Raw genomic sequence first — 54,751 nt, 5'->3', positions numbered from 1 at the left:
CGCTTCGCCGCGCGCGGCACGCAGGCCGGCACCGACATGACGGCGGTGCAGAGCGCGCGCGACCTGGGCGAGATCCTGACCTCGTCGCTGATCACGGCGCTGGCGGCGCGGTTGGGCTATGCCGCCGGTTTCGGCGGCGGGCTGCTGGCGGCCGTTGCCACCCTGGCATTCGTGGCGTTGGCGCTGCGCCGCCGAGGGTGACATGGCGTTTCGGGCGGTTGCGGCTACACTTGTGCGCCGTTTTGCTTTCAAGCCCCCGAATTTCCATGATTTCCACCGCATGCGGCGTCGACTTCGGCACCTCCAACTCCACCGTCGGCTGGAGCCGCCCCGACCAGCGCGCGCTCCTGGCCCTCGAAGACGGCAAGACCACCTTGCCCTCGGCCATCTTCTTCCACGATGAAGACGCCGAGGTCAGTTACGGCCGCGCGGCCATCTCCGACTACCTGGCGGGCTACGACGGGCGCCTGATGCGCTCGATGAAAAGCCTGCTGGGCAGTTCGCTGATCGACGGCTCCACCGAGGTGCAGGGCCGCTCGATCCCGTTCCGCGTGCTGCTGACGCGCTTCATCGCCGAACTCAAGCGCCGCGCCGAGACCGCCGCCGGCCGCGACTTCACCCGCGCCGTGCTGGGCCGGCCGGTGTTCTTCGTCGACGACAACCCCGCCGCCGACCAGACCGCCCAGGACACGCTGGGCGAGATCGCGCGCAGCGTCGGCTTCACCGACATCGAATTCCAGTTCGAGCCGCTGGCGGCGGCCTTCGACTACGAGTCGCAGATCGACCGCGAGGAACTGGTGCTGGTCATCGACATCGGCGGGGGCACATCCGACTTCTCGCTGATCCGCCTGGGGCCGGGCCGCGCCGCCAAGCCGGATCGCCGCGACGACATCCTGGCCTACGGCGGCGTGCACATCGGCGGGGTGGACTTCGACAAGCAGCTCAGCCTGGCGCACGTCATGCCGCTGCTGGGGCTGGGCAGCCAGTTGCGCAGCGGCAAGGATGTGCCGTCCACGCAATACGGCAACCTGGCCTGCTGGCACACCATCAACCAGGCCTACACCCGCAAGGCGGCCGAACACTTCGCCTACATCCGCGCCGAAGCCGGCGACCGCGACAAGATCGACCTGTTGCTGAACCTGGTCAAGCAGCGCGCCGGCCACTGGGTGGCGGTGCAGGTGGAAGAGGCCAAGATCGCGCTGTCGGAAGGCCCGGCCGCGCGCATCGACCTTTCGCGCATCGCGCCCGAGCTGGGCGTGGACGTGACGCGGCCGTCGTTTGACGCCAGCGTGGCGCGGCTGATCGAGAAGATCGAACAGACCGTCGGCGTCCTGCTGCGCGACGCGGGCGTCGCCCCCGCCGACGTGGACACGGTGTTCTTCACCGGCGGTTCCAGCCGCGTGCCGCGCCTGCGCGATTGCGTCTCGGCGCTGGTGCCGCAGGCGCGCAGCGTCGAAGGCGACCTGTTCGGCAGCATCGGCGCCGGCCTGGCGCTGGACGCCCGCCGCAAGTTCGACTGATACACGGGGCGGCGAGCCTGCCGCCCCGAGATCCTCGGCGCTTGGTCCTGCGCGGGGGGCATGATGCCCGTCATTCCCATCACGCCCGTCAGCTCCATGAGGCGGCCATGGCGGGCGCGATGGTAAGCTGCAAGCTCTTCGCGCCGGCTGCCTTGCGTGCCGGCGCTTGCACCTTCCCACGCCGCGCCATGACCGACAAGTCCGATTCCCATCTGTTCGAAGAACGCGTCTCCACCGAGGCCGCCTACGATGGCCGCTTCCTCAAGATCCGCAACGACACCGTGCGGCTGCCCAACGGCAACACCTCCACGCGCGAATACGTCGTGCACCCGGGCGCGGTGGTGGTGATCCCGTTGCTCGACGACGGCCGCGTGCTGCTCGAGCGCCAGTACCGCTATCCGATCAGCCGCGTCATGACCGAATTCCCCGCCGGCAAGCTCGATCCGGGTGAAGACCCGCTGGCCTGCGGCAAGCGCGAACTGCTCGAGGAAACCGGCTACACCGCCAGCCAGTGGGCCCGCGCCGGCGCGCTGCACCTGGCCATCGCCTATTCCACCGAGATCATCCACATCTACTTCGCGCGCGGCCTGCGCGCCGGCCCCCGGCAACTGGACCAGGACGAATTCCTCGACGTCTTCAGCGCCCTGCCCGAAGACCTGTACGCGGCCTGCGCCAAGGGCGAAGTCACCGACGCCAAGACCCTGACCTGCACGCTGTGGCTGCAGAACGTGCTGTCCGGCGCCTGGCAACTGGACTGGCAGGACCAGCCCGCCTGAGCGGGCAGCGGCCTTCCCCGCCCTGAAGGCCGGCCCGCGCCGCCGCCCTCACTAGACGAACGATCCCGCCGACCATGCCCGCCTTTCCTGTCCTGGTGCACCCGTCCGGACTGCGTTTCGAGGCCGACGCCGATTCGACCCTGCTGGCGGCCGCGCAGGCCGCCGGCATCAAGCTGCCCAGTTCCTGCCGCAACGGCACCTGCCGCGCCTGCATGTGCCTGATGCTGGAAGGCGAGATCGCCTACCGCATCGAATGGCCGGGCCTGTCGCGCGACGAGAAGGAAGAAGGCTGGATCCTGCCCTGCGTGGCCCAGGCCCGGTCACCGCTGGAAATCCAGTCGTTGCAGGCCGCGCCTCTCGAACCGGCGCCGCCAGCGCCACCGCGGCCGCTGACGGGCGCGCGGCGCTAGGCCGCGGTCCAACAACCTCCGCCCGCTTCCCGTTTCCCGCGGCTCGCTGCCCGCCGCCAGCCGCCCGGCACGGCAACCCTCGGATGCACGGTTGATACGAATAAGCATATAAACGCGATTTTCCGGCTAAATAATCGCTGCCCGGTCGCGCATACTGCCTCCATGGCGTCAGGCATTCAGCCACGCCGCTTTTTTCAAGGAGCACGACATGCTGGATTGGGTGAACTACCAAAAGGAACTGATGGGCCGCATCGGCGAACTGGGCGCGCTCACGCCCGACACGCTCAAGGGCTACCAGGCGCTGTCGGCCGCCGGCGCCAGGACCGCGCACCTGGATGCCAAGACGCGCGAATTGATCGCGCTGGCGGTGGCGGTCACGACCCGCTGCGACGGCTGCATCACGGTGCATTCGGCGCAGGCACTCAAGCACGGCGCCACCCGCGAGGAAATCGGCGAGGCGCTGGGCGTGGCGGTGGCCTTGAACGCTGGCGCCGCGATGGTGTATTCGGCCCGTGTGCTGGACGCCGTCAGCGCGCATCAGCCGGGCTGACGGCCCGTGCGACTTTGCACGGTCGCACATCGCCGGCGCGCGCGGCCGGTCGTCGCACGGGCGGCCGCGCGCGCCGGCCATTCCCCGCGTGCGGCGTCAGTCGTGCCGGTGCATGGCCGACTGATGCTTGGTGTCGCGCATGGTCGCGTACACCAGCAGCGAGATGAAGATCACGCCCGCCAGGTAGTAGTAGAACCACTGCTCGTGGCCCTGCTGCTTGAACCACAGCGCGATGGCGGGCGCCGTGCCGCCAAAGATCGACACGGTGATGGCGTACGGCACCGCCACGCCGGTGGCGCGGATATTGGTGGGAAACAGCTCGGCCTTCACCACGGCGTTGATCGAGGTGTAGCCGGCCGTGAAGATCCAGGCCGCGCAGATCAGCAGGAAGGCGATGAACGGCGAGCGGGTCTGCGACAGCGTCATCAGCAGCGGCACGGTAAGCAGCGCGCCGGCGATGCCGAAGAACACCAGCAGCGGCTTGCGCCCGATCCTGTCGGACAGCGCGCCATACAGCGGCTGCAGGATCAGCGCGAAGATCAGCGAGGCCGCGATCACGTAGGTGGTGACGATGTCGGAGAACCCGGCGGTCTGCCGCACGAAGGTCTGCATGTAGGTGGTGAAGGTGTAGAACGCCGCCGTGCCGCCGGCCGTCAGGCCCACCACGATGGCGACCTCGCGCGGATAGCGCAGCAGGCCGCGCAGGGAACTGGTCTTGGGCTTGGTCTGGCTGGCCTGCCGGTAGGAGTCGGTTTCCGGCATGTCGCGCCGCATGACGGCGGTGATGATGGCCAGCATGGCGCCGATCACGAAGGGAATGCGCCAGCCCCATTGCACCAGTTGCTCGTGCGTCAGGAATACGTTCTGCAGCAACAGCAGCACCAGGATCGCGCAGAGCTGGCCGCCGATCAGCGTGACGTACTGGAAGCTGGAATAGAAGCCGCGATGATCGGGATCGGCGATCTCGGTGAGGTAGGTGGCGCTGGCGCCGTATTCGCCGCCCAGGCTCAGGCCCTCGATGACCCGCGCCAGTGCCAGCAGCGCCGGCGCCGCCAGGCCGATGGAGGCATAGGTGGGCGTGACCGCGATGATCAGCGATCCCACGCACATCATGCCCACCGAGACCATCAGCGACAATCGGCGCCCGTGCCGGTCGGCCAGGTGGCCGAACAGCCAGCCCCCCAGCGGCCGCACGATGAAGCCGGCGGCGAACAGCGTGGCGGCGTTCAACTGCTGCACGACGGGATCGTGCGAGGGGAAGAAGGCGGGGGCGAAGTACAGGGCGAAGGCGGTATAGGCGTAGAAGTCATACCATTCGACCAGGTTGCCCATGGAGCCGACGAAGATCGCCTTGATGCGGCGTTTGGCGTCGGGCATGTCGAGATACGCTTGGCTCATATCTGTCTTCCACGGAGACGGTTCCCGCCTATGGTGCGCCTGCTGGCGCCAAAATGCACCCCTGCGCCCGTCCAGGTTATTCGTTCAGCTTGGTGTCAATAATCGCCGGCGGGATACTCCGCGCCGCGTTGCGGTCCGGGCGCGTCTACTTGCGCGGCGGTTCGATCACCGTGCAGGCCGCCGCGCCGGCGGGCGCCTGGGCATCGTCGCCGAGCAAGGCGCGCGCGCCGCAGACCGAGCCGAACATGCCCTTGTTGTCGTGGCCGATGCCCGTCACTTCGAAGCCGGCGCGATGCAGTGTCACCGGCCGGCTGCCGCGCGCGGCGACGATGCGCTCGTACTGCAGGTAGGCGGTGCCGCGCGCCAGCCGCGTCGCCCCCTGGGCCTCGGCGCCGCAGGTCTTGTCCAGCAGGCGGTGCTCGGGGTTGTTGTCGGCGCCGCCCAGCAGGTAGGTCACGTCGCGCGCCGCGTAGCGGATGAACAGGCGCGTGTCGTCGGTTTCCTGCGCGTACGCGGGCAGCTTGTCGGTGCCGTACTTGTATTGGTTGTAGGTCGGGCAGATGCCGCGCTCGTAGGGCGCGTAGCCCTTGCCGTCGGGGCGCGGGCGTTCGCGGGTCAGATACAGGTACGACGAGGGGTTGGCGATCACGTAGCGCAGCGCGACGCCGTCGCGGCGCAACGGGCCGTCGATCTGGTTCAGCACGGCGTAGCGCTGCACCAGTTGGCCACCGCCGGAATGCCCGGCCAGCACGATGCCGGCCAGGATCGGCAGGCGCTTGCGATCGTCCAGGCTGCGCAGCAGGTCGTCAATCACCTGGAACGAGCTGACCGGCGCGGGCCGGCCGTTGGCCTGCACACTGTCCTCGCCGTCCTCCCAGCCGGCCTTGCGCCACGCGGCCATGCCGGCGAAGCCCGAGTCGATCGAACCGACAAAGCGCGGCGCCAGGATCAGCGTGTCGTTGGCCCGCGCCGGATTGGCGGCCAGCACCGTGGCGACCGTTTCGTAATAGGCGTCCGCGTTGCGCTTGACCCCATGGAACACGATCACGATCTGCTTGATATCGCGCAGGTCGCTACGCGCCAGGTTCCGGTTAGCATAGACCGGTATCTTGTAGCGATGGCCGGGCTTGCCCAGTTCCAGCGTCTGCCAGCGCGGCACCACCACCCGCTTGGGAGCGGGCGCGGGTTCGTCGTAATCGTAGGGGTCGGGCAGCGGCGTCTGCGCGCGCGCCGCCAGGGGCAGCAGGGCCGCCAGGATCAGCGCCGCCACGCCCCGCGCCCGGCGCGAGCGCGGCACGCGCGTAGCCGGATGGGGCTGCGCGGCGCCGGGTGCGGCTGTGCGGCGCATGGCGCGGGCGGGCGTCAGCAGCCCTCGTGGCCCAGCAGTTGCTTGAGCGCGGGCTGGTCCAGGATGCGGACTTCGCGCTGGTTGATGCGGATCAGGCCGTCGCGCGCGAAGCGCGAGAACAGCCGGCTGACCGTCTCCAGGGTCAGGCCCAGGAAGTTGCCGATTTCCTCGCGGCTCATGCGCAGCACGAACTCGGTCGAGGAGTAGCCCAGCGACGCATAGCGCTGCGACAGGTTCAGCAGGAACGCGGCCAGGCGCTGTTCGGAACGCATCGATCCCAGCGACGCCAGCATCTGGTGCGAGCGCGTGATTTCGCGGCTCATCAGGCGGCGGAACTGCTGCTGCAGCGACGGCAGATGGGTGGCCACGCGGTCGACTTCGTTCAGGCGGATCACGCAGACTTCGGAGTCTTCCAGGGCCACGGCGGCCGAGACGTGCTTGCCATCGAGCATGCCGTCCATGCCGACGATCTCGCCGGGCAGGTGGAAACCGGTGATCTGGATCTGGCCGGTGGCGTCTTCGAGCTGCGTTTTCAGGCTGCCGAAGCGCACGCCGTAGACGGCGTCCAGGGGATGATCCAGCGAATACAGCGTCTTGCCCTTTTCGAGGCGCACGCGTTCTTTCACCAGTTCGTCCAGCTTTTCCACTTCGGCGGCTGCCATCCCGACCGGGACACACACGTGGCCCAACATACACGTGGAACAGTGGGCGGCATCAGGGGCAACGGGAACCCGTTTTTGCATACGATGACCTTTATAGTGCCTAGACCTGGCCGGTAGCCTGGACGGGCTTAAAAGCGTGAAGACAGGTACCCATTGTAGTCCGTTGTTACTACGGGTGTCTTACGCGGCATTTTGTAGCGCATTCCTACGGCTGCGATCGGGCCGGGCGGGCCCGCCGATAGGCGATCCAGTCGTCCCCCTCGATGTCCACCGCGGCCCCGCGCCAGGTCGGGTCGATGGGGTAGTAGTCGCAGGCCACCGGCGCGGCGCCAGGCGCCAGCGGCCGGGCCAGCACCGGCCGGCGCACGAAGCAGCCGGGGCGGCCGGGGACGTATTCCTCGATCTCATCCATCAGGGCGAGCAGGGCCGGGTCGACCTCGTAGATATCGCCCAGCACCCGCCGGCCATCGGTCACCGGGAGCAATCCGGGCCAGTCGCCGAAATCCACCAGCATGCCGGGCACCGTGGCCGGGCCGACGTGGCGCGCCGGCGGCAGGCCGCGGCGCGCGGCGGCTTGCGCCAGGTCATTGATCTCGCCCGCGCGTAGCGTGCCGTAGACAAAAACGTTTATGCTCATGGGACAGATTGTTGCTGTACGCGGATGCGTTAACCGACCAAATCCATGCGGCCGACGAGGTATTGAAATTCTCGCATCCGGCCGCATATTCAGGTCATCGAGCCCGCCGGCGCGTATCGGTCAGGCTCACCAACAAGCCACCAACGACCATTATGCGATTCGACAAACTGACCACCAAGTTCCAGCAAGCCCTGGCCGACGCTCAGAGTCTGGCCGCCCGCAACGATCACCCCTACATCGAGCCCGTCCACGTGCTGGCGGCGCTGCTGTCCGACCCGGACAGCGGGGCCGGCAGCCTGCTGGCGCGCGCCGGCGTGGCCGTCAACCGGCTGCAGCCGGCCCTGGACGCCGCGCTCAAGGCGCTGCCCCAGGTGCAGGGCGATGACAACGTCCAGGTCGGCCGCGACCTGCAGGGCGTGCTGACCCGCACCGACAAGGAAGCCGCGCGCCGCGGCGACACCTACATCGCCAGCGAACTGTTCCTGCTGGCCCTGGCCGACGACAAGGGCGAGGCCGGCCGCATCCTGCGCGACGCGGGCCTGCAGAAAAAGGCCCTGGAGGCCGCCATCGACGCCGTGCGCGGCGGCGAGAACGTCTCCGGCGCCGAAGGCGAATCCAACCGCGAGGCGCTGTCCAAGTACACCCTCGACCTGACCGAGCGCGCCCGCCAGGGCAAGCTCGACCCGGTCATCGGCCGCGACGACGAAATCCGCCGCACCATCCAGATCCTGCAGCGCCGCACCAAGAACAACCCGGTCCTGATCGGCGAGCCTGGCGTGGGCAAGACCGCCATCGTCGAAGGCCTGGCGCAGCGCATCGTCAACGACGAAGTGCCCGAGACCCTGCGCGGCAAGCGCGTGCTGTCGCTCGACCTGGCCGCGCTGCTGGCCGGCGCCAAGTTCCGCGGCGAATTCGAAGAGCGCCTGAAGGCCGTGCTCAAGGAACTGTCGCAGGACGACGGCAGCAACATCGTCTTCATCGACGAGCTGCACACCATGGTCGGCGCCGGCAAGGCCGAGGGCGCGATGGACGCCGGCAACATGCTCAAGCCGGCGCTGGCGCGCGGCGAGCTGCACTGCATCGGCGCCACCACGCTGGACGAATACCGCAAGTACATCGAAAAGGACGCCGCGCTCGAGCGCCGCTTCCAGAAGGTGCTGGTCGACGAACCCGATGTCGAGTCCACCATCGCCATCCTGCGCGGGTTGCAGGAGCGCTATGAGATCCACCACGGCGTCGAGATCACCGACCCGGCCATCGTGGCCGCGGCCGAGCTCTCGCACCGCTACATCACCGACCGCTTCCTGCCCGACAAGGCGATCGACCTGATCGACGAGGCCGGCGCCCGCATCCGCATGGAAATCGATTCCAAGCCGGAAGTGATGGACAAGCTCGACCGCCGCATCATCCAGCTCAAGATCGAGCGCGAGGCCGTCAAGAAGGAAACCGACGACGCCTCCAAGCGCCGCCTGGGCGTGATCGAGGACGAGCTCGAGAAGCTGCAACGCGAGTACAACGACTTCGAGGAAATCTGGAAGGCCGAGAAGGCCGCGGTGCAGGGCACCCAGGCCATCAAGGAAGAGATCGACAGCGTGCGCGCCGAAATGGCGGAGCTGCAACGCAAGGGCCAGTTCGACAAGCTGGCCGAGCTGCAGTACGGCAAGCTGCCCGACCTGGAAGCGCGCCTGAAGGCCGCCGAGGTGGGCGCCGCCGAGGCAGCCGAGGAGGCCGAGGGTGGCGAAGGCCGTCCACGCCTCTTGCGCACCCGTGTCGGCGCCGAGGAAATCGCCGAGGTCGTGTCGCGCGCCACCGGCATCCCGGTGTCCAAGATGATGCAGGGGGAACGCGAAAAGCTGCTGCACATGGAGGAATACCTGCACAAGCGCGTGGTTGGGCAGGACGAGGCCGTGCGCCTGGTGTCCGATGCCATCCGCCGTTCGCGCGCGGGCCTGGCGGATCCCTCGCGCCCGTACGGTTCGTTCCTGTTCCTGGGCCCCACAGGCGTGGGCAAGACCGAGCTGACGCGCGCGCTGGCCGAGTTCCTGTTCGACTCCGAAGAGCACATGATCCGCATCGACATGAGCGAATTCATGGAGAAGCACTCGGTGGCGCGGCTGATCGGCGCGCCGCCCGGATACGTGGGCTACGAAGAGGGCGGCTACCTGACCGAGGCCGTGCGCCGCAAGCCGTACAGCGTGGTGCTGCTCGATGAAGTCGAGAAGGCGCACCCGGACGTCTTCAACGTGCTGCTGCAGGTGCTGGACGACGGCCGCCTGACCGATGGCCAGGGCCGCACGGTGGACTTCCGCAACACCGTCATCGTGATGACGTCGAACCTCGGTTCGCAGCATATCCAGACGCTGGCCGGCCAGCCGTACGACGTGGTCAAGGAAGTGGTCTGGGGCGAGCTCAAGCAGACGCTGCGGCCCGAGTTCCTGAACCGCATCGACGAAGTGGTGGTGTTCCACGCACTGGAAGCGCAGCACATCGAGTCCATCGCCCGCATCCAGTTGCGCCGCCTGGCCGAGCGCCTGGAAAAGCAGGAGATGCGGCTGGAAGTGACCGAGCCCGCGCTGGCCGAACTGGCCCGCGACGGTTTCGATCCGGTGTTCGGGGCGCGTCCGCTCAAGCGCACCATCCAGCAGCAGATCGAGAACCCGGTCGCCCGGCTGATCCTGGAAGGCCAGTTCGGTCCGCGCGACGTGGTGCCGGTGGATTGGCGCGACGGCAAGTTCGTGTTCACGCGTACGTTGCAGTAAACCCGGTCGCCTCGCCCATCCCGGGCGCGCACCCCAAAAGCCCCGCAGGCAATCGCTTGCGGGGCTTTGTTTTGGACAACGGGGGCCGCGCGGGCGACCCCGCCAACGGCATCAGGAAGGGGCGTAGTCCCGCCGTTGATCGCCCACCTGACGGCCCAGGCCTTGCAGCGTCCGCAGCACCAGCGCCAGCCCGCGCCGCGTGTCCTCGTCGCGCGAGAGCTGGAACAGTCCGCCCAGGCCCGGCGGGCGCGCCTCTTGCAACCCTTGCGCATGGGCCGCGCGCCAGGCGTTGGACAGGGTCCAGGCCGCGCCCGTGGCCTGCTCCGACAGCGCGCCCAGCTTTTCCACCATGGGGGCATCGAGCAGGTCGACCAGGTCGGACGCCAGCGCCAGCAGGTCGACCAGATTGTCCAGCCGGCCGCTGTCGGCCAGCGGTTGCAGCTTGCCGGCGAGCTGCGCCAGCGCATCGTTGCCGGCCGCCGCGGGTGGCGCAGCGAGCAGGGTGTCGCATTGGCCGGCGTTGGACAGGCTGTTGTCGTGCGGTGCGTTCATAGCATTCCCCTGGCGACGGACCAGTACAGGCCCCGGTTGAAACCATGCCGCAGCAGTCCGCCCAGCTTGGTCGGCGGCGTCGGCCGCACGTCGTGGGTGTAGTCGTACCAGAGCGGCATGCCCGCGTTCAGGCCCATCTGCGCCACGGCCTGGACGCGGCCGTCGTAGGCGCTGCAGGGATGGCCCAGCCGGATCTCGCCGGCGATGTTGTTGGCGATGACGGGCGCCTGGTTGTGGCACGAGCCGCCTGCCTTGCTCACCGGCAGGTCCACGGTGTCGCCGATCACGTACACATTGCGCAGGCCATAGACCTGCATGGTTTCGTGATCGGTGGGCAGCCAGCCCTCGTTGTCGGGCGCCTGCGAAGCGCCCGATTCCAGCACCGCGTCGACCGCGCGGATCGGCGGCGTGGCCATGAGGATGTCGAACGGCTGCTCGACGCCTTCCTCCGAGTAGGCAATGCGGCGATCGGGGTCCACCTTCGCCAGCGTGAAGCCGCGCTGGAACCGGATGCCGCGTTGCTCGAAGATGGCCGGCAGCACCTCGCAGGTGGGCTTTTGCAGGAACAGGCAGTTGCGCAGCAGTTGCGAGGTGGTGGGGTAGGTGTAGATGATCTCCACACGGTCGCGCACGCCGCGTCGGCGCAGGTAGTCGTCCAGCATCAGCGTGGTCTCGATCGGCGCGATGCCGCACTGGTGCGGCACGTTCGGTGTCTTGGGAAAGGTGACGCTGACGAACACGCGGCCGCGTTCGATCGTGGAGAGGCGGCTGGCCAGTTGCCGCGCCGGCTCGTACTGGTAGAAATGGTCGCCCGCTTCGCGCAGCCCTTCGATGCGCTCCGGCGCGGGCACGCAGCCGGTGGCGATCACGAGATAGTCGTAGCCGTGGCGCTTGCCGCCGCGGGTGTGCAGTTGCTGGGCATCGAAATCGAAGCGCGTCACCTTGTCGACGCGGAAATCGATCTCGGGCCGCAGCAGGGAACGTTCGGGACGCTTGAGTTCTTCCTGGAAAAACAGGTTGAACGCCACGTACATGAAGGCCGGCTTGTAGTAATGATCCGGCGAATCGGACAGCAACATGATGCTGACCTTGCCGGCCGCCACTTCGGGGTACAGCTTGTGGACCAGTTGGTTGGCCAGCATGGTGCCGCCGACCCCGCCTCCCACGACAACAATTCGCTTGCTCATAAAAATCCTCCGATGAGAATAATCAGGAACCAAGTGCAGTTGCGCCCTCATATGTAGCAATTGAGGGGTGGTCGGTCAACAAAATAACTGTGACTTATAAAAGGGAATCCGTGCCGGTCGCGTCTCGGATCGGGCCGGCGCGGCTCGAAATGCCGCGCCGGCGCAGGCCGTCTTACTGTTTGACGGTGACGAACACCGGGTTCGAATAGAACCACAGGTCGTTGTAATTGCGCGCGTTGATGGCGTTGAAGCGGGCCGCGTTGTCGGCCAGATCGACCTTGGCGTCTGGCAACGGTTCGCCGTTGGCGGTCTCGCCCGCCACGTCCGGCGCCAGGTTGGTGCCGCGCAGGCGCAGATACTGGCTCTTGTCGGCGGTCAGCTTGACCTTGATGACGTTGTAGCCGTCCTTGTCCACGGTCCAGTCCTTGCTGGTATATCGGCCCAGCACGCGGGTGCTCGGATTGGTGGCGTTGTCGTATGCCGGCGTGCCGGCGGCGGCGCGGGCGCCGATATCGCCCACGATCAGGTCGACGTGGTGCACGGTCGGCTTGACGTAGGTGGGGTTGCCGCTTTCGATCGGATACTCGTAGTGGTTGCTGGCGGGGCTGCGAAAGCGGATGGTGACCTCCACCTGCTCGCCCTTGGCCGCCGTCAGTTCGCCGCCCATCTGTGCCGCGCCCGAGGCGCCCTGCGCCTGGAATTCGAGCGCGTCGATCAGGTCGCCGAAGACGCCGAACATGCGGCCGCTCTTCAGGCCCGCGACCACCGCCGCCATGTCCTTGCCATCCTTCCAGACGTAGGTCTTGGCGTATTCGCCCGGCGCGTAGCCGCTGCTGTACTGGCCGGTGGCGTTGATGCGGAAATGGAAGTCCGAATCGGCCACGGTCCAGATGTGGCGGCCCTCGCCCAGCAGCGCGTCCCAGGTGCCCCCGAGCTTGGCCACCAGGTAGTCGACGCCGCCGTAGGTGCGGTTGGGCAGCTTGTCGGCCGTGTAGGCCTCGGCATAGCCGCCGCGGTCCGGCTCCATCTGGTTGCCGACCATGCCTTCGATGGCGAAGAAGATCGACGGCGCCAGGTCGTGCATCTCGCGCAACTGGCCGATGGTGTACTTGCCGGCGTAGCGCGACGGGTGGTTCAACAGCATGTAGCTGTCGGGGTGCTTGTCGCGCAGCCACTTCAGGGCCGTCAGCGAGTCGGCGTGCGTGGTGTACGCGCGCGTCTGGCCGGCCAGGTCGGCGACCAGTTGCGCGTCGAACAGGTTGGCGGCCTTGTTGGTGTACAGGTATTCGAATTCGGCCACGGCGCGCAGCGACCTGTCGGACAGCGGGTCGTTGGTGCCGATGCCGATGTTGACGTGGTCGTGCGTGGGCATGTCCCACTCGAACGACGAGAAGATGATCTTGCCGGCGTAGCGGCCCGCCGCCTGCGCCTGCTTGATGAACGGCACTTCATAGCGCGCCATGCCCGCCGAGAACGGGATCGAGCCGCCGGGAATGTTGGCGCCGGTGTTGTCGCGCGCGGACATGCGCAGGTGGTTCGAAAGCGCGGCCCAGTCCAGTTGGTAGCGGTCGAAGGCCTGGTCCAGCACGCTTTCCAGCGTGGTCTGGGCGTCGTCGGACTGGATCGTGTGCACGTGCAGGTCGCCCGCGCTCCAGGCGCCGGTCTTCACGGGCGGCGTGGGTTCGGTCACGACCGGCGGCGCGCTCGCGTCGTCATCGTCATCGCTGCCGCCGCAGGCGCTCAGCAAGGTTACGCAAGCCAGCGACAACGGCATCAGGGCCCGCCGCAGGCGGGTTACTTCGAACTGCATTCCATACTCCAGCGTCATGCGGCCCGCACCGGCGCGGCGCCGCGAAGGCCCGCACTATGCGGGCCGCGAGTGACGTGGGAATGACAGCTTGCTGTTAGCGGGCGGCTTGCGTCGCGTCGGCCAGCGCCTGGCGGATGATGGCCTGCGCAGTCCAGCGGGCGACCTCGGTGACGGCCGGCAATTCCAGGCCCCATATGTCCTTGAGCACCAGGAACACCTCGGTGCCGTAGACCAGCGACAGCGCCTGCGCCACGCGTTCCTGTTGCGCCGGCGGCAGCAGGTCCGCCAGCGGCGCGATGGCGCGCTTGAGGATGTCGACCCGATGGCCGCGCACCAGCCGCGGTTCATTGCCGGCGCGGCCGGCGCTGGCTTCGGCGTGCTGCTGCAGCGACACCTGGATGGCCGCGCGCAGCGGCGCCTCGTGGGCGGCCAGGCGCGGGTAGGCGAAGCGCAGCAGTTCGTCGACGCGGGTGGCGGCGTCGGGCGCGGTCGAGTCCCAGGCGAGGATCGGCCCGAGGCTCTCGTCGACCACGGCGGCGATCAGCGCGCTCTGGCTCGGGAAGTAGCGGTAGGCGGTGGCGCGCGACACCTGCGCGTGCTCGGCCAGCTCGGCCACCGACGGGGTGATGCCTTGCGCCATCAGGCGCTGCGCGGCGTCCAGCAGGATCTTGCGCATGCGCGCGCGCGGTCCGTGCGGCGGTTCGCCGCTGGCGGCCGCCTGGCGGCTGGCGGGCGCGATCAGGCGCGCCGGGGCGGCGGCCGGCTTGCGCGCCGTGGTCGCGGTTTGACGTGAGACAGGTGTCTCAGTATGATTCTTTCGTCTCATTTCTTGATTCTACAGGGCCACTAGCCCCGGACATATATCGAGGCGCGCACCGAGTGTAGCCGCCCGCGGAGGAGTCATGACGCATTCGAATCGGCGGGTTTTCGTGGCCGCCACCTACGACACCAAGGGTCACGAGGCCGAGTACGTGGTCGAGCTGCTCAAGCGCGACGGCCTGGACGTGGTCTCGGTGGACGTGTCCACCACCGGCGCGGCCAGCGCGGCGCAAGTGCAGGCGCGGGAAGTGGCGCGCAGCCACCCGCAGGGCGAGCAGGCCGTGTTCACGGGCGACCGGGGCACCGCCATCGCGGCCATGGCGTTGGCATTCGAACACTATGCCGCCGCCAACCCCGACATCGGCGCCTTGTTGGGCCTGGGCGGCTCCGGCGGCACCGCATTGATCACCCCGGCCATGCGCGCGCTGCCCATCGGCGTGCCCAAGCTGATGGTCTCGACCATGGCGTCGGGCAACGTCGCGCCCTATGTCGGGCCGTCGGACATCGCCATGATGTATTCCGTGACCGACGTGGCCGGCCTGAACCGCATCTCGCGCCGCGTGCTGGCCAATGCCGCCGGCGCCATCGGCGGCGCCTTCCGCCAGGCCGCCAGCGCCGCGGGCGATGACAGCCGGCCCGCCGTCGGCATCACCATGTTCGGCGTCACCACCGCCTGCGTGCAGCAGGTCACGCCGCTGCTCGAATCGCGCTATGACTGCCTGGTGTTCCACGCCACCGGCACCGGCGGCCAGTCGATGGAAAAGCTGCTCGACAGCCATCTGCTGTCCGGCGTGCTGGACCTGACCACCACCGAGGTCTGCGACTTCCTGTTCGGCGGCGTGCTGGCCTGCACCGAGGACCGCTTTGGCGCTGTGGCCCGCACGCGCGCGCCCTACGTGGGCTCCTGCGGCGCCCTCGACATGGTCAATTTCGGCGCCATGGATTCGGTGCCCGAGCGCTACCGCGGCCGCACCTTCTACCCCCACAACCCGCAGGTGACGCTGATGCGCACCACGGCGGAAGAGAACCGCCGCCAGGGCGAATGGATCGCTGACCGGCTGAACCGCTGCGACGGCCCCGTGCGCTTCCTGATCCCGGAAGGCGGCGTCTCGGCGCTGGACGCGCCGGGCCAGGCGTTCTGGGATCCGCAGGCCGACGCCGCGCTGTTCGAGGCGCTGGAGTCGCGCCTGGTGCAGACCGCAGACCGGCGCCTGGTGCGCGTGCCGTGCCACATCAACGACCCCCTGTTCGCCCGCACCGCGGTCGAGCAGTTCCTAGCCATCGCCAAACATTGAGGATTGCCGCCATGCCGCGCTTTGACCGTAACCAACTGCTGGACAAGTTCCGCGCCATGGTGCGCGACCGCACCCCCATCGTGGGCGGCGGCGCCGGGACCGGACTGTCCGCCAAGTGCGAGGAAGCGGGCGGCATCGACCTGATCGTGATCTACAACTCGGGCCGCTATCGCATGGCCGGGCGCGGCTCGCTGGCCGGCCTGCTGGCCTACGGCAACGCCAACGAGATCGTGGTCGACATGGGCCGCGAAGTGCTGCCCGTGGTCAAGCGCACGCCGGTGCTGGCCGGCGTCAACGGCACCGATCCGTTCTGCGACTTCGACGTGTTCCTGGACGACCTCAAGCGCCAGGGCTTCGCTGGCGTGCAGAACTTCCCCACCGTGGGCCTGATCGACGGCACCTTCCGCGCCAACCTGGAAGAGACCGGCATGGGCTACGCGCTGGAGGTGGACATGATCCGCCTGGCGCACGAAAAGGGCATGCTGACCACGCCGTACGTCTTCAACGAGGACGACGCCGTGGCCATGACGCAGGCCGGCGCCGACATCATCGTGGCGCATATGGGCCTGACCACCGGCGGTTCGATCGGCGCCGAGACCGCGCTGACGCTGGATGACTGCGTCGCCGCCATCGACCGCATCGCGGCGGCCGCCCTGGCCGTGCGTCCCGACGTGATCGTGCTGTGCCACGGCGGCCCCATCGCCACGCCCGAGGACGCCGCCCACATCCTGCGCCATTGCCAGCATTGCCACGGTTTCTACGGCGCCAGCTCGATGGAGCGCCTGCCCACCGAGCAGGCGCTGACCGCCGCCACCCGCGAGTTCAAGCAACTGACGTTCTGAAATTTCCCCTTCCTCCGTTTCCGCCGGGGCGCCGCGCGCCCGTCAGGAGTCCGTATGCCGCATACCGTCTACACCAGCGCCATCGTCCAGGCGCCGCTGGCCAAGGTCTGGCCGCTGTTTCGTGATTTCAACGGCCTGGCGGAGTGGCATCCCGGCATTGCGCACAGCCGCCTGGAAGAGGGCGGCCGCCACGACGCCATCGGCTCGGTGCGCTACCTGTCGCTCAAGCCTTCGGGCTTCGTGCGCGAGCAGTTGCTGATGCTGGACGACCCGGGCACCGCGCTGCGCTATTCCATCATCGAGACCGATCTGCCGATGCGTGACTACGTCGCCGGCATCAACCTGCGCGCCATCACCGAGAGCGGCACGACGCTGGTGGAATGGTGGGCCGATTTCCGGGTCGAGGCGGACGCCGACCTGCAGGCGGTGGCGACCGCCGTGGGCCAGGGCGTGTTCGCCGCGGGACTGGCAGCCCTGGACGCGAAGCTGCGCGCCTGAGCGGCGCGTATCGTCGCGGCGGGGCGGGCGCATGCCCCGCTGGCGTTGCCGTGGCGATGCGATGCGTCAGGCGCGCCGGCGCGTCGCGCCCGCCGACAGCTTGCAGCCGGCCGGCAGCGCCGCGCTGCGCAGGTAGTCGCGGATGGCGCGGATCAGCGCCTCGGCCGCCGGGCTCAGCGCATGTTCCTTGTGGCGGATGATGCACAGCGTGCGCACCACCGTCGGCCGCGCCAGCAGCGCGAACGCCAATCCCGGTTCCAGCACCCGCTGCGCCGCCAGCGCGGGCAGCAGCGCCACGCCCATGCCGGCCTTCACCAACGCTGCCTGGGAAGTGGTGCTGGAGGCCTCGTAGAAGGGCGCGGCGGCTTCGATCGGCAGGTCCGCGCGGGCCCGCAGCAGCGCCATGATGCCGGTCTCGTCCACCACCCCCACCAGCTTGCGGCCCGCCAGGTCGGACCAGCGCATGGCGCCGTCGCGGCCCGGGCGCAGGCTGGCGTCGTCGCGCCGGTACAGCACGCCGAAGCGGTCTTCCAATAGCGCGTCGAATTGCAGGCCGGGCGCATCGGCCCAACGGCTGGTCAGGCCGAAATCGACTTCGCGCGCGGCCACCTTGCGCTGGATGCGGCCGGAGTTGTCGTCGCTCAGATAGAGGCGGATGGCGGGATATTGCGCCGCGAACAGCGCCGCCGCCGGCGCGATCAGCTCGGTGATGGCCGAGGGCGCGGCCGCCACGCCGACGCGGCCGCGTTCCAGCGCGCCGAAGCGCACCACGTCCTCGATCGCGCCATCGAAATCGGCCAGCAGGCGCATCACGCGCGGCAGGAACTCCTCGCCCGCCGCCGTCAGCAGCACGCGCCGGCTGGTGCGCGCGAACAGGCGCGTGGCCAGCGCCTCTTCCAACTGGCGCACCAGGCTGGTCACCGACGACTGGGTCTGGAACAGGCGCTTGCCGGCATGCGTGAAGCTGGATTCCTGCGCCACCGCGACGAACGCGGTCAGATGCTTGAGGGTGACGTGCTTGGGCAGGCGATTCATTTCAAATCACGATGGATGGATCAATAAAAACAATTTTTCCAGATTGATCGGGCGGACGATACTAGGGGCTTCATCAAGCATCGGAGCCGTCGGTGGACGGCCCGCAAGCGGCCGGCCTCGATGCCGGCCCTATCGAGACGGAAGTGGCATGCAGGAAGAACTGGATCTGGTTATCGAAGGCGGCTGGGTGATCGACGGGACGGGCGCCGCGCGCCGCCGCGCCGACGTCGGCATCCGTGGCGAGCGCATCGCCGCCATTGGCGATCTGTCGGCCACCCCGGCCGCGCGACGCCTCGATGTCGCCGGCAGGATCGTCGCGCCCGGATTCATCGACACCCACGGTCACGACGACCTGATGTTCGTGGAAAGGCCGGGCCTGGAATGGAAGACCAGCCAGGGCATCACCTCGGTGGTGGTTGGCAACTGCGGCATCAGCGGCGCGCCCGCGCCGCTGCCGGGCAACACCGCCGCTGCGCTGGCGCTGCTGGGCGATTCGCCGCTGTTCGCGGACATGGCCGCGTATTTCGGCGCGCTGCAGGAACAGCGGCCGATGATCAACGTGGCCGCCCTGGTGGGCCACGCCAACCTGCGCCTGGCCGCGATGCTTGATCCGGCGGCACAGCCCAGCGCCGAGGAGCAGCGGGCGATGGAGCGCATGCTGGCCGACGCGTTGGAGGCTGGTGCGGTGGGGTTCAGCACGGGCCTGGCCTACCAGCCCGGCGGCGTCGCCGAGGAAGCCGAACTCGACGGCCTGGCGCGCGTCGCGGCCTCGCACGGCGCGCTGCACACCAGCCACATCCGCAACGAGGGCGACGCGGTCGAGGCCGCCGTCGACGAGGTGCTGGGCATCGGTCGCCGCACCGGCTGCGCCACGGTGCTGTCGCACCACAAATGCATGATGCCGGCCAACTGGGGCAAGAGCGCCGCCACGCTGGCCAACATCGACCGTGCCCGCGCCGCCGGCGTCGATGTGGCGCTGGACATCTATCCGTATCCTGGCAGCTCCACCATCCTGATTCCGGAGCGCGCCGACCAGATCGACGACATCCGCATCACCTGGTCGACGCCGCATCCCGAATGCGGCGGCCAGTCGCTGGCCGAGATCGCCGCGCGCTGGGGCTGCGATCCGGTCACGGCGGCGCGCCGCCTGTGCCCGGCGGGCGCGATCTACTTCGCCATGGACGAAAACGAAGTGCGCCGCATCTTCCAGCACGAATGCTGCATGGTGGGCTCCGACGGCCTGCCCAACGACGCCCATCCGCACCCCCGCCTGTGGGGCAGTTTCACGCGCGTGCTGGGACGCTACGTGCGCGAGGCCGAGCTGCTGACGCTGGAGGCCGCCGTGGCCAAGATGACCGCGCTGCCGGCCCGCGTGTTCGGCCTGGCCGATCGCGGCCGGCTGACCGTGGGCGCCTGGGCCGACGTGGTGGTGTTCGACGCCGATACGGTGTGCGACCGCGCCACCTGGGACGCGCCGACGCTGGCCTCGGCCGGCATCGAGCACGTGCTGGTCAACGGCTGCGCCGTGTTCCCGGCGGCGCCCGGCACGCATCGTCCCGGCAGGATATTGCGCCGCGACGCCAGCATCGCCGCCGCGCCCGTTCTTTCCCGATAACAAGCAGAACCGATCCCCACAGGAGACAATCCCGATGATCCGCAAGACTTGCGTCGCCCTGGCGCTGGCCGCCCTGTTGCCGGCCGCCCACGCCGAATTCCCCGACCGCCCCATCACCCTGATCGTGCCGTTCCCGGCCGGCGGCCCCACCGACATCGTCGGCCGGCTGGCCGCGGCCAAGGCGGGCGAGATCCTGGGGCAACAGGTCGTGGTGGAGAACCGCACCGGCGCCTCCGGCACCATCGGCATGGCCGCCACCGCGCGCGCCAAGCCCGATGGCTACACGGTGGGGCTGGCGACCGTCAGCACCCACGGCACCGCGCCGCACCTGTTCCCCAAGCTGGCCTATGACCCGGTCAAGGACTTCACGCCCATCAGCAACCTGGTGACCAGCCCCAACATCCTCAGCGTCAACCCGCAGTATCCGGCCAGGACGCTGGCGGAATTCGTGTCGCACGTGCGCGCCAATCCCGGCAAGGACGGCTACGCCAACGCAGGCGCCGGCGGTGTCAACGACCTGGGCATGATCTGGTTCCTGCAGATCACCGGCGGCAAGATGAACAGCATCTCGTACCGCGGCTCGGCGCCGGCCCTGACCGACACGGTGGGCGGCGTGGTGCCCGTGATCTTCGACAACTTCCCGTCGTCGCTGCCCTACATCAAGAGCAACCACCTGCGCGCGCTGGCCATCACCGGGACCGCGCGCAATCCGCGCCTGCCGGACGTGCCGACCTTCGCGGAGCAGGGCTACAAGGACTACGACGTCACGGCCTGGTACGGCGTGGTGGGGCCGGCGGGCATGCCGGCCGACGTGCGCGACAAGCTGGCGCAGGCCTTCGCGAAGGCGGTGCGCGACCCCGCCACCGCCGCCAAGATGGAAGAGACGGGCGCCTTCCCGCTGGGCAATTCACCGGCCGAGTTCGGTGAGCAGATCCGCGCCGAGCGCGACCGGTGGAAATCGGTGATCGAGCGCGCGCAGATCAAGCTGCAGTAAGGCGGGGAGCCGCCCGTCTCCGGCTGGCACGGTCTTTCCGGCCAGCCGGGTCACGGCGGCCAGGCGGTCCACGGGCGGGGAAATTCAAATAAGATAGGTCACCCGTTACGTGTTACCGGAGGTCGTCATGCTTGAATCGCAAGTCGTGGATCAGATCGGTCGTCATTGGGGTTGGGTGGCGTTGCGCGGCGTCGTCGCCATTCTGTTCGGCCTGATGGCCGTGTTCATGCCGGCGATCACCTTGTCGGCGCTGGTGCTGGTGTGGGGCGCGTTCGCGCTGGCCGATGGCGTGCTGGCGCTGATCGCCGGCATCCGCATCCGCGACCACGGCAAGCCGCTGTGGGCATTGATCATCGTCGGCCTGCTGGGCGTGGCGGCCGGCATCGTCACTTTCCTGTGGCCGGGGCTGACGGCGCTGATCCTGCTCTACATTATCGCCATCTGGGCGCTGGTGGCCGGCGTGTTCCAGATCATTGCCGCGATCCGTTTCCGCAAGGAAATCCGCAACGAATGGTTCCTGGGGCTGTCCGGATTGGTGTCGGTCCTGTTCGGCGCGATGCTGGTGATGCAGCCGGGGGCCGGCGCGCTGGCGCTGGTGTGGGTCATCGGTATCTATGCCGTGTTCTTTGGCATACTGCTGCTGGTCTTTTCCTTGCGCCTCAAGCAGCACCGCGCGCCCTGAGTCCATGTCCGCCTACCAGACCCTGATTCCCCTGAACTTCCTGGCCGTGGGCCTGGGCGCCATGTTCGGCGCCTGGGCCCGCTGGCTCGTCAGCCTGTGGCTCAACACCGAGTCGTGGCCCTGGGGCACGCTCGCGGTCAACCTGGCCGGGGGCTATCTGGTGGGGCTGGTGCTGGCGCTGGTGGCGGGCCATCCCGAATGGCCCGCCTGGGTGCGGCTGGGGGCCATCACCGGCTTCATGGGCGGTCTGACCACCTTCTCGACTTTCTCGGCCGAAACCGTGGCGATGCTCGAGCGCGGCGCGTACGGCGGCGCGCTCGGCTACGCCGGCTTCAGTTTGCTCGGATCCCTGCTGCTGACGGGGTTGGGCCTGGCAACGGCCAGCCTGTTGCGCTGAGGCGCCCGCGTTGCGGCGGCGCCCGGCCGCCATGCGGTTGCGTGGCGCCTTGGCGACGCTTCAGTCGCCGGCCCGCGGATTCAGCACCCGCGCCGCTTCCAGGCCGCTGCGCACCGCGCCTTCCAGCACGCCGGGATAGCCGGTATCGGTCCAGTCGCCGGCCAGCGCCAGCGTCGGCCACGGCGTGCTGTTCAAGGGCCGCGTCAGGCCCGGCACCGCCGCGAAGGTGGCGCGTTTTTCGATGAACAATTCCGCCGCCGCGACTTCCGGCATCGGCGGCAGCCGCTGCGGATGGGCGGCGGCCTGTTCGGCCACCTGATCGATCAGGGCCTCGATGGCCTGCTGGCGGTTGCGGTCGGCCAGGCTGGTGGCGGCGCTCGCCACCACCGCCAGTTCGCCGGCCAGGGCATCGCCGGCCAGTTGCGCGCGGTCGAACAGCCATTGGCCGACGTGGCCACGGGCCGGCTCTTCGCGCAGCATCATCATGGGCTCGGGCAGGCGCCAGGGGCCGGCCAGCCGCAGGTTGAGCGTGGCGATCGGCAGATAGTCGAAGGCGCGCAGCGCGTCCAACAGCCCGGTGGCGCCGGCCGCCCGCAGCGGCGCGTCCAGCAGGCGCGCGGCGAACGCCGGCGGCACCGCCAGCACGGCGGCGTCGAAGCGTTCCTGATTGATGTCGATGCCGTCCTCCGCCGGACGCAACTGGCGCACCGTGCTGCCGTAGCGCATGGTGACCTGGCGCGCGGCGGCATCCGGCCACAGCGCCGACAGGTCGGTGCAGGGCAGCAGCAGGTCGCTGTCTTCGCGGCGGCCGGCCAGGCTGTCGCGCAGCACGCGGGCGAACAACCCGGCGCTGGCGCTGGCCACGGGGGTATTCAGCGCGGCCAGGCACAGCGGTTCCCAGACCTGGCGGATCAGGGCGTCGGACTGCGCGTGATAGTGCAGGAGCTGCAGCACGGTCCAGTCGCGCGGCGGCGTCCAGGACATGGCTCGCAGGCCGCGCATCAGGCGCAGCGTGGCAAAGCGGTCGGCCCACGACAGGCCGCGCGCGCCCAGGATCGCCACCGCCATGTGCAGCGGCGCGGGCAGGCGCGGCGCCGACAGCCGGAAGCGGCCGTCCAGGCTCGCCAGCCGCAGCGATCGGCGCATCAACAGGGCATCGGGGTTGCGGCCCACCCGGCGCATCAGCGCCAGCGTGTGCGTGTAGGCGCCTGACAGCAGGTGCTGGCCGTTGTCCAGCGGCGATTCGAAGCCATCGTGGAACACGCGCCGGGCGCGGCCGCCGGGCGTGTGGCCGGCTTCGAACACGGTGACCTTGGCGCCGGCTTCGCGCAGGGCGACGCTGGCCGCCAGGCCCGCCCAGCCGGCGCCGATGACCGCCGCCTTCACCGTGCCAACCGGCGGACCAGTCCGCGCCCGCCGCCTACCCAGGTCTTCCACGCCAGCCACAGCTTGCGCAGCGGCGTCAGCGAGATGCGCTGATGCAGCACCTGCCAGTTGTCGCGCTCGATCTCGTCGAGCAGCGCGTGATAGATCGCCGCCATCATCAGGCCGGGACGCTGCGCGCGCCGATCGGCTTCGGGCAGGCTGCGCATCGCCTCGCGGTACAACTCGCGCGCGCGCTCGGCCTGGAACTTCATCAGGGCCGAGAAGCGTTCGGAATACTCGCCATTCAGGATGTCCGAGGCCTTGACCTCGAACTGCTGCATGTCGTTGACCGGGATGTAGATGCGGCCGCGGCGGGCGTCGTCGCCCACGTCGCGGATGATGTTGGTCATCTGGAACGCCAGGCCGAGCTTCTCGGCGTACACCAGCGTGGCCGGATCGGTGTAGCCGAAGACGCCGGCCGACAGTTCGCCGACCACGCCGGCGGCATGCCAGCAATACTTGCGCAGGCCGGGCCAGTCCAGGTAGCGGGTCTGGTCCAGGTCCATTTCCATGCCGTCGACCACGGCCAGCAGGCGCTCGCGGGTGATCGAACAGCTCTGCAGGTGCGGCTGCAGCGCGCGGGTCACGGGATGGTCGGGCTTGCCGTCGAACATCTGGTCGACCTGCGTGCGCCACCAGGCCAGCTTGATGCGCGCCAGCGACGGGTCGGTGCATTCGTCGACCACGTCGTCGACTTCGCGGCAATAGGCGTACAGCGCCGTGATGGCGCGCCGCCGCTCGGGCGGCAGGAACAGGAAGGAATAGTAGAAGCTGGAACCGCTTTTGGCGGCTTTCTCCTGGCAGTACTCGTCAGGGGTCATAGTTGGCAGGGCCGTTTGCTTACTTGATGGAGCGCCAGAGCATGATGGCCCAGTCCTTGGCGCCCAATTCGGGTCGGTTCATGAATACATCGTAGCCGCTCGCCTCGATCCGCTCCAGCACGCGCAGCCCGCCTTGCACCACCAGGCGCAGTTCCAGGCCGATTCGGCCCGGCAGGCGGCGCGCCAGCGGAGCGCCGAAGTGTAGCAGCGCGCGGGTGCGTTCCACCTGGAATGCCATCAGCGCGCGCCAGCCCGGCGTCAGGCGGCAGGCCGCCAGGTCCTCTTCCGAGACGCCGAAGCGGTCCAGGTCTTCCTGCGGCAGGTAGACGCGGTGCTTGTGCCAGTCGACCCGCACGTCCTGCCAGAAGTTCACCAGTTGCAGCCCGGTGCAGATGGCGTCCGACTGCTCCACGTTGTGGGGTTCGGCGGCATCGAACAGATGCAGCATCAGCCGCCCGACCGGATTGGCCGAGCGGGTGCAGTAATCGGCCAGCGTGGCGTAGTCCTCGTAGCGCTTGACGCTGATGTCCTGTTCGAAGGCCGACAGCAGGTCGTAGAACGGCGTGATGGGCAACTGGTGGCGGGCGATGGTGGCCGCCAGCGGCACGAAAATGCCGGCCAGTTGAGGCGCGCCGGGCGCGGGCACGGCGCCCGGTTCGGCGCCGATGCGGTGCAGTTCGGCGCGGAAGGCCGCCAGTTGGGCCAGCCGCTCGTCGTCGCTGGCGCTGCCTTCGTCGGCGATGTCGTCCGCCGCCCGGGCAAACCGGTACAGATCGGTCACGGCGCCGCGCAGCCTGCGCGGCAGCAGCAGCGAGGCGACGGGAAAATTCTCGTAGTGATCGATGGGCATGGTCTGGTCCTGCTTTCTGACTGCGGTCTGGCCGCGCGGGCCGGATCCCGGTCATTTTAGAGTACGTGCGGCGCCGCGGCCCCGCGCCGCCGACACGCCGATCAGTTAGACTTAAGCGCCACAGGATCTCATACCATGCCCCGCCCAATTTCAGCCACCGTTTCCGTTTCCGCCCTGGCCCACAACCTGGCCGCCGTGCGCAGCCACCTCGACCAGACCGCCGCCGCGGCCGGCGGCGTGCCGCCGTCGATCTGGGCAGTGATCAAGGCCAACGCCTACGGCCATGGCATCGAACAGGCCGTCGCCGGTTTTTCCAAGGCGCAAGGGCTGGCCATGCTGGACCTGGACGAGGCCGTGCGCTGCCGCGAGGCCGGCTGGGGCGGTCCGATCCTGCTGCTCGAAGGCTTCTTCAATCCGTCCGATCTCGAGATCGTCGACCGCTACCACCTGAGCATCACCGTGCATCAGCGCGAACAGCTCGACATGCTGGCGCGCGCCCGACTGTCGCGCCGCGTGGACGTCATGCTCAAGCTCAACAGCGGCATGAACCGGCTGGGCTTTTCGCCCGCGGCCTATCCCGCCGCCCACGAGCGCGCGCTGCTGCTGCAACAGCAGGGCGTGATCGGCTCGATCGGCAAGATGACCCATTTCGCCTGCGCCGACGGCCCCCAGGGCATCACCGAGCAACTGGCCGTGTTCAATTCGGTGACGCATAAGATGACCGGGCCTGTCAGCGTCTGCAATTCGGCGGCCACCCTGCGCTTCGCCGAGGTCGCCGTCGGTTCCGAGAGCCAGGCGCACTGGGTCCGTCCCGGCATCTGCCTGTATGGCGCCTCGCCCTTCGCCGACGCCGAGGCCGCCGCCTTCGGGCTCAAGCCAGCCATGTCGTTGCGCTCCGAGATCATCGCGGTGCAGGAATTGAAGGCCGGCGACTCGGTCGGCTACGGCGCGCTGTTCCGCGCCGACCGCCCCATGCGCGTCGGCATCGTGGCCTGCGGCTACGCCGACGGCTATCCGCGCCATGCCGCCACCGGCACCCCGGTGGTCGTGGCCGGCGTCCGTACCCGGCTGGTCGGGCGGGTGTCGATGGACATGCTGATCGTCGACCTGGACCCGATTCCGGCCGCCGGCGTCGGCGCCCCGGTGTCGCTGTGGGGCGAGGAGGGGCCGTCGGTGGACGAAGTCGCGCTCGCGGCCGGCACCATCGGCTACGAGCTCCTTTGCGCCTTGGCGCCGCGCGTGCCGGTCACCCGGGACGCCTGATTCCTTTTTGACCAACCCCGGGCACTTTTCCGACTCTTGCCTGTCGCAAGCCTGACGGCGTCCTTTTTCACCGGGTACTTCCGCCCACGGCGGCAGGTGTCCGGCATGCAAGAATTGCTACGCAATTTACAAGACAGGCAACGCCGGATGGTGTCTACTTGAAAACCGGGCGCCCAAGCGCCCGTTTTCGCCCCAGTAACGAACGACGAGGTTTCGATCCATGAAGGACAAATGCGTGCTCATCACGGGCGCCACCAAAGGCATAGGCTGGGCCCTTACTCAGCGGCTGTCCGACATGGGTTGTCATGTGGTCGGTATCGCGCGCAATACCGGCGATGTGGACTTTCCCGGCTACCTCTATGCCTGTGACCTGGCCGACGCCGGCCGCACCGAGGAAGTGCTGCGCGAGATCCGCGAGAAATTCCCGGTCGATGCCGTGGTCAACAACGTCGGCATCGCCTCGCCCCAGCCGCTGGGCGAGATCGATCTGGCCACCCTCTACAACGTGCTGGACCTGAATGTGCGCGTCGCCGTGCAGGTGACGCAGGCCTTCATCGAATCGATGAAAGCGCGCCGCGCCGGCCGTATCGTCAACGTCTGCAGCCGCGCCATCCACGGCGGCCTGGAACGCACCGCCTATTCGGCCGCCAAGAGCGCGCTGGTCGGCTGCACCCGCACGTGGGCGCTGGAACTGGCCGAATACGGCGTGACCGCCAACGCGGTGGCGCCGGGCCCCATTGAAACCGAAATGTTCCGCGCCACCCGTCCGGCGGGCAGCGAAGGCGAAAAGCGCGCGCTGGCCTCGGTGCCGATGAAGCGCCTGGGCACGCCGGCCGAAGTGGCCGCCGCCATCGCCTTCCTGCTGTCGGACGACGCCGGCTTCATCACCGGCCAGGTGCTGGGCGTGGACGGCGGCGGCAGCCTGGGCGGCCGCTCCTGATCGCCCGCCCCACGGCCGGCACGCCGCCCGTGGCACGGGATAAAGAAGGCGCCCCACGGGCGCCTTTTTTGCCGCCGGGCCGCCCTCAAAGGCAAAAGCGCGCCCCCGCAGGGGCGGCGACCCGCGTAGCGGCGGAGCGTGGGGTTTTTTCCGTTTGCGGTCCGGCTCAGTACGGTCCGCCGGCCTTGGCGGCCGGCTTGACGTCCTTGAACTCGCCGGCCAGCTTCTCGGCAGCGCGCGCCAGCAGCACCGCGTCCACGCCCACCGCCACGAAGGTCGCGCCCAGCGACAGGTAGTGCCTGGCCTGCGCCACGCCGCTGTGCAGGATGCCGGCGGCCTTGCCCGACTTGACGATGCGGCCGATGGCCGCGTCGATGGTGCGGGTGACTTCGGGATGCTCGGGCTGGCCCAGGTAGCCCATGCTGGCCGACAGGTCGGCCGGGCCGATGAAGGCGCCGTCCACGCCGTCCACCGCCAGGATGGCCTCCAGCGCCTCCACCCCGCGCGGCGTCTCGATCTGCACCAGCACGCACATCTCGTCGTTGGCGCGCTCCAGGTAGTCGGGGATGCGGTTCCAGCGCGACGAACGCGCCAGCGCGCTGCCCACGCCACGGATGCCGGCGGGCGGATAGCGCACCGCGGCCACGGCGGCGGCGGCCTCTTCGGCCGACTGCACCATCGGCACCAGCAGCGTCTGCGCGCCGGTGTCGAGGATCTGCTTGATCTGCACCGGATCGTTCCAGGCCGGGCGCACCACCGGCGCCACCGGATAGGCGGCCACCGATTGCAGTTGCGCCAGCGTGGTCTGCAGCGTGTTGGGGGCGTGCTCGCCGTCGATCAGCAGCCAGTCGAAGCCGGCGCCGGCGATGATCTCGGAGGTGTAGGCGCTGGCCAGGCCGGCCCACAGGCCGATCTGGGGCGTACCGGCGCGCAGCGCGCGTTTGAACTGATTGGTCAGGATATCCATGGGCCGCGTTGAGGTCAGATGAAGTGGCAGTTGACGGAGCCGAGCACGCCGTAGTCGACGTTGAAGGTGTCGCCGGGGCGCGCGGCCACCGGCCGGGTAAAGGAACCCGACAGGATGATCTCGCCCGCTTCCAGCGCCACCTCGTGCGCGGCCAGCTTGTTCGCCAGCCATACTACGCCATTGGCCGGATGGTTCAAGACGCCGGCGGCCACGCCGGTTTCCTCGATCACCGCGTTGCGCGACAGGATCGCGCCGATCCAGCGCAGGTCCAGCTCGCCGATCTTCACCGGCCGCCCGCCCATCACCACGCCGGCGTTGGCCGCGTTGTCGGCGATGGTGTCGAACACCTTGCGCGGACGCTTGCTGTCGGGGTCGATGCCGTGCGAGCGGGCATCGATGATCTCCAGCGCCGGGATCACGTAGTCGACCGCGTCGTATACCTGGAACAGGGTCACGTTCGGCCCTTGCAGGCGCTTGCCCAGCACGAAGGCCAGCTCCACTTCCAGCCGCGGCAGGATGAAGCGGCCGGCGGGAATGTCGCCGCCATCCTCGAAGAACATGTCATCGAGCAACATGCCGAAATCGGGTTCGTCGATCTGCGACGACAACTGCATGGCGCGCGAGGTCAGGCCGATCTTGTGGCCACGCTTGACGCGGCCCTCGGCCAGCTTGATGTCCATCCAGGCGCGCTGGATGGCGTAGGCGTCGGCGATGGTGATGTCGGGGTGTTCCAGCGAGATCTGGCGGATCTGCTGGCGGGTGCGTTCGGCGTCGTGCAGGCGCGCGGCCAGCGCGCGCACGGTGGTGGAATCGAGCATGCGGGGTGTCCAGGTAGGGGGGTCAGGCGGGGCAGGGCACCAGCGTATTGACCAGACGGCCGATGCCGTCGATCTCGGTCACGACCTCGTCGCCCGGCTGGACGTTGACGATGCCGTCCGGGGTGCCGGTCAGGATCAGGTCGCCGGGCGACAGCGTCATGAAGCCGCTGAAGTACGCGATCAGGGCGGGGATGTCGAACACCATGTCGCGGGTGTTGCCGCGCTGGGTCTCGACGCCGTTGACGGTGGTGCGCAGGTCCAGGCTCATCGGGTCGGCCACGTCGTCGCGGTCCACCAGCCATGGCCCCAGCGGGGTGCAGGTGTCGCGGCTCTTGACGCGCAGGTTGGGGCGATACCAGTTCTCCAGGTAGTCGCGCAGCGCGTAGTCGTTGGCCACGGTGTAGCCGGCCACGTAGTCATAGGCCTGCTCGCGCGTGACGTTGCGCGCGGTCTTGCCGATCACCACGGCCAGCTCGCATTCGTAGTGCATGAAGCCCACGTCCGCCGGCCGCAGCGTCTGCGCGCGATGGCCGACAAAGGTATTGGCTGCCTTCAGGAAGCCGAGCGGTTCGGGCGGCGCCTTGAACGCCAGTTCCTTGGCATGGTCGGCATAGTTGATGGCCAGCGTGAAAGTGGTGCGCGGCTCGATCGGCGGCAGCCAGGTCACCGCGTCCTCGGCCAGCAGGCGGCCGTCGGCCAGGCGGATCTGGCCGTGGCCGGCGTCGGTGGCGGCGTGGATGGCGCCTTCGTGGGCGATGCGTGCGTGTTTCATGGCGGGTTCCGTGGGGACGCCTCAGGCGCCGGCGATGAGCGTGTTGCCGAGCGTGCCGACCTGGTCGATGCGGATCTCGTAGCGTTGGCCCGCATGCGCCAGCGGCGCGTCGGCGCGGGCGCCGGCCAGCAGGATGTCGCCGGGTTCGAAGCTCATGAACGCGGTGACGTCGGCGATGAGGCGGGCCACCGGCCGCACCAGGTCGACGGTGCTGGCGCGCTGCGCCAGTGCGCCGTCGATCCAGACCTCGATGGCGAGCGCGTCCGGATCCGCCACGGACGACACCGGCGCCAGCGCGCGGCCGATCGGGCAGAAGCCGTCGCGGCACTGCTGCTTGAGCGCTGGACGGAAATAGCTGTCGTGCGGGGCCGACAGATCGGCCACCACGCGATAGCCGGCCACGTGCGACAGCGCCTCGGCTTCGCTGACGCGGCTGGCGCGCCGGCCGAACACGATGCCCAGGGTGGCGCCGATGCGCACCTGGGGCACGTCGGCGGGCAGCGTGATCGCGTCGCCGTCGGCGGCATAGGTATTGGCCGGCTTGATGTACAGCACCGGCGCGCGCGGCGCGGCCTGGTAGGGCGGCGCGTTCACCGCCTCGCCCAGCGCGGCCAGCGCCTGGCGCGTATTGAGCGCGGCGCCCGCCACCGTGCGCGGCAGCGCGGCGGCGCGGGCCGCCAGGTATTCGCGATAGTTGCTGTGCTTGTAGTTGAGCACCGCGTCGGCTTCTTCCACCTGCAGCGACAGGCCCAGCGGCCGGCGCGCCATTTCCGGCGCCAGCGCGTCGCACAGGGCCTGGAACGTGCGTTCGCCCAATGCCGCCTGCTGCGCGGCGCTGCGGCCGTGGCCGATGCGCAGGAGCACGTGCACGAAGGCGTTGTCGGGATGGCCGTCCGCGATCAGGTAGTCATCGATCCGCACGGCGCGGGTACGGGCGCCGGCCAGCGGATAGAGGCTGCCGTCGCCGACGGCGGCGTCCTGCACCACGCGCATCAGGGCGCGGGTGTCCAGGTCCAGGTTGGCGGAGTACTCGATCCAGATATGTGGCATGACAGGCGCGGGACCAGCCCCCTCCGGCATATTGTTAGCATGTTAATTATCATAGCGAAAAAAGGGCGTCGGCGGCAATCGTCCGCGCAGCCGCGCGACAGGGGTTTTCCGTCGTTGACAGCGCCATCGCCGACGCATAAAGTTAACGAGTTAACTAAAATGTCGAGCCGCCCGCCGCATTGGCGCCGGCCGTCCGCCCAAGGCGAGGAGACGCACGTGAGCATCAAGCACTGGATCAATGGCAGGCAGGTCGACAGCGCCGACCGCTTCACCACCTTCAACCCGGCCACGGGCGAGGCCATCGACGACGTGGCCGCCGGCGGCCAGGCCGAGATCGACGCCGCCGTGGCCGCCGCGGCCGAGGCCTTTCCCAAGTGGGCCGGCACGCCCGCCAAGGAACGCGCGCGGCTGATGCGCCGCCTGGGCGAACTGATCGACCGCAACGTGCCGCAGTTGGCCGAGCTGGAAACCCGCGATACCGGCCTGCCCATCTCGCAGACGCGCAAACAACTGATCCCGCGCGCCTCTGAGAACTTCACCTTCTTCGCCGAAGTCTGCACCCGCATGAACGGCCACACTTATCCCGTGGACGACCAGATGCTGAACTACACGCTGTACCAGCCGGTCGGGGTGTGCGCGCTGGTGTCGCCTTGGAACGTGCCCTTCATGACCGCGACCTGGAAGACCGCGCCCTGCCTGGCGCTGGGCAATACCGCCGTGCTGAAGATGTCGGAGCTGTCGCCATTGACCGCCGACCAGCTCGGCCTGCTGGCGCTGGAGGCCGGCATCCCGCCCGGCGTGCTCAACGTGGTGCAGGGTTATGGCGCCACCGCCGGCGACGCGCTGGTGCGCCATCCCGGGGTGCGCGCGATCTCGTTCACCGGCGGCACCGTCACCGGCAAGAAGATCATGGCGAACGCGGGCGGCATCAAGAAGTTCTCGATGGAGCTGGGCGGCAAGTCGCCGGTGCTGGTGTTCGACGACGCCGACGTCGAGCGCGCGCTGGACGCGGCGCTGTTCACCATCTTCTCGCTCAATGGCGAGCGCTGCACCGCGGGCTCGCGCATCTTCGTGCAGGAATCGATTTACGATGACTTCGTGCGCCGCTTCGCCGAGCGCGCCAATCGCCTGGTGGTGGGCGACCCGACTGATGACAAGACCAATGTGGGCGCGATGATCACCCGCCAGCACTGGGAAAAGGTCACCGGCTACATCCGCCTGGCCAAGGAAGAGGGCGCGCGCATCCTGGCGGGCGGCGCCGACGCGCCGCGGGGCCTGCCGGCGCACCTGGCCGGCGGCAATTTCGTGCGGCCCACGGTGCTGGCCGACGTCGACAACCGCATGCGCTGCGCCCAGGAAGAGATCTTCGGGCCCGTCGCCTGCCTGATTCCGTTCAAGGACGAGGCCGACGGCCTGGCGCTGGCCAACGACGTCAAGTATGGCCTGGCCTCCTACATCTGGACCCGCGACATCGGCCGCGCCCACCGGCTGGCGCGCGGCATCGAGGCCGGCATGGTGTTCATCAACAGCCAGAACGTGCGCGACCTGCGCCAGCCGTTCGGTGGCACCAAGGAATCCGGCACCGGCCGCGAGGGCGGGGAATACAGCTACGAAGTGTTCGCCGAGATCAAGAACGTCTGCGTCTCGATGGGCAGCCACCCCATTCCGAAGTGGGGCATCTGACAGGCGCCCGGATACCGAAAACAACAGGAGACACGCATCATGGGCAAGCTCGCGCTGGCGGCCAAGGTAACGCACGTGCCGTCGATGTACTTATCTGAAATGCCCGGCCGCCATCACGGCTGCCGCGAAGCCGCGATCCAGGGCCATCGGATCATCGGCCAGCGCTGCCGCGACCTGGACGTGGATACGCTGGTGGTGCTGGACGTGCATTGGCTGGTGAACGCCGGCTACCACATCAACTGCAATGAACGCTTCGCCGGCCGCTACACCAGCAACGAGCTGCCGCACTTCATCCAGGACATGGATTACGCCTACCGCGGCGACCCGGCGCTGGGCCGGCGCATCGCCGAATGCGCCGGCGCCGCCGGCGTGCCCACCCGCGCGCACGAGATCGCCAGCCTGGAACTGGAATACGGCACGCTGGTGCCGATGCGCTACATGAATGGCGACGACCGCTTCAAGGTGGTGTCGGTGGCGGCCTGGTGCGCCTGGCATTCGCTGGACGACAGCCGTCGTTTCGGCGCGGCCCTGCGCCAGGCCATCGCGCAGAGCGACAGCCGCGTCGCGGTGCTGGCCAGCGGTTCGCTGTCGCACCGCTTCAACGACAACGGCAGCCCCGAGGCCGCCATGCATAACATCAGCCGCGAGTTTTACCGCCAGGTCGACCTGCGGGTGGTGGACCTGTGGCGCCAGGGCGACTGGAAGACGTTCTGCGCCATGCTGCCGGAATACGCCGAGCTGTGCGTGGGCGAGGGCGGCATGCACGACACCGCCATGCTGCTGGGGCTGCTGGGCTGGGATGCCTACGACCGGCCGGCCGAGATCGTCACGGACTACTTCACCAGTTCGGGCACGGGCCAGATCAACGCGATCCTGCCCGTGCCGGACTGATTCATTCGGTCGGGTCGCGCTTGATCAGGTCGACCATCGCGTCGACGTCGGCGTACAGGCGGTCGAGCAATTCCTTGCCGATCCGGCCCTCGATTTCCTGGTACTTGGCATCCACCTGCGGCCGCATGCGGTCGATCAGTTTATTGCTCTTGGGCGTCAGCGAAATCTCCTGGCGCCGTTGATCCGCGTTCGAGCGAACCCGCTTGATGAGGCCCTGTTCTTCCATGCCCGCCAGCATGCGGGTCAGGCTGGGGCTGAGGATCTGGCAACTGCGGGCGATCTGGTTGGGTTCCATCGCGCCGACTTCGCTCAGCGTGCGCAACACCCGCCATTGCTGTTCGGTGACGCCGGCCGCGTGCAGGATCGGGCGGAAATGCGCCATCAGGGTTTCACGCGCGTAAAGCAGCAGGTGGGGAAGGTTGCGGTGGTGGAAGCTCGGACTCATGTTGGCCATGTTAGCAAGAAGCCGATCAGTTTCTGACCGGATCTCGGGGGTATCAACGTCCAGGCCCGCAACGATGGCGGGCCTGGACGGGTAAAACGGAACGCGGAAACGGGGTCAGGACGCGGGGTTCTGCTGCGCCAGTTCCTGCAGGTCGTCGGGCAGGGTCAGGTCGGGGGCGCCCTGCTGCAATTCGCGCAGCGCCGTCACGGCCTCTTCCTGCTGGTCGTCCTGCATCAAGGCGCGGATGTGCGCCACGCGAGTCTCGATGTCCTGTTCGCTGAAGGCGACCGGCTCGCTGCTGGCCGCCTCGGCCGGCTGTTCGGCCGCGGCCGTGGCGGCAGCCGGCGTGGCGTCGACGCTGGCCTGCTGGGCGGGGACGGCGGCGGGGGTGTCGGCGGGCGTCTGCACCGCGGCGCGCTGCACCGGCGCGGACGCCGGCTGCGGCGCGGGCGCTTCGGCGATCTCCGGCCGCGGCGCCGGGCCGCGTTCGATGTTGATGGCCGGTTCGTGCGACACGGCCAGTTGCGGCGTCATGTCGGCCATTTCCGCGTTTTCACGCATGTCGGTCCAGGCGAACAGGCCGGCGACCAGCGCCGCGCAGGCGGCTGCGGCCCAGCCCGGGTGCCAACTGCGGCCGGGATGCCAGGCGCGGCGCACCGCCGCATCCAGTTCGGGGCTGCCGCCGGCCCTGGGCTTGCGATACAGGGCGCGCAAATCCAGTTCGTCGTCTTCGTCGAAGGGGGGGCGATAGGTAATGCTCATGCGCGTACTCCTCGCGCATACGCCTGGTGGCAAGGCGTATCCGCGTCTGACCTTGGCCTGTGCCGCGCCGGTGGTCCGGCGGTCTCGTCCAGGGGCGGGTCTTGTTCCGGTTTAGGTGGCCGCGTTTGCGGCCCAAGCGTCTTGCGATGCGCCGCGATTCCCGTCGTGCCGTCCTGGCGGGCGGCGGCGCCGGGTATGCCGCCAAATAACCGACGGTTCAACATTGCGCATCACCCGGTGATTATGCGCGATTTGCAGAAATCTGCCAGCGAATTTCTTCTGTTTGCATGGTGTAACTATGACGCGTCCCTGTTTGTGCAAGCCAATTGAAAGCTGGCTGCACCAGGGCGGGGCAAAACCTGCCGTGGATGCGCGCCGTGGCGACGCGGCGGCGGCCCCCCGGCACTGTCCAGTGCCGGTAAACTTGCGCCCATGGCCAAAACCCGAACCGTCTATGTGTGCGCCGAATGCGGCGGCACCACTCCGAAATGGCAAGGCAAGTGTCCGCACTGCAATGCCTGGAACACCCTCGAAGAAACCGTGGAGTCGGCCGCGCCGGCCGCCGCGGCCTCGCACCGCTATGCGCCGCTGGCCTCCAGCAGCCCGGTGCGCAGCCTGTCCGAGATCGAGGCGCGTGAAACCCCGCGCACCCCCACCGGGCTGGAGGAATTCGACCGCGTGCTGGGCGGCGGCCTGGTGGCCGGCGCCGTGGTGCTGATCGGCGGCGACCCCGGCATCGGCAAGTCGACCCTGCTGCTGCAGGCGCTGGCCTCGCTGTCCGAAAGCACCAACGTGCTCTACGTCACCGGCGAGGAATCGGCCGAGCAGGTGGCGCTGCGCGCGCGCCGGCTGGGCCTGCAGACCGGCAACGTCAACCTGTTGGCGGAAATCCGCCTGGAGGCGATCCAGGCCGCAGTGTCCGAGCAGAAGCCCAGCGTGGCCGTGATCGACTCGATCCAGACGCTCTACAGCGGCGAGCTGACCGCGGCGCCCGGCTCGGTGTCGCAGGTGCGCGAGTGCGCCGCCCAATTGACGCGCCTGGCCAAGCAGACCGGCATCGCCATCGTCATGATTGGCCACGTCACCAAGGACGGCGCGCTGGCGGGACCACGCGTGCTCGAACACATCGTCGACACGGTGCTGTACTTCGAGGGCGACACGCACTCGTCTTTCCGGCTGGTGCGCGCCTTCAAGAACCGCTTCGGCGCGGTCAACGAGCTGGGCGTGTTCGCCATGACCGACCGCGGCCTGCGCGGCGTGGCCAACCCGTCGGCGCTGTTCCTGTCGCAGCACGAGCAGCAGGTGGCCGGCTCCTGCGTGATGGCCACGCAGGAGGGCACCCGCCCGCTGCTGGTCGAGATCCAGGCGCTGGTGGACAGCTCCCACGCGCCCAATCCGCGCCGCCTGACGGTCGGCCTGGAGGGCAACCGCCTGGCGATGCTGCTGGCCGTGCTGCACCGCCATGCCGGCGTGTCGACCTTCGACCAGGACGTGTTCGTCAACGCCGTCGGCGGGGTGCGCATCACCGAGCCCGCGGCCGACCTGCCGGTGCTGCTGGCCATCATGTCGTCGCTGCGCGACCGGCCCCTGCCGCGCGGCCTGATCGCCTTCGGCGAAGTCGGGCTGGCGGGCGAGATCCGGCCCGCGCCGCGCGGCCAGGAACGCCTGCGCGAAGCCGCCAAGCTGGGCTTCTCGATCGCGCTCATCCCCAAGGCCAACGCCCCGCGCCAGCCCATCGAGGGGCTGGAGATCTGGGCGGTGGACCGGCTCGACGCCGCGCTCGACAAGTTGCGCTGACGGGAGCCCCGAGTGAGTCTTTTGCTGATCGCCCTGTGCCTGGGCGCGGGATGCCTCATTGGCTTCATGGGCGGCGTGCTGGGCATCGGCGGCGGCCTGATCGCGATTCCGGCGCTGGTGCTGCTGCTGGACATGCCGCAGCAACTGGCGCAGGGCACCGCGCTTATCATGGTGTTGCCCACCATCATGATGGCGGTGCGCAAGTACAACCAGCAGACCCGCATCGACCGCCGCGTGGCGCTGGCCGGCGCGGGTGGGGCGGTGGTGTTCACCTGGGTCGGCGCGCGGCTGGCGCTGGGCATCGAGCCGGGCGTGCTGCGCCTGAGCTTCGCCGTGTTCCTGTTCTTCATCGCGCTGTTCTATGCATGGCAGACCTGGCGCGCCGGAAGCGTCCCGCCCGCTGCCCGGCCGGCCACCAGGAAAGGCGGCCTGCCCGCCGGGGAAGCGCCGGCGTTCACGCCGCGTCGCGCGACCGCGCTGGGCGTGCTGTGCGGCACGCTGGGCGGCTTCTTCGGTGTCGGCGGTGCGGTGCTCGCCGTGCCCATCATCACGTCGGTCTTTCGCCTGTCGCAGACCACGGCGCAGGCGCTGGCCCTGTGCATGGTGATTCCCGGCTCGGCCGTGGCGCTGGTGACGTATTCCTGGGCGGGCAAGGCCGACTGGTGGGTGGGCTTGCCCCTGGCGGCGGGCAGCCTGTTGTTCGTGCCGGTGGGCGTGCGCCTGGCTTACCGTCTGCCTGAACGCAAGCTGAGAGCCTGCTTCGCGGCGATGCTGTTTGCCACCGTGGCGCTGCTGGTATTTGAAAGCTGAGCGGCGCGGCGGGGCCGCTCGATTGTCACGATCCCATGACCAAGCGTTAACGTCGGAAAGGGCGCGAAAATTCCGCGCGTCCCGCTGAACCTTCGTGGCGGTGCGGGCTCCAACGGAGTACGGGTTTTGCGGCGATGTTGCCGCCCCGTGTTGGCAAGGCCGGAGGGGCAGCCCTCGGGTCTTCACCATTAGGAGTACATGTAATGACGACTCACTCCCGTATCGCTGCGTTCCTGTCCACGTCGGCCTTGTGCCTCGGTCTCGCTGCCGCGCCTTCGGCGTTCGCGGCGGGCGCCGACGCCACGACCAAGGCAGGCGACACCAAGACCCACGCGCAGCACAAGCATCACAAGTCCGACAAGACGTCCGCCAAGCAGGGCACCGAGAAATCGGGCGCCGCCAAGGTGGATCAATCGGGGGCCACGGCTCCCGCCAAGTAAGTCGGCCGCGCAGTACCGGATCGCGAGATCCGCGCAGTTCCTTTGCACGGCGGACGGGCTTCGGGCCCGGAAGTCGAAAGCCTCTCGGTATGGGCGCCGAGAGGCTTTTTTCATGTATTCCGCCCGCGGCGTGCGGCCTGCCCCGTGGCGCGGGCGGCGCCACGGGGCAGGCCCGTGTCAATCCACTGGCGTGATCACGCGGCCGGTATCGAAATACGCCGCCAGGTTCTCCAGCATCAGGTCTTCCATGGCCTGGCGCGTTTCCAGCGTGGCGCTGCCGATGTGCGGCAGCAGCACCGCCTGGTCGCTCTTGATCAGGGCCTCGGGCACCTTGGGCTCGTGCTCGAACACGTCGAGCGCGGCGCAGCCGAGCTTGCCGGCCTCCAGCGCGGCCACCAGCGCGGCCTCGTCGATGACCGGGCCGCGCGCGATGTTGACGATGATGCCGCGCGGGCCGAGCGCTTCCAGCACCTCGCGATTGACCAGGTGGCGCGTGGCCGGGCCGCCCACGGTGGCCACGACCAGGAAGTCGGCCCAGGCCGCCAGGTCGGTCAGCGAGGCCTCGTAGCCGTAGTCGACGTCGTCGCGCTTCCTGCGGTTGTGATAACGCACCTGCATATCGAAGCCGATGCCGCGGCGGGCGATGGCCTCGCCGATGCGGCCCAGGCCCACGATGCCTAGCTTCTTGCCGCTGACGCGCTGGCCCAGCGGAATGCTGCCGTGCACCTGGCCCCACTGGCCGGCGCGCACGAAGCGTTCGCCCTGGCCCATGCGGCGGGCGCCTGCGATCATCAGGCCCCAGGCCAGGTCCGCCACACAGTCGGTCAGCACGTCGGGCGTGTTGCTGACCTGCACGCCGCGCGCATGCGCCGCCTGCACGTCGATGGTCTCGTAGCCCACGCCCCAACTGCAGATGGCCTTCAGGTCGGGCAGGGCGTTGATGAGTTCGGCGTTGGCGCCGAAGTTGGCCGAGGTGACGACGGCGGTGACGCCCTTGCCGAGTTCGGCCAGCGCGGCCTTGCGGTCCGGCTGCTTCCAGAGCTCGATGACGTCGTAGCGCTCGGCGAGGCGCTGGTTGGCGGAGGGCGAGCCGGCCAGCGAGCCGACCTGGATGATGCGATGCTTGGTGGTCATGTTGTCGTACAGGTGGGTGGCGAAACCTTCATGCTACTTGATCCGGCCTTGAATCCGGCTGACAGGGCGCGGGCCGCGGGAACCCTCCCGGGCCGCGCCCTTGAGCGGCGGGCTCGAATCAGGCTGCCCAAGGCTGCCTGCCCCAAGCAGCCCATTTCAAGCAGCCTTACTCCAGCTGGATATCGGCCTTCTGGATCACGTCCTTCCAGCGCTTGACCTCGGCCTGCTGGAACGCGCTGAACTGCTGCGGCGTGTTCGCCACCACCTCGAAGCCCAGGCCCTGCAGCGTCTTCTCGGTCTGCGGATCGCGCAGGGCGGTCTGCAGAGCCTTGGTCAACTGCTGCACCACGGCCGGCGGGGTGCCCTTGGGCACCGCGAAGCCCTGCCACGAATACACCACCATGTCCTTGATGCCGGCCTCGGCCAGCGTCGGCACGTCCGGCAGGTCCGCCGCGCGCGCGTCGCCGGTGATGGCCAGCGCCTTGAGCTTGCCGGCCTTGATGTGCGTCTGCACCGCGCCCAGGTTCTGGAACGACACGTTGACCTGGCCGCCGATCAGGTCGGCGATGGCGGCGCCGCCGCCGCGATACGGCACGTCCACGCCCGAGGTCTGGGTGCGCTGGCGGAACATCACCGCCGACAGGTGGTCGGACGAGCCCGTGCCGGACGAAGCGTATGAAACCTTGCCCGGATTCTTGTTCGCATAGTCCACCAGCTCGGCCACCGTGCTGGCCGGGAACGACGGCGAGGCCACCAGCACGTTGGGGTTGCGCACCGCCTGCGTGAGGTACTCGAAGTCCTTGCTCGGGTTGTACGAGAGGTTCTTGTACAGCGCCTCGTTGATGGCGAAGGTGCCGATCGAGCCGACCATCATGGTGTAGCCGTCGGGCGTGGCGCGGGCCAGCGCCTGCGCGCCGATGGCGCTGTTGGCGCCCGGCTTGTTCTCGACCACGAAGGTCTGGCCCAGCGCTTTCGTCAGCCCCGGCGTGACGCTGCGCGCCGTGATGTCGGACGAGCCGCCCGGCACGAACGGCACGATCATCGTGACGGGCTTGGTGGGATAGCCGGCGGCGTGGACCGCCGGCCCGGCAAGCAGGGCGGCGGACAGCGCGACCGCGCCGATCGATCTGTTCATGATGTCTCCTGGTTCGCGTGATGATGAAGAACCCGGCGCCCACGCGTGGCGGCCGGGCCCGGATCGGCGCGGGTCAGTCGACCTTGGCGCCCGATTGCTTCACGACCGCGGCCCATTTGACGGTTTCCCGCGCCATGAACTGGGTGAATTGCGCCGGCGTGTTGCCCGAGGGCGTCGCGCCCTGGGCCTGCAATTGTTCGCGCACCGCCGCCTGCTGCAGCGCCGCGGCGACATCGCGCTGGACCTTGTCGACGATCTGTTGTGGCGTGCCCGCCGGGGCCAGCAGGCCGAACCAACTGGACGCCTCGTAGCCTTGCACGCCGGCCTCGGCCAGCGTCGGCACGTCGGGCAGCGCCGGCGAGCGCGTGGCGGTGGTGACCGCCAGCGGCCGCAGCTTGCCGCCCTTGATGAAGCCCATCGACGACGGCAGGTTGTCGAAGATCAGGTCGGCCGACCCCGCCATCACGTCCGTCAGGGCCGGGCTGCTGCCCTTGTAGGGCACGTGCGTCATGCGGGTGCCTGTCATGGTCTGGAATAGTTCCCCCGACAGGTGGGTCGAGGTGCCGTTGCCGGTCGAGGCCATATTGACGCTGCCGGGATTGGCCTTCAGGTATTTGATCAGGTCCGCCACGCTGCGGATGCCGTGCTTGTCGGCAAAGGCCGGATTCAGTTCCAGCACGTTGGGCACCGGGATCACCAGCGTGACCGGCGTGAAGTCCTTGACCGGGTCGTAGGGCAGCTTGGCGTAAACGGACTGGTTGATCGCATGAGTGCTGACGGTGCCCATCAGCAGCGTGTAGCCATCGGGCGTGGCGCGGGCGGCTTCGGCGGTGCCGACGTTGCCGCCCGCGCCCGCCTTGTTGTCCACCACCACCGCCTTGCCCCAGGCCTTGCCCAGTTCGGCCGCGACCACGCGCGCGGCGATGTCGGCGGTGCCGCCGGCGGGGAAGGGCACGATGATCCTGACGTCGCGCGCCGGATAGTCGGCGGCGCGCGCGGCGGCGGGCAACAGGGCTGCCGCCGCCAGACAGGCGGCAAGGGCCAGGCGGCCGCGCAAGGGGGCTGCAAGCATGGAAGTCGTCTCCTCGTGTGCGCGTGGCCGCGCATCGTTTGTGGGGTGTTCCTGCCAGGCCGGGGCCCGGGTCTGAATGCTGCCGGCGTCTGTCGCGCCTTGCCGTCGTGAATGCCGATGACTTGTAAAACGAATATAGGTATTGAGGGTCTACTTGTCAACCAAGTATACTTTTTCCAAGCTACTCATCTAACAACTGGATTCCCCCTCGGAATCCGCCAGGAGACCCGCCATGAAAACCTCCCCGGTCACCGTGCAGGACCTGCAGCGTTCCGTCATCGCGGTCCCGCCGCTGGCGCGCCATGCCGACCTGTCGCTGAACGAAGCCGCCAACCAGGCCCTGCTGCGGCACCTGGAGGCGGGCGGGGTGCGCAACGTGATGTACGGCGGCAATGCCAACTTCTACAACGTCGGCGTGGGCGAATACGCGCGCATCGTCGATATGCTGGCCGCGCTGGCCGGGCCGGACACCTGGATCCTGCCGTCGGTCGGCCCCGATTTCGGCAAGATGATGGACCAGGCGGCGATCCTGCGCGGCCGCGCCTTCCCCACGGCCATGCTGCTGCCGATGTCGTTTCCCTACACCGACGCCGGCCTGGCCGACGGCGTGCGCCGCTTCACCGATGCGCTGGGCAAGCCGGCGGTTGTCTACATCAAGTCGGCCGACTACCTGGCCCCGGCCACTGCGGCGCGGCTGGTCGAGGAAGGCCGCATCGTGGCGTTCAAGTATGCGGTGGTGCGCGAGGACCCGGCGCGCGACGCCTACCTGTCGGCGCTGCTGCAAAGCGTGGACGCCAATCGCGTGGTCAGCGGCATCGGCGAGCGCCCGGCCATCGTCCACTATCGCGACTTCGGCCTGAAGAGCTTCACCTCCGGCTCGGTCTGCGTGGCGCCGCGCGGCTCGATGCGCCTGCTGCGCCTGCTCAAGGAAGGCCGCTACGACGAGGCCGAGTCGGTGCGCGCCCAATACCTGGGCCTGGAGGACTGCCGCGACGCGATCAGCCCGATCCGTGTGCTGCACGACGCCGTGACCCTGTCGGGCGTGGCCGACATGGGCCCGATGCTGCCGCTGCTGACCGGCATTTCCAGCGCCGAGCGCGAGCGGGTCGCGCCAGTGGCGCGCGCGCTGGCCGAGTGGGACCGCGAAGCCGTCGCGGCCTGATGGCCGCGCGCGCGGCAACGGCGGTACGATGAGCGCTGCCGATACGCACCAGGAGATTTCGTGGCCCGACCCAAAGCATCGCCTCCCTCCGCGCCGCCCGCGTCCGCCGAGCCGGACGCCATGGGCGCGCTGGTGCTGGAACGCGGCCATCGCGTCCGGCTGGCCGACCAACTTTACGGCCAGATCTTCGAGCAGATCGTCGCCGGCAATCTCAACGTCGGCGACAAGCTGCCTTCCGAGAACGAGATTTCCGAACGCTTCGGCGTGTCGCGGCCGGTGGTGCGCGAAGCGCTGCTGCGCCTGCGCGCCGACGGCCTCATCACCGCGCACCAGGGCCTGGGCACCTTCGTCAGCCACCAGCCGGCGCCGCGCCTGACGGCCTTCAGCGACGTTGGCAACGTCGGCGCCTATCTGCGCGCACAGGAGTTGCGCGTGGCGCTCGAGGGCGATGCCGCGAGGCTGGCGGCGCTGCGCCGCACCGACGAGCAGTTGCACAAGATCGAGGCCGCGCATGCCGCCTTCGCCGACAGCCTGGCGCGCGGCCAGATGTCGGCCGAGGCCGACCTGGCGTTCCACGCCAGCATCACCGAGGCCACCGGCAACGACTTCTATCTCGGGGTGCTGGAAAGCATCCACGAGTCCATCAATGGCTTCATGCGCCTGACGCTCAACCTGACCCGCACCGGGTCGCGCCAGCGCGCCCAGCGCGTCCTCGACGAGCACGCCACCATCCTCGACGCGATCCGCGCCCAGGACGGCGAGCGCGCCCGGGTCGCCATGCAATTCCACCTGGGCCAGGCCCGCCACCGGCTGGTCGACCGCGAACGCGATTGACCGGCCGCTCGCGCCGTCCGGGAGCTTCACACTGACAACAGCAGGAGACATCGCGTGCAAGGCAATGGTTCGGCAGGAACAGCGGCATCGGCGGGGCAGGTGCGTGAACAGATTCTGATCGTGTTGCAGGCCTGGGGCATGGCGCCCGACCTGGCCGCCATCACCGCCGGCCTGATGGCCGAGACGGATCTGCTGGGCATCGATTCGCACGGCATCTCGATGCTGCCGTCATACGAGGAAAAGCTGCGCGCGGGCACGCTCAAGCTCGACGCGCGCCCGCGCGTGGTGCGCGACGGCGGCGCCAGCGCGCTGCTGGACGGCATGGGCGGACTGGGCTATCCGGTATCGGCGCAGGCCATGAACCTGGCCGTCGACAAGGCGCTGGAGCATGGCGTGGGCGCGGTGTCAGTGTGCAATTCGCATCACTTCGGCGCGGCTGGCGTCTATGCGCGCATCGCGGTCGAGCGCGGCGTGGTCGGGCTGGTCACCAGCAGCGCCAACGGCGTCATCATGGTGCCCACGCGCGGCGCCATGCCCATGCTGGGCACCAACCCCATCGCCTTCGGCGCGCCGGCCGCGCATAACGAGCCGTTCGTGCTCGACATGGCCACCACCACCGTGGCGGCCAACAAGGTCAAGGTCTATGACTTCCTTGGCAAGCCGCTGCCGCCGGGCTGGGCGGTGGACGGGCAGGGCGAGCCGGTCACCGCGGCCGACAGCGCCATGCAGTTCATCTTCAAGCATCCCGAGGGCGGGCTGACGCCGCTGGGCGGCACGCCGGCCATGAGCAGCCACAAGGGCTATGGCCTGGCGATGATGGCGCAGATCCTGGGCGGCACGCTCAGCGGCAGCGCGCTGGCGGCGCGCCGCAACGTCACGCGCCGTCCCGGCGAACCCGACGACGTCGGCCACTTCTTCCTGGCGCTCAATCCCGACGCCTTCCGCGCCAGCGGCTCGTTCGAGTCGGACATGGACGACCTGATCGACACGCTGCACGACACCCCGCCGGCGCGGCCCGACGAACCGGTGCTGGTGGCCGGCGAACCCGAGGCCGCCGAGCGCGCGCGCCGCCGCGAGCAGGGCATCCCGATCCCGCCCGCCCTCGCCAAGCGCCTGCGCGAGATCTGCCAGCGGGCCGCGGTGCCGTATCTGCTGGACTGAGCCCTCCGCCCGGTCGCATGACGTTTTCCCCGCCGCGCGGGCCTGCCCGCGCGTTGATTCACCGACCCGGCCACCGGGCGGCAAGCATTAGAAAAACACGACAAGGAGACAACCATGCAACACAAGACATCGCCGGCGCGCCGCCGGCTGGGACTGGCCGCGCTGGCATTGGGCGCGGCCGCGGCGATCGCGCCGGGGCTGCTGCTGGCGCAGGACTGGCCGACACGGCCGGTCAAGCTGATCGTGCCGTTCCCCGCGGGCGGCAGCACCGACGCGGTCGGACGCCTGCTGGCCGCCGAGCTGTCCAAGGAACTGGGACAGAGCGTCGTGGTCGAGAACAAGGGCGGCGCCAACGGCAACATCGGTTCCGATGTGGTCGCCAAGGCCGAGCCCGACGGCTACACGCTGCTGCTGTCGGGGGTGGGCTCGAACGCCATCAGCTATTCGCTCTACCAGAGCATGCCGTACCGCGACAGCGATTTCGCCCACATCTCGCTGCTGGCCACCGGGCCCAACGTGCTGGTGGCCAACATGGATTTCCCGGCCACCAACTTCGCCGACTTCATCAAGCTGGTGCGCGCCAACCCGGGCAAGTACACCCACGCCAGCTCGGGCAATGGGTCGTCGGGCCACCTGGCCATGGAGATGCTCAAGCAGGCCGCCAAGATCGACCTGGTGCACGTGCCCTACAAGGGCGGCGCCGCCGCCATCACCGACATGATCGGCGGCCGCGTGTCGGTGATGTTCCTGAACCAGGACACGCTGCTGCCGCAGGTCAAGTCCGGCAAGCTGCGCGCGCTGGCGGTGGCCAGCGCCAAGCGCAATCCCGCCTATCCGGATACGCCCACGGTCGCGGAATCCGGCTACCCGGGCTTCGCCGCCGAATCATGGTTCGGCCTGTCGGCGCCGGCCAAGACGCCGCCGGCCGTCGTTCAGCGGCTGAACCAGGCCACCGTCAAAGCCCTGGCTTCACCGGATATCCGGCAGAAGCTGGAAAGCGTAGGCTTCGTGGTGGTGGGCGACGACCCCAAGGCGTTCTCGGCCTTCGTCCAATCCGAAATCACCAAATGGGGCGCGGCGGCCAAGGCCTCCGGCGCCCGCATGGACTAGCGTTCTGTATCAACACTCCCCGCGCGCCGGGCGGCGCCCGGGGTTCAATACGATGGGAAACACGCAGCGATGACTTCACCCTTGCCCAACCGCTTTCGCCAACGCATCCTGGCGCGCGAGCGCCTGATCGGCTTCTGGATGTGCATGTCCAGCCACATCACCGCGGAAGTCGCGGGCCTGGCCGACTTCGACTGGCTGCTGCTGGATGGCGAGCATTCGCCCAACACCGTGCCGATGTTCCTGCAGCAGTTGCAGGCCCTGCAGGGCAGCGCCAGCGCCGCCATCGGCCGGCCGACCTGGAACGATCCGGTCGAGATCAAGCGCCTGCTGGACATCGGCTTCTACAACCTGCTGATTCCCTTCATCGAATCCGAGGATGACGCGCGCCGCGCCGTGGCCGCCACGCGCTATCCGCCGCAGGGCATCCGCGGCGTGGCCGGCATGCAGCGCAGCAACCGCTATGGCACCGTGCCGGATTACTTGAAGACCATCAACGACAACATCTGCGTGCTGCTGCAGATCGAGAGCCGGCCGGGCATCGAGGCGGTCGACGCGATCGCCGCGGTCGAGGGCGTGGACGGCGTCTTCATCGGCCCGTCGGACCTGGCCGCGGCCCTGGGCCATCTGGGCAACCCGGGCCACCCGGAAGTGCAGGAAGCGATTCGCCACCTGTACCAGCGCGTCACCGCGCAGGGCAAGGCGGTGGGCATCCTGGCGCCGGTGCAGGCCGATGCGCGCCGCTACCTGGACATGGGCATGCACTTCGTCGCGGTCGGCACCGACCTGGGCGTGTTCAAGCAGGCCACCTTCGCGTTGCGCGAGGCCTTCCCCACCTGATCCTGCCTGATCGCGCGGCCGTCGCGTTCGCCACGGCCGCGCCTTGCCTTACTGCTCCAGCGCCAGCAGGTCGGCGACCGTCTGGCGGCGGCGGATCAGGCGCGCCTCATTGCGGTCCAGCAGCACTTCGGCCGCCAGCGGCCGGGTGTTGTAGTTCGAGGACATCGACGCGCCGTAGGCGCCGGCATTGTGGAACACCAGGAAGTCGCCGATGCGCGGCTGCGGCAGCGACTGGTCCGAGACCACGCCGCCGGCGTCCTGCGTGAACACGTCGCCCGATTCGCACAGCGGGCCGGCCACGGCGATGCGGGTCTCGGCCGTCGGCGGCGTGGCGCCGTCCGGCGCGTGCACCGAGATGCGGTGGTAGCTGCCGTACATGGCCGGGCGCATCAGGTCGTTGAAGCCGGCGTCCACCAGCGCGAAATCGCGCTCGGGGCGGCGGTTGATCGCGTGCACTTCGGCCACCAGCGCGCCGGCCTCGGCCACCAGGAAGCGGCCCGGTTCGATCTCCAGGCGCACCGCGTGGCCCAGGCGCTGCTCGATGCGCTTGCGGGCCGCGTCCCATTGCTCGAAGTAGTGGTCGCAGTCGATGCGCGGCTCGCCCTCGCGATACGGAATCGACAGGCCGCCGCCGGCCGAGATGGCCTCGATGTCGTGGTCCAGCGAGGCGACCACGTCGACCATCGCGTCGCACACGCTGGACAGGTGGCCATAGTCCACGCCCGAGCCGATGTGCATGTGGATGCCGACCAGCTTCAGGCCGTAGCGGCGCACGATGCCGATGGCGGCCGCGACGTCGTCGATCCAGATGCCGTGCTTGCTTTGCGGGCCGCCGGTGTTGGTCTTGTTGCTGTGGCCGTGGCCGAAGCCCGGGTTGATGCGCAGCCATACGCGGTGCCCCGGCGCGTGCTGGCCGACGCGTTCGAGCATGTCGAGCGAGCCGGCGTTCACGCTGATGCCGTGCTTGATGACGGTGGCCAGGGTGGCGTGGTCGATCAGGTCGGCCGTGAATACCACGCCGGCCGGCTCGCCCGCGGGCTCGAAGCCGGCGGCCAGGCTGCGCTCGATCTCGCCCAGGGACACCGCGTCCACCATCACGCCCTCGGCGCGCATCAGGCGCAGGATGTGCAGGTTGGAGCAGGCCTTCTGCGCGTAGCGGATGACGTCGAAGCGGCGCAGTTGGGCGATGCGCTCGCGGATGACGGCGGCATCGTAGACCCACAGCGGGGTGCCGTGCTCGGCGGCGAGTTGAGTGAGCTGGCGCGGATCGAAAGCCATCGCGGGTGAACCTTGTAGCGGGGGGAAAGGGAAATCAGGCCGGCATCATGCCCCAGTCAAGTCATCCAGTAAAATGCTTATATTTTCCACATCGATTCATTCCTGATATGGATAGGGCATGCTGACCCATCGTCACGTCGAAGTCTTCCGCGCCCTCATGATCGCCGGCAGCGTGACCAAGGCTGCCGACCTGCTGTTCACCTCGCAGCCCACCGTCAGCCGCGAGCTGGCGCGCATGGAGCAGACCATCGGCTTCGCCCTGTTCGAGCGGGTGCGCGGCCGCCTGCGGCCCACCATGCCCGCGCTGGCGCTGTACGACGAGGTGCGGCAGTCATACGCCGGGCTGGAGCGGGTGGCGTCCACCGCGGCGCGCCTGCGCGCCTTCCAGGACGGGCAACTGGCGGTAATCGCGTTGCCGGCGTTTTCGCATTCGCTGCTGCCGGGGGCCTTCCGGCGCTTCAGCCAGGACTACCCGGGCGTGAGCCTGGCGCTGGAGGCGCAGGAATCGCCGTTCCTGGAGGAATGGCTCACGGCCCAGCGCTACGACCTGGGCCTGACCGAGCACGAGCTGGAGCCGGCCGGCACCCGGCTGGCGTTATTGCTGGAGGTGGACGAGGTCTGCGTGCTGCCCGATGGTCATCGCCTGTTGGCCCGGCCGGCGCTGGAACTGGCCGATTTCGCCGGCGAACCGTTCGTCAGCCTGTCGTCCAGTGACCCCTACCGCATCCAGATCGACGAGGCCTTCGCGGCCGAAGGCGTGCTGCGGCGCGCGATCATCGAGACGCCGACGGCGGTCTCGGTATGCGCCTTCGTGCGCCAGGGGCTGGGCCTGGCCATCGTCAATCCATTGACGGCGCTGGATTTCATCGGCCGCGGCCTGCATATCCGGCCATTGCGGCGATCGTTCCCGTTCCGGGTCAACCTGGTGTTTCCGGAGCACCGGCCCAAGAACCCGCTGGTGGATGCCTTCACCGCCACCCTGCGCGACGAGGCCGAGCAGATCCGCGCCCGCCTCGCGGCCCGGCAGGACTGACGGGCGCTGCCGCCATCGGGCCATGCGGCTGGGGTCCGTAGACGGCAGTCGGCAATAGGTGGGAACGGGCAGGTGGCAGCAGCCGGCAATAGCGCAACGAGCAACTGGCAACAGGAGCAGGCGACAGGAACAGGCAACAGGAACAGGCAACAAAAAAGGATGCCCGTGGGCATCCTTCTTCATTTGCCGTATTCATGACGCCCTGCAAGGCAGGGCGGCATAATGGCTTAGGCCAGCGCCTTGATGGCGGCAGCCAGGCGGCTCTTGTGGCGAGCGGCCTTGTTCTTGTGGATGATGTTCTTGTCAGCCACGCGATCGATCACGCTCGACGCCTTCTGGAACACTTCGCCAGCCGCAGCCTTATCGCCAGCGGCGATGGATTGGCGAACGCGCTTGATGGCGGTGCGCAGCATCGAGCGCAGGCTGGAATTGTGCTTGTTGCGCTCAACGGATTGGCGAGCGCGCTTGCGGGCTTGGGCGGTATTGGCCATGTTGCTATGTAAGTTGAATTCGGCAAAGTCGAACATTTTAGCAAGTCCCAGAGGGATTGCAAGCTTTAAATGCCGTGTCTGCCGATGGAGCGCCCGTCAACCGGGCGGGGGGCGCTGCGAGGAAAGCCTCGGACTGCAGGACCCGGGTAGCTTGACCTGGGCTTCAGACCGCGCGGGCATCGAAGGAATCAACGCCTGGTGGCCCTGCTGCGCCTACTGGATAAAAACACCGTGCCGAGTATACAACGGAAGCGGCCTTTCGTTACAGCCCCGTTTCAGCGGACGTGGTCAGGCCGCGACGTTGATCGACACGAACCAGGGTGTGTAACGCCGCACGTGGATCGGCATCATGTCTTCGAGCGCGGCCAGCGCCGCGTCCGTGTCGTCGAGCGGGAAATGGCCGGAAACGGGCAGGCCGCCAGCGGCCATGGAGACGCGCAGGGAGCCGCTGCGGTAGGGGCGCAGGGCGGCGATGACCTCGGCCAGCGGGCGACCGCGGGCGTCGATCCAGCCAGCCTCCCAGGCGGCTTCCGCCATCAGTTCGGCACGGGGGGTGTCGATGCGCGAGACATCGAAGCGGGCTCCGGTGCCGGCCCGCACGATGCCGTGGGCGCCCGCCATGGTTTCCACCACCACCTCGTGCTCGTGCACCACGACCACCGTGCGCTGGGCTTGCTGGCGCACCATGTAGCGGGTGCCCAGGGCGCGCACGGTGCCCTCGGCGGTCTGCACCAGGAAGGGCCGCCGCGCGTCGGGCGCCACCGACACGGTGACGGCGCCGTCCAGCAGCCGCACCTGGCGGTAGGCGGGGGTGAAGTCCAGGTTGACGCGGCTGCGCGCGTCCAGCAGCAGTTGGCTGCCGTCGGAAAGCAGGTAGCGGCGGCGTTCGCCGGTGGCCGTGGCGGCGTCGGCCGCGACGTTGCTCAACGGGTAGAAGGCGTTGCCCACGTACGCGGCGCAGGCGCCCGCGCTGGCGAGGGCGAGCGAACCCGCCAGGAAGCGCCGGCGCGGCGGCACGACGACGGGCGGCGTGACGGCAGGCGCGGGCGCCGCCTGCGGCGAGGGCGGCGAGGCGGTCGTGGCGTAACCGGCAGGATAGGCGTCGCCCAGCCGGCCAAAGCCCGATCCCGCCAGAGTGCCCGTCAATTGTTGCCAGGCATTCTCATGCAGAGGGTCGGCCGCGCGCCACGCCAGGAAATCGTTGTAGTCCTGCGCCGTCGCTTTACCGGAGCGTAGCAGCAGCAACCAATTGATGACTTGGTCCGCCATGGGTTGTCCTTGGGCGTACTTCACTTCAAGCTGCCGCCTGGGAGGCCAGGCGGGAATCCTTTTGATGGCAATTTGTAAATAATAAAGGTTTTTTACCAAAGATTACCGGCCGCTTGTCAATTCTTGACGAATCAAATGCAAAAAAAGCCGGCGGGTAGCCGGCTTTTTGCTGAGATTGAGGCGCGAACCCTGGAAATTAACGGGGGGATCGGCGTCCGAAGTCTCGGGGACGGAACCCAAACAGTAACAACATGCCGAAGTAGGCCGCCGCGCTGGCCGCCAATACGCCGGTCAGCCACAGCGCGCGATGGCCGGCATGGGCCTGCAGGCCGATCCAGTCAATACGACCATCGGCGTATAGCAGCAGCGCGGCCAGGGCCGCCAAGGCCGGCACCAGGCGCAGGCAGAAGCGGCCCCAGCCGTCGCCGGGCCGGTAGACGCCCCGGCGGCGCAGGCCGATCAGCAGCGCCAGCGCATTCAGGCAGGCGCCCAGGCCGATGGCGAGCGCCAAGCCGGCGTGGGCCAGCAGCGGCACCAGCGCCAGGTTCATCAGTTGGGTCAGGATCAGTACGCCGATGGCGATTTTCACGGGCGTGCGGATGTCCTGCTTGGCATAGAAGCCGGGCGCCAGGATCTTCACCGCCAGCAGGCCGATCAGGCCGGCCGAATAGGAAATCACGGCCAGCCGGGTCTGCAGCACGTCTTGCGCCGAGAACGCGCCATAGTGGAAGAGCGTCGCCACCAGGCCGTCCGACAGCAGCGCCATGCCCACCGCCGCCGGCAGTCCCAGCAGCAGCACCAGCCGCAGGCCCCAGTCGAGCAGCGCGCTGTAGCCGCCATGGTCGTCGCGGGCGTGGGCGGCCGACAGGCTCGGCAGCAGCACCGTGCCCAGCGCCACGCCCAGTAGGGCGGTCGGGAATTCCATCAGGCGGTCGGCGAACGACAGCCAGGTGACGCTGCCGGGCGCGAGCCAGGTGGCGATGTTGGTGTTGATCAGCAGCGAAATCTGCGCCACCGACACGCCCAGCGTGGCCGGCGCCATCTGCTTGAGGATGCGCTGCACCGTGGGGTCGGCCCAGGCTTCGCGAAAGCGCAGCGAGAAGCGCGGCGTCAGGCCCAGCCGCGCCAGCGCCACCCATTGCACCGCCAGTTGCGCCACGCCGCCGATCATCACGCCGATGGCCAGGGCATAGACCGGCACGTCCATGCGCGGGGCCAGCCAGAGGCAGGCGGCGATCATGGACAGGTTCAGCAGCACTGGCGTGAAGGCCGGCACGGCAAAGCGCCGCCAGGTGTTGAGCACGCCGGAGGCGAACGCAATCAGCGACATGCAGAAGATGTAGGGAAACATCACCCGCGTCATCCAGACGGCGGCGCCAAATTCGGTGTCGCGCGCGGCGCCGCGCAGGCCGCTGGCCATGGCCGACACCACCCAGGGCGCGGCGATGATGCCGATCAGCGTGATCGCCATCAGGGCCGCGGTCAGCAGCAGCGCCACCCGGTCCAGCAGGGTGCGGACCTCGGCTTCGGAGCGGTTGTTACGGGCATGGCCCAGGATCGGCACGAAGGCCTGGGCGAAGGCGCCTTCGGCGAACAGCCGGCGCAACAGGTTGGGAATGCGGAAGGCGACCCAGAAGGCGTCGGTGATGGGGCCGGCGCCGAAGGCGCGCGCCACCAGGATGTCGCGCACCAGCCCGGAAATACGGGACAGCAGGGTGAAGCTGCTGACGGTGGCCGCGGAACGGAACAGGCTCATGGGGGTGACTGCGATAGAAAGCGGGCGGGCCTGCCCGGGGTATTGCAAAGAAGCGGCGCCGGCTCGCCGGCGCCCAAAGCATCGCCCCCTCCTGGGAGGGGGCGTCGGGCGATTACTTGGGGGGCATCCGGATGGCGCCGTCCAGGCGGATCGTCTCGCCGTTCAGCATGTCGTTGGTGATGATGGCGTGCACCAGCTTGGCGTAGTCCTCCGGACGGCCCAGGCGGGCGGGGAAGGGGATGCTGGCGGCCAGCGAGTCCTGCACTTCCTGCGGCATGCCGAAGATCATCGGCGTGCCGAAGATGCCGGGAGCGATCGTCATGCAGCGGATGCCGGTCTTGGCCAGGTCGCGGGCGATCGGCAGGGTCATGCCGGCCACGCCGGCCTTGGAGGCGGCGTAGGCCGCCTGGCCGATCTGGCCGTCGAACGCGGCGACCGACGCGGTGTTGATCATCACGCCGCGCTCGCCGGTGGGCTCGGGCGTGTTGCCGCTCATGGCCTCGGCGGCCAGCCGCATCATGTTGAAGCTGCCGATCAAGTTGATCGACACGACCTTCTGGAACAGATCCAGCGGGTGCGCGCCATTCTTGCCGACGATCTTGGCGGCCGGCGCCACGCCGGCGCAGTTGACCAGGCCGAACAGGGTGCCCAGTTCCTTGGCCGCGGCAACGGCGCGCTGGCCGTCGGCCTCCTGCGTCACGTCGCAGTGGACGTAGCGCTGGCCCAGTTCCTTGGCCAGTTCCTCGCCGGGGCCGTCCTGCAGGTCGGCGATGACCACCTTGGCGCCGTTGGCCACCAGCATGCGCACGGTGCCGGCGCCCAGGCCGGATGCGCCGCCGGTAACGATGAATACCTTGTTCGCGATTTCCATGTCTCTACCACCAGATCAATTCAAGGGATGAAAACGGCGCGCCGGGCGCCGGATGCGAAAAGGCCTTCGGGCCGGGGGCGGAACGCGTCGCGTCCGGCCGGCGCCGAAGGCCTGGGCCTGCGAAGCGCCTATCAGCTCTTGACGGCGTCGAACAGGCGCGACTTGATTTCCTCGACCGCGCCGACGCCGGAGATCTTGCGGTACTTCGGCGCCTCGGCCGGGTTCTGCTGGGCCCACGACGAGTAGTAGTCGACCAGCGGACGGGTCTGCTGGCGGTACACGTTCAGGCGATTGCGGACCGTTTCCTCGCGGTCGTCGTCGCGCTGGATCAGGTCTTCGCCGGTGACGTCGTCCTTGCCTTCGACCTTGGGCGGGTTGAAGCGCACGTGGTAGCTGCGGCCGCTGGGCTGGTGCACGCGGCGACCGCTCATGCGTTCGATGATGTCTTCTTCGGGGACTTCGATTTCCACCACGTAGTCCAGCTTGACGCCGGCGCTCTTGAGCGCGTCGGCTTGCGGAATGGTGCGCGGGAAACCGTCGAACAGGTAGCCGTTGGCGCAGTCGGGCTGCTTCAGGCGGTCCTGGACCAGGCCGATGATGATCTCATCCGAGACCAGGCCGCCAGCATCCATGACCTTCTTCGCTTCGATGCCCAGGGGCGTGCCAGCCTTGACCGCGGCGCGCAGCATGTCGCCCGTGGAAATCTGGGGAATGCCGAAATGCTGGGTGAGAAACGCGGCCTGGGTGCCTTTGCCGGCGCCGGGAGGTCCGAGCAAGATGAGACGCATGAGTGCTCCTGAATGGGGTTTAATTTTTGTGATCCGAGCGATTATGCCGCAACGCAGCAGCCTCTGCGGGGCCGCGCCATGCGAAATAACCCTTATATCCGTTTGCTATAGATCAAGCGAACGCGTTCCAGGTCGGCCGGCGTATCTACGCCGGCGGCCGGAGGGTGCGACGCCCGATGGACGACGATGACGTGGCCGTGCTCCATCGCGCGCAACTGTTCCAGCGACTCGAACCGTTCCAGCGCGCCTTGCGGCAGGGTCGGGTAGCGGCGCAGGAACGACACGCGGTAGGCGTACAGGCCGATGTGATGCCAGGCGGGCAGGCCGTCGGCCAGCACGCGCTCGCCGCCGGCCAGCGCGTCGCGCGCCCAGGGGATCGGCGCGCGCGAGAAATACAGCGCGCGGCCGTCGACGGCGCAGACCAGCTTGACCACATTGGGGTTGAACAGCGCCTGGGCGTCCGCCAGCGGACAGGCGCAGGTGGCGATGTCCGCCTGCGGGCTGTCGGCCAGGCGGGCCGCCACGGCGTCGATGAGTTCGGGTTCGATCAGCGGTTCGTCGCCCTGCACGTTGACGACGATGGCGTCGTCGGGCAGGCCCAGTTGTTCCACGGCCTCGGCCAGGCGGTCGGTGCCGGTGGGATGGTCGCCGCGGGTCATCAGGGCGCGCAGGCCGTGGGCCTGGGCGGCGTCCTGGACGCGCGCGTCATCCGTGGCGATGTAGACCTGCGACGCGCCTGATTGCGCCGCGCGTTCGGCCGTGCGCACCACCATCGGCTTGCCGGCGATGTCGGCGAGCGGTTTGTCGGGCAGGCGGGTCGAGGCGGTCCGCGCCGGGATCAGGGCGATGAAGCTCACGATACGAGCGGGTCAGGAGGAAACGGGGGCGTCGTCCAGCGAGCGCGCTTCCGATTCGAGCATGACGGGAATGCCGTCGCGCAGCGGGAATGCCAGGCGGTCGGCGCGGCAGACCAGTTCGGCCCGGGTGCGGTCGTGTTCGAGGCGGCCCTTGCACAGGGGGCAGACGAGGATGTCGAGAAGGCGGGATTCCATGACCGGGATTCTAAAGCAGTTTGGGCGGACGCAGCCCGCGCCGGGCCGCCTTGCGCGCCGGAAATGAGGGTCGCGGGAGGGTCGAATTACTTGTTTTGTTAATTGTTGTCATGTTTTGACGCTCCACGCCAGAAATTTCGGGACGGATGATGGCTATGATCCGCCGCGACGTGAGGAAAGAGGAAACACGACAATGGATTCCAACACCATCCGCATCGGACTGATGCTCATCATCCTGGCCTGGACGG

Annotated in this window: 56 protein-coding genes and 1 pseudogene (2 of these 57 running past the window's edge); 27 read left to right on the top strand and 30 right to left on the bottom strand. The window is 68.7% G+C overall.

Annotation, left to right across the window (positions count from 1 at the left end; genetic code table 11):
- The 5 genes from ACUDCK_RS18140 to ACUDCK_RS18120 all read left to right on the top strand — a co-directional run.
- Positions 1-201: the 3' portion of a RhtX/FptX family siderophore transporter gene (locus ACUDCK_RS18140; RefSeq protein ID WP_144654912.1), read on the top strand. Its footprint begins 972 nt before the window's first position; the window shows 201 of its 1,173 coding nt (coding positions 973-1,173); its start codon lies beyond the left edge, outside the window; its stop codon occupies positions 199-201.
- Positions 202-266: 65 nt separating this feature from the next.
- Complete coding sequence (locus ACUDCK_RS18135; protein WP_063587686.1) at positions 267-1,520, top strand: Hsp70 family protein; 1,254 nt, start codon at positions 267-269, stop codon at positions 1,518-1,520.
- A gap of 188 nt (positions 1,521-1,708) precedes the next feature.
- Positions 1,709-2,296 (top strand): NUDIX domain-containing protein, encoded by a 588-nt coding sequence (locus tag ACUDCK_RS18130; protein ID WP_175166713.1) that lies wholly within the window; start codon positions 1,709-1,711, stop codon positions 2,294-2,296.
- Positions 2,297-2,370: 74 nt separating this feature from the next.
- Positions 2,371-2,706, top strand: coding sequence for a 2Fe-2S iron-sulfur cluster-binding protein (locus ACUDCK_RS18125; RefSeq protein ID WP_054502038.1), 336 nt, complete (start codon positions 2,371-2,373; stop codon positions 2,704-2,706).
- Positions 2,707-2,914: 208 nt separating this feature from the next.
- Positions 2,915-3,256 (top strand): carboxymuconolactone decarboxylase family protein, encoded by a 342-nt coding sequence (locus tag ACUDCK_RS18120; RefSeq protein ID WP_054502039.1) that lies wholly within the window; start codon positions 2,915-2,917, stop codon positions 3,254-3,256.
- Positions 3,257-3,352: 96 nt separating this feature from the next.
- Here ACUDCK_RS18120 and ACUDCK_RS18115 read toward each other — a convergent pair whose 3' ends face one another.
- From ACUDCK_RS18115 to ACUDCK_RS18100, 4 genes are all read right to left on the bottom strand, one after another.
- Positions 3,353-4,654 (bottom strand): MFS transporter, encoded by a 1,302-nt coding sequence (locus ACUDCK_RS18115; RefSeq protein WP_175166714.1) that lies wholly within the window; start codon positions 4,652-4,654, stop codon positions 3,353-3,355.
- Positions 4,655-4,799: 145 nt separating this feature from the next.
- Positions 4,800-6,002: a hypothetical protein gene (locus ACUDCK_RS18110; RefSeq protein ID WP_420867700.1), complete on the bottom strand. Its 1,203-nt coding sequence runs from the start codon at positions 6,000-6,002 to the stop codon at positions 4,800-4,802.
- Between the two features lie 14 nt (positions 6,003-6,016).
- On the bottom strand, positions 6,017-6,745 hold the full coding sequence (locus tag ACUDCK_RS18105; protein WP_049073054.1) for a helix-turn-helix domain-containing protein: 729 nt from the start codon (positions 6,743-6,745) through the stop codon (positions 6,017-6,019).
- Positions 6,746-6,869: 124 nt separating this feature from the next.
- Entirely contained in the window at positions 6,870-7,301 is a 432-nt protein-coding gene (locus ACUDCK_RS18100; protein WP_054502042.1) for a gamma-glutamylcyclotransferase family protein, read from the bottom strand.
- 152 nt (positions 7,302-7,453) lie between these two features.
- Here ACUDCK_RS18100 and clpB point away from each other — a divergent pair, with 152 nt between their 5' ends.
- Positions 7,454-10,060: an ATP-dependent chaperone ClpB gene (gene clpB / locus ACUDCK_RS18095; RefSeq protein WP_049073056.1), complete on the top strand. Its 2,607-nt coding sequence runs from the start codon at positions 7,454-7,456 to the stop codon at positions 10,058-10,060.
- A 111-nt stretch (positions 10,061-10,171) separates the two neighbouring features.
- Here the strand turns inward: clpB and ACUDCK_RS18090 are convergent, their stop codons facing one another.
- From ACUDCK_RS18090 to ACUDCK_RS18075, 4 genes are all read right to left on the bottom strand, one after another.
- Positions 10,172-10,612: a DUF1641 domain-containing protein gene (locus ACUDCK_RS18090; RefSeq protein ID WP_082401896.1), complete on the bottom strand. Its 441-nt coding sequence runs from the start codon at positions 10,610-10,612 to the stop codon at positions 10,172-10,174.
- On the bottom strand, positions 10,609-11,799 hold the full coding sequence (locus ACUDCK_RS18085; RefSeq protein ID WP_175166715.1) for an NAD(P)/FAD-dependent oxidoreductase: 1,191 nt from the start codon (positions 11,797-11,799) through the stop codon (positions 10,609-10,611). The genes ACUDCK_RS18090 and ACUDCK_RS18085 overlap by 4 nt, the downstream gene beginning before the upstream one ends.
- 172 nt (positions 11,800-11,971) lie before the next feature.
- A complete protein-coding gene (locus ACUDCK_RS18080) occupies positions 11,972-13,609 on the bottom strand; it encodes an S-layer protein (RefSeq protein WP_175166716.1) in 1,638 nt (545 codons plus the stop codon).
- A gap of 94 nt (positions 13,610-13,703) precedes the next feature.
- The gene (locus ACUDCK_RS18075) at positions 13,704-14,351 is read right to left on the bottom strand and encodes a TetR/AcrR family transcriptional regulator (RefSeq protein WP_064528465.1); all 648 of its coding nucleotides are present in this window, start codon (positions 14,349-14,351) and stop codon (positions 13,704-13,706) included.
- 160 nt (positions 14,352-14,511) lie between these two features.
- Between ACUDCK_RS18075 and ACUDCK_RS18070 the strand changes: the two genes are divergently transcribed.
- Genes ACUDCK_RS18070 through ACUDCK_RS18060 form a run of 3 tightly spaced genes read left to right on the top strand, consistent with a single transcriptional unit; the run spans position 14,512 to position 17,063 of the window.
- Entirely contained in the window at positions 14,512-15,723 is a 1,212-nt protein-coding gene (locus tag ACUDCK_RS18070; RefSeq protein ID WP_054502045.1) for a Tm-1-like ATP-binding domain-containing protein, read from the top strand.
- A gap of 11 nt (positions 15,724-15,734) precedes the next feature.
- Positions 15,735-16,565: a phosphoenolpyruvate hydrolase family protein gene (locus tag ACUDCK_RS18065; protein WP_026384442.1), complete on the top strand. Its 831-nt coding sequence runs from the start codon at positions 15,735-15,737 to the stop codon at positions 16,563-16,565.
- 54 nt (positions 16,566-16,619) lie between these two features.
- Entirely contained in the window at positions 16,620-17,063 is a 444-nt protein-coding gene (locus ACUDCK_RS18060) for an SRPBCC family protein (protein WP_064528455.1), read from the top strand.
- A 66-nt stretch (positions 17,064-17,129) separates the two neighbouring features.
- Here the strand turns inward: ACUDCK_RS18060 and ACUDCK_RS18055 are convergent, their stop codons facing one another.
- Entirely contained in the window at positions 17,130-18,098 is a 969-nt protein-coding gene (locus ACUDCK_RS18055) for a LysR family transcriptional regulator (RefSeq protein ID WP_175166717.1), read from the bottom strand.
- 148 nt (positions 18,099-18,246) lie between these two features.
- On the opposite strand from ACUDCK_RS18055, the gene ACUDCK_RS18050 reads away from it, so the two are divergent.
- From ACUDCK_RS18050 to ACUDCK_RS18035, 4 genes are all read left to right on the top strand, one after another.
- Positions 18,247-19,713 carry an N-acyl-D-glutamate deacylase gene (locus tag ACUDCK_RS18050; protein ID WP_064528459.1) on the top strand — a complete coding sequence of 489 codons (1,467 nt, stop codon included), beginning with the start codon at positions 18,247-18,249 and terminating at the stop codon, positions 19,711-19,713.
- A 34-nt stretch (positions 19,714-19,747) separates the two neighbouring features.
- On the top strand, positions 19,748-20,707 hold the full coding sequence (locus ACUDCK_RS18045; RefSeq protein WP_054502048.1) for a tripartite tricarboxylate transporter substrate binding protein BugE: 960 nt from the start codon (positions 19,748-19,750) through the stop codon (positions 20,705-20,707).
- Positions 20,708-20,834: 127 nt separating this feature from the next.
- Positions 20,835-21,389, top strand: coding sequence for an HdeD family acid-resistance protein (locus tag ACUDCK_RS18040; protein ID WP_049073064.1), 555 nt, complete (start codon positions 20,835-20,837; stop codon positions 21,387-21,389).
- A 4-nt stretch (positions 21,390-21,393) separates the two neighbouring features.
- On the top strand, positions 21,394-21,786 hold the full coding sequence (locus ACUDCK_RS18035; protein WP_064528463.1) for a CrcB family protein: 393 nt from the start codon (positions 21,394-21,396) through the stop codon (positions 21,784-21,786).
- 60 nt (positions 21,787-21,846) lie between these two features.
- On the opposite strand, the gene hpnE is transcribed toward ACUDCK_RS18035, so the two are convergent.
- The 3 genes from hpnE to hpnC are packed head-to-tail and all read right to left on the bottom strand — an operon-like array spanning position 21,847 to position 24,882.
- Positions 21,847-23,172 carry a hydroxysqualene dehydroxylase HpnE gene (gene hpnE / locus ACUDCK_RS18030; RefSeq protein ID WP_175166718.1) on the bottom strand — a complete coding sequence of 442 codons (1,326 nt, stop codon included), beginning with the start codon at positions 23,170-23,172 and terminating at the stop codon, positions 21,847-21,849.
- Complete coding sequence (gene hpnD, locus ACUDCK_RS18025) at positions 23,169-24,032, bottom strand: presqualene diphosphate synthase HpnD (protein ID WP_006384298.1); 864 nt, start codon at positions 24,030-24,032, stop codon at positions 23,169-23,171. Before hpnD ends, hpnE begins: the two co-directional genes overlap by 4 nt.
- A gap of 19 nt (positions 24,033-24,051) precedes the next feature.
- A complete protein-coding gene (gene hpnC, locus ACUDCK_RS18020) occupies positions 24,052-24,882 on the bottom strand; it encodes a squalene synthase HpnC (RefSeq protein ID WP_064524709.1) in 831 nt (276 codons plus the stop codon).
- Between the two features lie 135 nt (positions 24,883-25,017).
- Between hpnC and alr the strand changes: the two genes are divergently transcribed.
- Together alr and ACUDCK_RS18010 are read left to right on the top strand one after the other, a co-directional pair.
- Positions 25,018-26,145, top strand: a complete 1,128-nt coding sequence (gene alr / locus ACUDCK_RS18015; RefSeq protein ID WP_054502050.1) for an alanine racemase — start codon at positions 25,018-25,020, stop codon at positions 26,143-26,145.
- A 220-nt stretch (positions 26,146-26,365) separates the two neighbouring features.
- Positions 26,366-27,085 carry an SDR family oxidoreductase gene (locus tag ACUDCK_RS18010; RefSeq protein ID WP_020928472.1) on the top strand — a complete coding sequence of 240 codons (720 nt, stop codon included), beginning with the start codon at positions 26,366-26,368 and terminating at the stop codon, positions 27,083-27,085.
- Positions 27,086-27,251: 166 nt separating this feature from the next.
- Here the strand turns inward: ACUDCK_RS18010 and hpaI are convergent, their stop codons facing one another.
- The 5 genes and pseudogenes from hpaI to ACUDCK_RS17985 all read right to left on the bottom strand — a co-directional run.
- Positions 27,252-28,052 (bottom strand): 4-hydroxy-2-oxoheptanedioate aldolase, encoded by an 801-nt coding sequence (gene hpaI / locus ACUDCK_RS18005; RefSeq protein ID WP_064524707.1) that lies wholly within the window; start codon positions 28,050-28,052, stop codon positions 27,252-27,254.
- A gap of 14 nt (positions 28,053-28,066) precedes the next feature.
- On the bottom strand, positions 28,067-28,870 hold the full coding sequence (gene hpaH, locus ACUDCK_RS18000; protein WP_049073070.1) for a 2-oxo-hept-4-ene-1,7-dioate hydratase: 804 nt from the start codon (positions 28,868-28,870) through the stop codon (positions 28,067-28,069).
- A gap of 22 nt (positions 28,871-28,892) precedes the next feature.
- The gene (locus tag ACUDCK_RS17995; RefSeq protein WP_116791738.1) at positions 28,893-29,642 is read right to left on the bottom strand and encodes a fumarylacetoacetate hydrolase family protein; all 750 of its coding nucleotides are present in this window, start codon (positions 29,640-29,642) and stop codon (positions 28,893-28,895) included.
- 21 nt (positions 29,643-29,663) lie between these two features.
- Positions 29,664-30,323: a fumarylacetoacetate hydrolase family protein gene (locus tag ACUDCK_RS17990; RefSeq protein WP_244976846.1), complete on the bottom strand. Its 660-nt coding sequence runs from the start codon at positions 30,321-30,323 to the stop codon at positions 29,664-29,666.
- A gap of 63 nt (positions 30,324-30,386) precedes the next feature.
- Positions 30,387-30,635: pseudogene (locus ACUDCK_RS17985) on the bottom strand (fumarylacetoacetate hydrolase family protein); the annotation flags it as partial.
- Between the two features lie 273 nt (positions 30,636-30,908).
- On the opposite strand from ACUDCK_RS17985, the gene hpaE reads away from it, so the two are divergent.
- Together hpaE and hpaD are read left to right on the top strand one after the other, a co-directional pair.
- A complete protein-coding gene (gene hpaE / locus ACUDCK_RS17980; protein ID WP_175166720.1) occupies positions 30,909-32,375 on the top strand; it encodes a 5-carboxymethyl-2-hydroxymuconate semialdehyde dehydrogenase in 1,467 nt (488 codons plus the stop codon).
- A 39-nt stretch (positions 32,376-32,414) separates the two neighbouring features.
- A complete protein-coding gene (gene hpaD / locus ACUDCK_RS17975) occupies positions 32,415-33,266 on the top strand; it encodes a 3,4-dihydroxyphenylacetate 2,3-dioxygenase (protein ID WP_054502055.1) in 852 nt (283 codons plus the stop codon).
- 1 nt (position 33,267) lies between these two features.
- On the opposite strand, the gene hpaR is transcribed toward hpaD, so the two are convergent.
- A complete protein-coding gene (gene hpaR, locus ACUDCK_RS17970; protein WP_175142916.1) occupies positions 33,268-33,711 on the bottom strand; it encodes a homoprotocatechuate degradation operon regulator HpaR in 444 nt (147 codons plus the stop codon).
- 114 nt (positions 33,712-33,825) lie between these two features.
- On the bottom strand, positions 33,826-34,473 hold the full coding sequence (locus tag ACUDCK_RS17965) for a hypothetical protein (RefSeq protein ID WP_175142874.1): 648 nt from the start codon (positions 34,471-34,473) through the stop codon (positions 33,826-33,828).
- 432 nt (positions 34,474-34,905) lie between these two features.
- Between ACUDCK_RS17965 and radA the strand changes: the two genes are divergently transcribed.
- From radA to ACUDCK_RS17950, 3 genes are all read left to right on the top strand, one after another.
- On the top strand, positions 34,906-36,270 hold the full coding sequence (gene radA, locus ACUDCK_RS17960) for a DNA repair protein RadA (RefSeq protein WP_006396055.1): 1,365 nt from the start codon (positions 34,906-34,908) through the stop codon (positions 36,268-36,270).
- 12 nt (positions 36,271-36,282) lie between these two features.
- Complete coding sequence (locus tag ACUDCK_RS17955; RefSeq protein ID WP_054502057.1) at positions 36,283-37,080, top strand: sulfite exporter TauE/SafE family protein; 798 nt, start codon at positions 36,283-36,285, stop codon at positions 37,078-37,080.
- Between the two features lie 203 nt (positions 37,081-37,283).
- Entirely contained in the window at positions 37,284-37,520 is a 237-nt protein-coding gene (locus ACUDCK_RS17950) for a hypothetical protein (protein WP_054502058.1), read from the top strand.
- 177 nt (positions 37,521-37,697) lie between these two features.
- On the opposite strand, the gene ACUDCK_RS17945 is transcribed toward ACUDCK_RS17950, so the two are convergent.
- The 3 genes from ACUDCK_RS17945 to ACUDCK_RS17935 all read right to left on the bottom strand — a co-directional run bounded on the left by ACUDCK_RS17945 (position 37,698) and on the right by ACUDCK_RS17935 (position 40,861).
- Positions 37,698-38,654: a 2-hydroxyacid dehydrogenase gene (locus ACUDCK_RS17945; protein WP_026384457.1), complete on the bottom strand. Its 957-nt coding sequence runs from the start codon at positions 38,652-38,654 to the stop codon at positions 37,698-37,700.
- A 166-nt stretch (positions 38,655-38,820) separates the two neighbouring features.
- Positions 38,821-39,789 (bottom strand): Bug family tripartite tricarboxylate transporter substrate binding protein, encoded by a 969-nt coding sequence (locus tag ACUDCK_RS17940; RefSeq protein WP_144654860.1) that lies wholly within the window; start codon positions 39,787-39,789, stop codon positions 38,821-38,823.
- Between the two features lie 73 nt (positions 39,790-39,862).
- A complete protein-coding gene (locus tag ACUDCK_RS17935) occupies positions 39,863-40,861 on the bottom strand; it encodes a tripartite tricarboxylate transporter substrate binding protein (RefSeq protein WP_054502059.1) in 999 nt (332 codons plus the stop codon).
- Between the two features lie 232 nt (positions 40,862-41,093).
- Here ACUDCK_RS17935 and ACUDCK_RS17930 point away from each other — a divergent pair, with 232 nt between their 5' ends.
- The 5 genes from ACUDCK_RS17930 (at position 41,094) to garL (ending at position 45,965) form a co-directional block, all read left to right on the top strand.
- The gene (locus ACUDCK_RS17930) at positions 41,094-42,023 is read left to right on the top strand and encodes a dihydrodipicolinate synthase family protein (protein ID WP_054502060.1); all 930 of its coding nucleotides are present in this window, start codon (positions 41,094-41,096) and stop codon (positions 42,021-42,023) included.
- Positions 42,024-42,143: 120 nt separating this feature from the next.
- Entirely contained in the window at positions 42,144-42,857 is a 714-nt protein-coding gene (locus tag ACUDCK_RS17925; protein WP_049073084.1) for a FadR/GntR family transcriptional regulator, read from the top strand.
- Positions 42,858-42,911: 54 nt separating this feature from the next.
- Complete coding sequence (locus ACUDCK_RS17920) at positions 42,912-44,018, top strand: Ldh family oxidoreductase (RefSeq protein ID WP_054502061.1); 1,107 nt, start codon at positions 42,912-42,914, stop codon at positions 44,016-44,018.
- 114 nt (positions 44,019-44,132) lie between these two features.
- Positions 44,133-45,128: a Bug family tripartite tricarboxylate transporter substrate binding protein gene (locus ACUDCK_RS17915; RefSeq protein WP_175166721.1), complete on the top strand. Its 996-nt coding sequence runs from the start codon at positions 44,133-44,135 to the stop codon at positions 45,126-45,128.
- Positions 45,129-45,197: 69 nt separating this feature from the next.
- On the top strand, positions 45,198-45,965 hold the full coding sequence (gene garL, locus ACUDCK_RS17910) for a 2-dehydro-3-deoxyglucarate aldolase (protein ID WP_054415874.1): 768 nt from the start codon (positions 45,198-45,200) through the stop codon (positions 45,963-45,965).
- A gap of 48 nt (positions 45,966-46,013) precedes the next feature.
- Here the strand turns inward: garL and lysA are convergent, their stop codons facing one another.
- A complete protein-coding gene (lysA, locus tag ACUDCK_RS17905) occupies positions 46,014-47,243 on the bottom strand; it encodes a diaminopimelate decarboxylase (protein ID WP_064524693.1) in 1,230 nt (409 codons plus the stop codon).
- Positions 47,244-47,361: 118 nt separating this feature from the next.
- On the opposite strand from lysA, the gene ACUDCK_RS17900 reads away from it, so the two are divergent.
- On the top strand, positions 47,362-48,276 hold the full coding sequence (locus ACUDCK_RS17900) for a LysR family transcriptional regulator (RefSeq protein WP_064524690.1): 915 nt from the start codon (positions 47,362-47,364) through the stop codon (positions 48,274-48,276).
- A 227-nt stretch (positions 48,277-48,503) separates the two neighbouring features.
- On the opposite strand, the gene rpsT is transcribed toward ACUDCK_RS17900, so the two are convergent.
- The 7 genes from rpsT to ACUDCK_RS17865 form a co-directional block, all read right to left on the bottom strand.
- Entirely contained in the window at positions 48,504-48,767 is a 264-nt protein-coding gene (gene rpsT, locus ACUDCK_RS17895) for a 30S ribosomal protein S20 (RefSeq protein WP_006396042.1), read from the bottom strand.
- Positions 48,768-49,055: 288 nt separating this feature from the next.
- A complete protein-coding gene (locus tag ACUDCK_RS17890; protein ID WP_064524687.1) occupies positions 49,056-50,036 on the bottom strand; it encodes a FecR domain-containing protein in 981 nt (326 codons plus the stop codon).
- A gap of 196 nt (positions 50,037-50,232) precedes the next feature.
- Positions 50,233-51,792, bottom strand: a complete 1,560-nt coding sequence (gene murJ, locus ACUDCK_RS17885; protein WP_064524685.1) for a murein biosynthesis integral membrane protein MurJ — start codon at positions 51,790-51,792, stop codon at positions 50,233-50,235.
- A gap of 112 nt (positions 51,793-51,904) precedes the next feature.
- A complete protein-coding gene (locus tag ACUDCK_RS17880) occupies positions 51,905-52,663 on the bottom strand; it encodes a 3-hydroxyacyl-CoA dehydrogenase (protein ID WP_006384004.1) in 759 nt (252 codons plus the stop codon).
- A gap of 131 nt (positions 52,664-52,794) precedes the next feature.
- On the bottom strand, positions 52,795-53,451 hold the full coding sequence (adk, locus tag ACUDCK_RS17875; RefSeq protein ID WP_054502068.1) for an adenylate kinase: 657 nt from the start codon (positions 53,449-53,451) through the stop codon (positions 52,795-52,797).
- Between the two features lie 92 nt (positions 53,452-53,543).
- Positions 53,544-54,308, bottom strand: coding sequence for a 3-deoxy-manno-octulosonate cytidylyltransferase (gene kdsB, locus ACUDCK_RS17870; protein WP_054502069.1), 765 nt, complete (start codon positions 54,306-54,308; stop codon positions 53,544-53,546).
- A gap of 12 nt (positions 54,309-54,320) precedes the next feature.
- Positions 54,321-54,503: a Trm112 family protein gene (locus ACUDCK_RS17865; RefSeq protein ID WP_054502070.1), complete on the bottom strand. Its 183-nt coding sequence runs from the start codon at positions 54,501-54,503 to the stop codon at positions 54,321-54,323.
- Between the two features lie 193 nt (positions 54,504-54,696).
- Between ACUDCK_RS17865 and ACUDCK_RS17860 the strand changes: the two genes are divergently transcribed.
- Positions 54,697-54,751: the beginning of an IgaA/UmoB family intracellular growth attenuator gene (locus tag ACUDCK_RS17860; protein WP_175166722.1), read on the top strand. 2,183 nt of this gene lie beyond the right edge of the window; the window shows 55 of its 2,238 coding nt (coding positions 1-55); the start codon lies at positions 54,697-54,699; the stop codon falls past the right edge of the window.

The organism is Achromobacter sp. CF-sbj1-Ac2-l (genome assembly GCF_052698165.1).
This window is presented reverse-complemented; position numbering and strand designations above follow the sequence as displayed.

Bases quoted from the DNA above. Each gene is read 5' to 3' on its own strand.
- ACUDCK_RS18135 (WP_063587686.1), top strand. From the start codon at position 267: ATGATTTCCACCGCATGCGGCGTCGACTTCGGCACCTCCAACTCCACC.
- ACUDCK_RS18130 (WP_175166713.1), top strand. From the start codon at position 1,709: ATGACCGACAAGTCCGATTCCCATCTGTTCGAAGAACGCGTCTCCACC.
- ACUDCK_RS18125 (WP_054502038.1), top strand. From the start codon at position 2,371: ATGCCCGCCTTTCCTGTCCTGGTGCACCCGTCCGGACTGCGTTTCGAG.
- ACUDCK_RS18120 (WP_054502039.1), top strand. From the start codon at position 2,915: ATGCTGGATTGGGTGAACTACCAAAAGGAACTGATGGGCCGCATCGGC.
- ACUDCK_RS18115 (WP_175166714.1), bottom strand. From the start codon at position 4,654: ATGAGCCAAGCGTATCTCGACATGCCCGACGCCAAACGCCGCATCAAG.
- ACUDCK_RS18110 (WP_420867700.1), bottom strand. From the start codon at position 6,002: ATGCGCCGCACAGCCGCACCCGGCGCCGCGCAGCCCCATCCGGCTACG.
- ACUDCK_RS18105 (WP_049073054.1), bottom strand. From the start codon at position 6,745: ATGCAAAAACGGGTTCCCGTTGCCCCTGATGCCGCCCACTGTTCCACG.
- ACUDCK_RS18100 (WP_054502042.1), bottom strand. From the start codon at position 7,301: ATGAGCATAAACGTTTTTGTCTACGGCACGCTACGCGCGGGCGAGATC.
- clpB (WP_049073056.1), top strand. From the start codon at position 7,454: ATGCGATTCGACAAACTGACCACCAAGTTCCAGCAAGCCCTGGCCGAC.
- ACUDCK_RS18090 (WP_082401896.1), bottom strand. From the start codon at position 10,612: ATGAACGCACCGCACGACAACAGCCTGTCCAACGCCGGCCAATGCGAC.
- ACUDCK_RS18085 (WP_175166715.1), bottom strand. From the start codon at position 11,799: ATGAGCAAGCGAATTGTTGTCGTGGGAGGCGGGGTCGGCGGCACCATG.
- ACUDCK_RS18080 (WP_175166716.1), bottom strand. From the start codon at position 13,609: ATGCAGTTCGAAGTAACCCGCCTGCGGCGGGCCCTGATGCCGTTGTCG.
- ACUDCK_RS18070 (WP_054502045.1), top strand. From the start codon at position 14,512: ATGACGCATTCGAATCGGCGGGTTTTCGTGGCCGCCACCTACGACACC.
- ACUDCK_RS18065 (WP_026384442.1), top strand. From the start codon at position 15,735: ATGCCGCGCTTTGACCGTAACCAACTGCTGGACAAGTTCCGCGCCATG.
- ACUDCK_RS18060 (WP_064528455.1), top strand. From the start codon at position 16,620: ATGCCGCATACCGTCTACACCAGCGCCATCGTCCAGGCGCCGCTGGCC.
- ACUDCK_RS18055 (WP_175166717.1), bottom strand. From the start codon at position 18,098: ATGAATCGCCTGCCCAAGCACGTCACCCTCAAGCATCTGACCGCGTTC.
- ACUDCK_RS18050 (WP_064528459.1), top strand. From the start codon at position 18,247: ATGCAGGAAGAACTGGATCTGGTTATCGAAGGCGGCTGGGTGATCGAC.
- ACUDCK_RS18045 (WP_054502048.1), top strand. From the start codon at position 19,748: ATGATCCGCAAGACTTGCGTCGCCCTGGCGCTGGCCGCCCTGTTGCCG.
- ACUDCK_RS18040 (WP_049073064.1), top strand. From the start codon at position 20,835: ATGCTTGAATCGCAAGTCGTGGATCAGATCGGTCGTCATTGGGGTTGG.
- ACUDCK_RS18035 (WP_064528463.1), top strand. From the start codon at position 21,394: ATGTCCGCCTACCAGACCCTGATTCCCCTGAACTTCCTGGCCGTGGGC.
- hpnD (WP_006384298.1), bottom strand. From the start codon at position 24,032: ATGACCCCTGACGAGTACTGCCAGGAGAAAGCCGCCAAAAGCGGTTCC.
- hpnC (WP_064524709.1), bottom strand. From the start codon at position 24,882: ATGCCCATCGATCACTACGAGAATTTTCCCGTCGCCTCGCTGCTGCTG.
- alr (WP_054502050.1), top strand. From the start codon at position 25,018: ATGCCCCGCCCAATTTCAGCCACCGTTTCCGTTTCCGCCCTGGCCCAC.
- ACUDCK_RS18010 (WP_020928472.1), top strand. From the start codon at position 26,366: ATGAAGGACAAATGCGTGCTCATCACGGGCGCCACCAAAGGCATAGGC.
- hpaI (WP_064524707.1), bottom strand. From the start codon at position 28,052: ATGGATATCCTGACCAATCAGTTCAAACGCGCGCTGCGCGCCGGTACG.
- hpaH (WP_049073070.1), bottom strand. From the start codon at position 28,870: ATGCTCGATTCCACCACCGTGCGCGCGCTGGCCGCGCGCCTGCACGAC.
- ACUDCK_RS17995 (WP_116791738.1), bottom strand. From the start codon at position 29,642: ATGAAACACGCACGCATCGCCCACGAAGGCGCCATCCACGCCGCCACC.
- hpaD (WP_054502055.1), top strand. From the start codon at position 32,415: ATGGGCAAGCTCGCGCTGGCGGCCAAGGTAACGCACGTGCCGTCGATG.
- hpaR (WP_175142916.1), bottom strand. From the start codon at position 33,711: ATGAGTCCGAGCTTCCACCACCGCAACCTTCCCCACCTGCTGCTTTAC.
- ACUDCK_RS17965 (WP_175142874.1), bottom strand. From the start codon at position 34,473: ATGAGCATTACCTATCGCCCCCCCTTCGACGAAGACGACGAACTGGAT.
- radA (WP_006396055.1), top strand. From the start codon at position 34,906: ATGGCCAAAACCCGAACCGTCTATGTGTGCGCCGAATGCGGCGGCACC.
- ACUDCK_RS17950 (WP_054502058.1), top strand. From the start codon at position 37,284: ATGACGACTCACTCCCGTATCGCTGCGTTCCTGTCCACGTCGGCCTTG.
- ACUDCK_RS17945 (WP_026384457.1), bottom strand. From the start codon at position 38,654: ATGACCACCAAGCATCGCATCATCCAGGTCGGCTCGCTGGCCGGCTCG.
- ACUDCK_RS17940 (WP_144654860.1), bottom strand. From the start codon at position 39,789: ATGAACAGATCGATCGGCGCGGTCGCGCTGTCCGCCGCCCTGCTTGCC.
- ACUDCK_RS17935 (WP_054502059.1), bottom strand. From the start codon at position 40,861: ATGCTTGCAGCCCCCTTGCGCGGCCGCCTGGCCCTTGCCGCCTGTCTG.
- ACUDCK_RS17930 (WP_054502060.1), top strand. From the start codon at position 41,094: ATGAAAACCTCCCCGGTCACCGTGCAGGACCTGCAGCGTTCCGTCATC.
- ACUDCK_RS17925 (WP_049073084.1), top strand. From the start codon at position 42,144: ATGGGCGCGCTGGTGCTGGAACGCGGCCATCGCGTCCGGCTGGCCGAC.
- ACUDCK_RS17915 (WP_175166721.1), top strand. From the start codon at position 44,133: ATGCAACACAAGACATCGCCGGCGCGCCGCCGGCTGGGACTGGCCGCG.
- garL (WP_054415874.1), top strand. From the start codon at position 45,198: ATGACTTCACCCTTGCCCAACCGCTTTCGCCAACGCATCCTGGCGCGC.
- lysA (WP_064524693.1), bottom strand. From the start codon at position 47,243: ATGGCTTTCGATCCGCGCCAGCTCACTCAACTCGCCGCCGAGCACGGC.
- ACUDCK_RS17900 (WP_064524690.1), top strand. From the start codon at position 47,362: ATGCTGACCCATCGTCACGTCGAAGTCTTCCGCGCCCTCATGATCGCC.
- rpsT (WP_006396042.1), bottom strand. From the start codon at position 48,767: ATGGCCAATACCGCCCAAGCCCGCAAGCGCGCTCGCCAATCCGTTGAG.
- ACUDCK_RS17890 (WP_064524687.1), bottom strand. From the start codon at position 50,036: ATGGCGGACCAAGTCATCAATTGGTTGCTGCTGCTACGCTCCGGTAAA.
- murJ (WP_064524685.1), bottom strand. From the start codon at position 51,792: ATGAGCCTGTTCCGTTCCGCGGCCACCGTCAGCAGCTTCACCCTGCTG.
- ACUDCK_RS17880 (WP_006384004.1), bottom strand. From the start codon at position 52,663: ATGGAAATCGCGAACAAGGTATTCATCGTTACCGGCGGCGCATCCGGC.
- adk (WP_054502068.1), bottom strand. From the start codon at position 53,451: ATGCGTCTCATCTTGCTCGGACCTCCCGGCGCCGGCAAAGGCACCCAG.
- ACUDCK_RS17865 (WP_054502070.1), bottom strand. From the start codon at position 54,503: ATGGAATCCCGCCTTCTCGACATCCTCGTCTGCCCCCTGTGCAAGGGC.